Raw genomic sequence first — 57671 nt, forward strand, 5'->3', positions numbered from 1 at the left:
CACAACTCCTTCAGAACAAAAAGCTTCGCTGTAATATGACTACGGGACAATTAAACATGACTGAAAAAAAATATATCGTTGCGCTCGACCAGGGCACCACCAGCTCCCGCGCGGTCGTAATGGATCACGATGCCAATATCATTAGCGTGTCGCAGCGCGAATTTGAGCAAATCTACCCAAAACCAGGCTGGGTAGAACACGACCCAATGGAAATCTGGGCCACCCAAAGCTCCACGCTGGTAGAAGTGCTGGCGAAAGCCGATATCAGTTCCGATCAAATTGCAGCTATCGGTATTACGAACCAGCGTGAAACCACTATTGTCTGGGAAAAAGAAACCGGCAAGCCTATCTATAACGCCATTGTCTGGCAGTGCCGTCGTACCGCAGAAATCTGCGAGCATTTAAAACGTGACGGTTTAGAAGATTATATCCGCAGCAATACCGGTCTGGTGATTGACCCGTACTTTTCTGGCACCAAAGTGAAGTGGATCCTCGACCATGTGGAAGGCTCTCGCGAGCGTGCGCGTCGTGGTGAATTGCTGTTTGGTACGGTTGATACGTGGCTTATCTGGAAAATGACTCAGGGCCGTGTCCATGTGACCGATTACACCAACGCCTCTCGTACCATGTTGTTCAACATCCATACCCTGGACTGGGACGACAAAATGCTCGAGGTGCTGGATATTCCGCGCGAGATGCTGCCAGAAGTGCGTCGTTCTTCCGAAGTATACGGTCAGACTAACATTGGCGGCAAAGGCGGCACGCGTATTCCAATCTCCGGGATCGCCGGTGACCAGCAGGCGGCGCTGTTTGGTCAGTTGTGCGTGAAAGAAGGGATGGCGAAGAACACCTATGGCACTGGCTGCTTTATGCTGATGAACACTGGCGAGAAAGCGGTGAAATCAGAAAACGGCCTGCTGACCACCATCGCCTGTGGCCCAACTGGCGAAGTAAACTATGCGCTGGAAGGTGCGGTGTTTATGGCGGGCGCATCCATTCAGTGGCTGCGTGATGAGATGAAGTTGATTAACGACGCCTACGATTCCGAATACTTTGCCACGAAAGTGCAAAACACCAATGGTGTGTATGTGGTTCCGGCCTTTACCGGGCTGGGTGCGCCATACTGGGATCCGTATGCACGCGGGGCGATTTTCGGTCTGACTCGTGGGGTGAACGCTAACCACATTATACGCGCGACGCTGGAGTCTATTGCTTATCAGACGCGTGACGTGCTGGAAGCGATGCAGGCCGATTCTGGTATTCGTCTGCACGCCCTGCGCGTGGATGGCGGCGCAGTGGCGAACAATTTCCTGATGCAGTTCCAGTCCGATATTCTCGGTACGCGCGTTGAGCGCCCGGAAGTGCGCGAAGTCACCGCATTGGGTGCGGCCTATCTTGCTGGTCTGGCGGTTGGCTTCTGGCAGAACCTCGACGAGCTGCAAGAGAAAGCGGTGATTGAGCGCGAGTTCCGTCCAGGCATCGAAACCACTGAGCGTAATTACCGTTACGCAGGCTGGAAAAAAGCGGTGAAACGCGCGATGGCGTGGGAAGAACACGACGAGTAATGTAAATGCCGGATGAAGCGTTTATGCCGCATCCGGTAGTCCTGAATCGTGCGGGGGCAACCCCGCACACATCAATAATCCCGCCCTTCCCCTGTGCTACACTTCGCGCCATTCCTTACTGCTTAGAGTTTGCTATGAGACGAGAACTTGCCATCGAATTTTCCCGCGTCACCGAATCTGCGGCGCTGGCTGGCTACAAATGGCTAGGACGCGGCGATAAAAACACCGCGGACGGCGCAGCGGTAAACGCCATGCGTATTATGCTCAACCAGGTCAACATTGACGGCACCATCGTTATTGGTGAAGGTGAAATCGACGAAGCACCGATGCTCTACATTGGTGAAAAAGTCGGTACTGGTCGCGGCGACGCGGTAGATATTGCTGTTGATCCGATTGAAGGCACGCGCATGACGGCGATGGGCCAGGCTAACGCGCTGGCGGTGCTGGCTGTTGGCGATAAAGGCTGCTTCCTCAATGCGCCAGATATGTATATGGAGAAGCTGATCGTCGGACCGGGAGCCAAAGGCACCATTGATCTGAACCTGCCGCTGGCGGATAACCTGCGCAATGTTGCGGCGGCGCTCGGTAAACCGTTGAGCGAACTGACGGTAACAATTCTGGCTAAACCACGCCACGATGCCGTTATCGCTGAAATGCAGCAACTCGGCGTACGCGTATTTGCTATTCCGGACGGCGACGTTGCGGCCTCAATTCTCACCTGTATGCCAGACAGCGAAGTTGACGTGCTGTACGGTATTGGTGGCGCGCCGGAAGGCGTGGTTTCTGCAGCGGTGATCCGCGCATTAGATGGTGACATGAACGGTCGTCTGCTGGCGCGTCATGACGTCAAAGGCGACAACGAAGAGAATCGTCGCATTGGCGAGCAGGAGCTGGCACGCTGCAAAGCAATGGGCATCGAAGCCGGTAAAGTATTGCGTCTGGGCGATATGGCGCGCAGCGATAACGTCATCTTCTCTGCCACCGGTATTACCAAAGGCGATCTGCTGGAAGGCATTAGCCGCAAAGGCAATATCGCGACTACCGAAACGCTGCTGATCCGCGGCAAGTCACGCACTATTCGCCGCATTCAGTCCATCCACTATCTGGATCGCAAAGACCCGGAAATGCAGGTGCACATTCTCTGAGTGATTTGATCGATTGAGCCTTCCAGTCCTTCGGGACTGGAATTTTTTTGTTCGGAGAACGAAGATAAGGCAAGTCAATCAAAACAGGAGAAAAACATGGCTGATTGGGTAACAGGCAAAGTCACTAAAGTGCAGAACTGGACCGACGCCCTGTTTAGTCTCACCGTTCACGCCCCCGTGCTTCCGTTTACCGCCGGGCAATTTACCAAGCTTGGCCTTGAAATCGACGGTGAACGCGTCCAGCGCGCCTACTCCTATGTTAACTCGCCCGATAATCCCGATCTGGAGTTTTACCTGGTCACCGTCCCCGATGGCAAATTAAGCCCACGATTGGCGGCACTGAAACCGGGCGATGAAGTGCAGGTGGTTAGCGAAGCAGCTGGCTTCTTTGTTCTGGATGAAGTACCAGATTGCGAAACGCTATGGATGCTGGCAACCGGTACAGCGATTGGCCCTTATCTATCGATTCTGCAACTGGGTAAAGATTTAGATCGCTTCAAAAATCTGGTCCTGGTTCACGCCGCACGTTATGCCGCCGACTTAAGCTATTTGCCACTGATGCAAGAACTGGAAAAACGCTACGAAGGCAAACTGCGCATTCAGACGGTGGTCAGTCGGGAAACGGCTGCGGGTTCGCTCACTGGGCGGATACCGGCGTTAATTGAAAGTGGTGAACTGGAAAGCGCGGTTGGCCTGCCGATGAATAAAGAAACCAGCCATGTGATGCTGTGCGGCAATCCACAGATGGTGCGCGATACGCAACAGTTGCTGAAAGAGACCCGGCAGATGACGAAACATTTACGTCGCCGACCGGGCCATATGACAGCGGAGCATTACTGGTAAGCGGTTACTTATCGATAAACGGCACGATGAGCAAATCCGCACTCAACTTATTGATCATCCCGCGATATGCCGGCATCAAACGGTTGATAAATGAGTGGTGATGACCACAGACAAGGAGGTCGCACTGCTCTTTTTGCATAATTTCCAGCAGTGTTTCCGGCATTTCTCCGCGTTCAATACGCAGTTTTGTCTTCGGCCATTGAATATTTTTCGTCAGTTTATACAGCTTGTTATCCGACTTATTCTTCAACAATTGAAGAATATCTTCTGTTGCAGGGAAGTAGATACCCGGATACAACTCGCTTAAGCCATCATCAATATGAATTAACGTCAGGTGAGCGTCATTATGTCTGGCGAGCTCCAGGGCTTTATTCACCAGTAAGGCATCTTCTTCATTCCCGGAAATTGCCACGCCAATGTGTTTATAAGCCATGTTTAACTCCTTCTAAAGCAACTCCATCAAGCTAACGAACGCAGTGATAACTCAAAAATAATCATCTCGGCCTGGCATGAGAAGGTGAAGGCCGCATCAAGCTCAACTTGCCCTTCCAGATCCTTAATCTTATAGGCTACGCTGGCCCCTTCATCTGCAGAGGATGCAGCGGCGGCAAGCTCTTTCAGTTTGGTCATAAAGGACTCTGCTTCTTCGCGGGTGGCAAAAAAGCGCGAAAACTTACTGGTACAGTTGTCGTTATCAATCACCGTACCGATATCAATCGCACATCCTTTAGTACTGCATTTATCTACGACATCTTTCATAGGGCACCTCTGTATATTCGCCTCTCTGTCGATTACGACTTAAGAATAATGCGCCGTTAAAGGAAGAACAAACAAGTAATGATCTTATGGATTACCATTTTTTTTGATATTGCTTAAGGTGAAGAGTTCAGAAGGATTTTCCGGGCATTGTCACTTGCATCGTGGAAATAACAATCCCGGAAAAAAATAGCAGTAAGAGATATATTAAAGGTTAATTACTTGATTTATTGTCGGCTTTATACTTCACATCCTGGGTATCTTTACCATATTTATTTTCGCCTTGTGTGCCAACAAACGCACCAAGATCGATAAGCATCATCACCAGAATCAATGTCGGGACAAAACGCCCCACCGCCCATTGCCAGACACCCGGTAAAATCGCCCAGTTACCCGCCAGCAGCATCCACGCCACAATCATCAGAAATGCCCATGCGCCGGAACGCCCGCGATCATGCAAGCGCTTAACGGTTACTGCCGCTGTTGGCCAAAGCAAGCACACAAGGCAAAACGCCGCGGTCTGAATATCGAGTAAATTTTTACCCGCCAGTGAGAAAAGCACCAGCATGCCTGCGAACCACAGGCCTATCCAAATCCAGAAATCACGGCGTCCAATACGCCCTTTAAATGAGAATAACCATTGCTGTATGGTCATGTAAGTTCCTTGATGGTTGTCTTTTCCAGGATTCTACCCTTTTGACAAGGGCGACAGATATCGTTTTAATCGGAGCCAGTCATAACAAAAGGTACTGTCAATGAAGCCAGGGTGTACGCTGTTTTTTCTCTTATATTCTGCATTAACCGTTACAACAACGGCGCATGCACAAACACCAGATACGGCAACGACCGCGCCTTATCTGCTGGCTGGAGCCCCTACTTTCGATCTCTCCATCAGCCAGTTTCGAGAAGACTTTAACAGCCAGAATCCCAGCCTGCCACTGAACGAATTTCGTGCCATCGACAGCAGTCCCGACAAAGCCAATCTCACTCGTGCTGCCAGTAAAATTAACGAGAACTTGTATGCTTCTACAGCGCTGGAGCGCGGTACCTTAAAAATCAAAAGCATTCAAATGACCTGGCTACCCATCCAGGGGCCAGAGCAAAAAGCCGCGAAAGCGAAAGCTCAGGAATACATGGCAGCGGTGATCCGCACACTCACCCCATTAATGACCAAAACACAAAGCCAGAAAAAACTGCAGTCGCTACTAACGGCGGGGAAAAACAAACGTTATTACACCGAGACAGAAGGTGCACTGCGTTATGTTGTCGCGGACAACGGCGAAAAGGGGCTGACCTTCGCTGTTGAACCGATTAAGCTGGCACTATCTGAATCGCTTGAAGGTTTGAATAAATGACAAAAAGCAAAGCCTTTGTGCCGATGAATCTCTATACTGTTTCACAGACCTGCTGCCCTGCGGGGCGGCCATCTTCCTTTATTCGCTTATAAGCGTGGAGAATTAAAATGCGACATCCTTTAGTGATGGGTAACTGGAAACTGAACGGCAGCCGCCACATGGTTCACGAGCTGGTTTCTAACCTGCGTAAAGAGCTGGCAGGTGTTGCTGGCTGTGCGGTTGCAATCGCACCACCGGAAATGTACATCGATATGGCGAAGCGCGAAGCTGAAGGCAGCCACATCATGCTGGGTGCGCAAAACGTGGACCTGAACCTGTCCGGCGCATTCACCGGTGAAACCTCTGCTGCTATGCTGAAAGACATCGGCGCACAGTACATCATCATCGGCCACTCTGAACGTCGTACTTACCACAAAGAGTCTGACGAACTGATCGCGAAAAAATTCGCGGTGCTGAAAGAGCAGGGACTGACTCCGGTTCTGTGCATCGGTGAAACCGAAGCGGAAAACGAAGCGGGCAAAACTGAAGAAGTTTGTGCACGTCAGATCGACGCGGTACTGAAAACTCAGGGGGCTGCGGCATTCGAAGGTGCGGTTATCGCTTACGAACCTGTATGGGCAATCGGTACTGGCAAATCTGCAACTCCGGCTCAGGCACAGGCTGTTCACAAATTCATCCGTGACCACATCGCTAAAGTTGACGCTAACATCGCTGAACAAGTGATCATCCAGTACGGCGGCTCTGTAAACGCGTCTAACGCTGCAGAACTGTTTGCTCAGCCAGACATCGACGGCGCGCTGGTTGGCGGTGCTTCTCTGAAAGCTGACGCTTTCGCAGTGATCGTTAAAGCTGCAGAAGCGGCTAAACAGGCTTAAGTCTGACAGGTGCCGGATTTCATATCCGGCACTTACTTTCCTTAACTCCTCGCCTTAACGCAAAATCTCACACTGATGATCCTGGATTTCCTCGGCTGAAGCACGGTTCAGCGTCAGTAGATTTCGTTGTGTCGCCAGCAATACAAATGAGTTATCACTCTGCCGTACCATTGCCAGCCCGTAGCTTCCCATATGTTCCCGCGCCTCAGGCACTTCTTCTGCAAGCATCATAAATGGGCTGCGTTGTACCAGTTCGCTTTCCGTTACCCGACGCGCCAGGTACTCATGCCCACGCAAACCACCTGGCAGTGGCAACCAGCGGCTACTGATGTTCGCCAGATTGTTATCCAGCTGTTCGCGCACATCAGGACGAATACAAGAAATATGAATATGAAAATGGTTTTGCGTACGCCCGGTGCGAGAGTTGATCGCCAAAGAAACCGCGCGATCGGGAACCGGCTGGCCGTATTTTTTGCTCATAAAATCACGCGCCTGCCAGGCCAACCAAAAGAAGTTCGGCGTTGAAGGATCGGTCAACAAAGGACTTTCAGTACCGTTAATACGATACGTTGGCATCAACAGATATTGCAGTGGGCCATTAAGATCTTTTAAAACCACGTATCCGGCGTTGGGTTTGACTTCCGCACATGGCGAAGGATTTTGATTTTGCTGCTGATTGGGCAAACATTCCTCAAGGACAATCTTACGTAATGTATCCGACTCTTCACCGGTTAATTTCCAGTAACCAATACCGGCAGCCACAACGGCGATAACTATCATCACCAAAAAAAGAAGACCCGCTTTTTTCATCTTTTTTTCCCTGTACCTCAAAGAGATGCAAGGGTAACGCAAAATCGTGACAAATAAAAAACCCGGTCGCGAGAAACCACCGGGTTTGATAATTATCCTGGAGAAATCAGCGTTTGCTGATCTGATCGAACGTACCGCCGTTAGCAAAATGCTCTTTTTGCGCTTTCGTCCAGCCGCCGAACTCTTCATCAATGGTGAATAACTTCAGCTTTGGAAACGCATTTTCGTACTTTTTCGCCACCTCAGCATCGCGCGGACGGTAGTAGTTTTTCGCGGCAATTTCCTGACCTTCTGGCGAGTAGAGATATTTCAGGTAGGCTTCCGCCACCTCTTTGGTGCCTTTTTTCTCGACCACTTTATCGACCACCGACACGGTTGGCTCTGCGAGGATAGACTCACTCGGCGTGACGATTTCGAATTTATCTTTCCCCAGTTCATTCGCTGCCAGCAGAGCTTCGTTTTCCCAGGCGATCAGTACATCGCCAATTCCGCGCTCGACAAAAGTGTTAGTGGAGCCGCGCGCGCCAGAATCCAGAACTTCGACGTTTTTATACAGTGCCCGAACAAAATCCTGTGCTTTTGCCTGATCGTTGTTGTTGTGATGCAGCGCGTAGCCCCAGGCAGCCAGGTAGTTCCAGCGCGCGCCACCAGAGCTTTTCGGATTAGGCGTGATCACCGAAACACCCGGTTTAATCAGATCGTTCCAGTCATGGATCTGCTTCGGATTGCCCTTACGTACCAGGAAAACAATGGTGGAAGTGTACGGTGCGGAGTTATCCGGCAGACGTTTGATCCACTCTTTATCAATCCGCCCGCGTTCCGCAATTGCGTCCACGTCATAGGCCAGAGCCAGAGTGACAACATCAGCTTCAATACCATTGATTACCGACGTCGCTTGTTTGCCTGAACCACCGTGGGACTGACGGATCACCACGTTATCGCCAGTTTGCTGTTTCCAGTGGGCGCTGAATGCCTTGTTGTACTGTTCGTACAATTCGCGCGTTGGATCATATGAAACGTTAAGAAGCTGAATATCCTTTGCCATAACGCTGGTTGCCGCCAGCAAAAATGTTAACCCTACGCCCCACTTGTTCATCGCCCGACTCTCTTATGTTGTGTTGTGATGAGCAAAGCGTGCCAGAAGGTTAACCAAACATTAAAGAATAAAAAAAGATTGGCTATAACTTGCGGGTATATGTTGAGGGATTAAAAAGGCGGAAGAAATCCGCCTCATATTGCTGACAAAGTGCGCTTTGTCCATGCCGGATGCGGCGCGAACGCCTTATCCGGCCTACAAAAGTTTGCAAATTCAATAAATTGCAGAATTCATGTAGGCCTGATAAGCGAAGCGCATCAGGCATTTTTGCTTCTGTCATCGGTTTCAGGCTAAAGGAATCTGCCTTTTTCCGAAATCATTAATACAGTTTTTTCGCGCAGTCCAGCCAGTCGCCTTTGAACGGACGCTTCATGTTTTCGATAGCGTCGATGATGTCGTGGTGAACCAGCTGTTCGTTCTGGATACCTACGCAACGACCGCCGTAGCCTGCCAGCAGCAGATCGATAGCGTAAGCGCCCATACGGGAAGCCAGAATACGGTCGTAAGGCACCGGAGAACCACCGCGCTGGATGTGGCCCAGCACAGTTGCGCGGGTTTCACGACCGGTTTCTTTCTCGATGAAATGCGCCAGTTCGTCAACATCACACATATGTTCGGTAATCGCCACGATCGCGTGTTTTTTACCTTTCGCGATACCCGCTTTGATTTCGTTTACCAGGTCTTCACGGCTGAATTCAACTTCCGGAACTACAACGAATTCACAGCCACCAGCAATAGCCGCAGCCAACGTCAGATCGCCACAATAACGACCCATCACTTCCACCACGGAAATACGCTGGTGAGAAGAAGAGGTGTCACGCAGACGGTCGATCGCTTCTACAACGGTGCTCAGCGCAGTGAAGAAACCGATAGTGTAGTCAGTGCCTTTGATGTCGTTGTCGATAGTGCCCGGCAGGCCGATGCACGGGAAGCCCATTTCGGTCAGACGCATTGCACCCATGTAGGAACCGTCACCGCCGATAACCACCAGCGCATCGATCCCACGTTTTTTCAGGTTTTCGATAGCCACGGCGCGGATGTTCTCGTCGCGGAATTCCGGGAAACGCGCAGAACCGAGGAACGTACCGCCACGGTTGATCATGTCAGAAACGCTGTAACGGTCTAGCTGTACCATACGGTCTTCATACAGACCCAGATAGCCGTCATAAATGCCCATTACTTCCAGACCTTCTGTCAGCGCAGAACGAACAACCCCGCGAATTGCGGCGTTCATGCCTGGCGCATCACCGCCGCTTGTCAACACACCGATTTTCTTAATCATGACTACCTCTGAACTTTGGAATGCAAAATGAAATCTGTTGCCGGAAGTCTTCTTGCACATCGAAGTGATCCAACGAATGTGCAAATAGTATAACAATCACTTCCTGCTGAATTGATTCAGGTCAGGCCAAATGGCGGTATTTTATACACAAAATGCGGGTCTGGCTCTCTTTTATACTGATTATGAAAGCATAGACCGTTTACCCTCCCTGGGTACGACGGAACAGGGGTCCTGATGGATAATCACATCCGATCCCGGAAAACGCCGTAAAATAGCCTGCTCTACCTGATCCGCCACCATATGTGCCTGAACCAAAGGCAGAGAGTCTTCCATTTCCAAATGAATCTGAATAAAGCGGGTCGGCCCTGACTGCCGCGTGCGAAGATCGTGAGCGCCGCTAACACCCGGCCAGGAAGTCACGATATCAATAATTTCTTGCCGTTCTTCATCAGGCAATGCGCGATCCAGTAATGACTGTACCGCCTCATATCCCATGCGTAACGCGCTATATAAAATATAGATGCCGATTCCCAATGCAAACAGAGCATCGGCGCGATGCCAGCCGTACCAGGACAACCCCAGCGCCAGCAGAATTGCGCCGTTCATCATAACATCAGACTGGTAATGTAGCATATCAGCCCGCACCGCCTGGCTTTGCGTCCGGCGCACCACCCACCGCTGAAACGAGACAAGGATAATCGTACAAATTAGCGCCACAATTGTCACGATAACCCCGACGCCTGGATCTGTCATCGGTGTTGGAGATACCAGATGTTGAATACCCGTCAAAAACAGGAATAGTGCCGAACCGGAGATAAACATACTTTGCGCCAGCGCCGCGAGGGACTCAGCTTTACCGTGACCAAACGAGTGATTATCGTCGGCAGGTTGCAGGGAATATCGCACCACCAGTAAATTCGTCAACGACGCGCCGATATCCACCAGCGAATCCACCAGCGCGGCGAGAATACTCACCGACCCGGTATACCACCATGCAAAAATTTTAATCAGCAATAGCAGCGAAGCCATCGCCGTCGCAGCAATCGCCGCCCGACTGACCAGCCGTCCATAAGATTGATTCATAAATACTCCCGCTATCAACTGACGGTAGTATAACGGAAGCAAATCATCTGCAATGCATTAAGCAGCAAGCAAATTGAGGATAAAAAAAACCCCCACATCATGTGGGGGAAGACAGGGATGGTGTCTATGGCAAGGAAAACAGGGTTTACTACTGGGAACGTGAGTTGCTACTACTCAATAGCTTCAACGATGAACTTTTTTGCCATTGCGTCACGTCGCGCAACTGCTCCATTCGTTGTTGATGTTTCTCGTTTAAAACCGCTTGCTGCTCCGGCGTTAACAGGCGATACATTTGGTTGCGGACTTTTGCCATCTCAACCTGACGAGCAATTTGCTCATTCGCCATTTTTTCTGCCTGTGCGCGCACAGCGTTTTCATCAAAATTTTCTGCGGTGACAAGGCGATGCATTGTCTCCAGTTCGCTAACATTAACAGGAGGCTGTTCGTGCCGGGCCTGTTGCATAAGATCTCGCATCTGCTGACGCTGATGTTCGGTTAAACTTATGCCGTCGAACATATGGCTCTGCGTACTGCGCTGCGTAAGTTCTTCACCCGGATGCCAGTTATCGCCTGAACCGACTTCAGCAGCGTGGCTTAATGAACTGACTGCCAGCGTTGAGGCCATGACGGCAGCGGTAACTATGCGCATCATTTGCTCCCAAAATCTTTCTGTCGCGATTCAACGATAGAGAGTTTACGATTCAGGCTGCAAACATGCGTCAGGGGGTGTAAAACAACGTAAAGTCATGGATTAGCGACGTCTGATGACGTAATTTCTGCCTCGGAGGTATTTAAACAATGAATAAAATCCTGTTAGTTGATGATGACCGAGAGCTGACTTCCCTATTAAAGGAGCTGCTCGAGATGGAAGGCTTCAACGTGATTGTTGCCCACGATGGGGAACAGGCGCTTGATCTTCTGGACGACAGCATTGATTTACTTTTGCTTGATGTAATGATGCCGAAGAAAAATGGTATCGACACATTAAAAGCACTTCGCCAGACACACCAGACGCCTGTCATTATGTTGACGGCGCGCGGCAGTGAACTTGATCGCGTTCTCGGCCTTGAGCTGGGCGCAGATGACTATCTCCCGAAACCGTTTAATGATCGTGAGCTGGTGGCACGTATTCGCGCGATCCTGCGCCGTTCGCACTGGAGCGAGCAACAGCAAAACAACGACAACGGTTCACCGACACTGGAAGTTGATGCCTTAGTGCTGAATCCAGGCCGTCAGGAAGCCAGCTTCGACGGGCAAACGCTGGAGTTAACCGGCACTGAGTTTACCCTGCTCTATTTGCTGGCACAGCATCTGGGTCAGGTGGTTTCCCGTGAGCATTTAAGCCAGGAAGTGCTGGGCAAACGCCTGACGCCTTTCGACCGCGCTATTGATATGCACATTTCCAACCTGCGTCGTAAACTGCCGGATCGTAAAGATGGTCATCCGTGGTTTAAAACCTTGCGTGGTCGCGGCTATCTGATGGTTTCTGCTTCATGATAGGCAGCTTAACCGCGCGCATCTTCGCCATCTTCTGGCTGACGCTGGCGCTGGTGTTGATGTTGGTTTTGATGTTACCCAAGCTCGATTCACGCCAGATGACCGAGCTTCTGGATAGCGAACAGCGTCAGGGTCTGATGATTGAGCAGCATGTCGAAGCGGAGCTGGCGAACGATCCGCCCAACGATTTAATGTGGTGGCGGCGTCTGTTCCGGGCGATTGATAAGTGGGCACCGCCAGGACAGCGTTTGTTATTGGTGACCACCGAAGGCCGCGTGATCGGCGCTGAACGCAGCGAAATGCAGATCATTCGTAACTTTATTGGTCAGGCCGATAACGCCGATCATCCGCAGAAGAAAAAGTATGGCCGCGTGGAACTGGTCGGTCCGTTCTCCGTGCGTGATGGCGAAGATAATTACCAACTTTATCTGATTCGTCCGGCCAGCAGTTCTCAATCCGATTTCATTAACTTACTGTTTGACCGCCCGCTATTACTGCTGATTGTCACCATGTTGGTCAGTACGCCGCTGCTGTTGTGGTTGGCCTGGAGTCTGGCAAAACCGGCGCGTAAGCTGAAAAACGCTGCCGATGAAGTTGCCCAGGGAAACTTACGCCAGCACCCGGAACTTGAAGCGGGGCCACAGGAATTCCTTGCCGCTGGTGCCAGTTTTAACCAGATGGTCACCGCGCTGGAGCGCATGATGACCTCTCAGCAGCGTCTGCTTTCTGATATCTCTCACGAGCTGCGCACCCCGCTGACGCGTCTGCAACTGGGTACGGCGTTACTGCGCCGTCGTAGCGGTGAAAGCAAAGAACTGGAGCGTATTGAAACCGAAGCGCAACGTCTGGACAGCATGATTAACGACCTGTTGGTGATGTCACGTAATCAGCAGAAAAACGCACTGGTTAGCGAGACCATCAAAGCCAATCAGTTGTGGAGTGAAGTGCTGGATAACGCGGCGTTCGAAGCCGAGCAAATGGGCAAGTCGTTGACAGTTAACTTCCCGCCTGGGCCGTGGCCGCTGTACGGCAATCCGAACGCCCTGGAAAGTGCGCTGGAAAACATTGTTCGTAATGCCCTGCGTTATTCCCATACGAAGATTGAAGTGGGCTTTGCGGTAGATAAAGACGGTATCACCATTACGGTGGACGACGATGGTCCTGGTGTTAGCCCGGAAGATCGCGAACAGATTTTCCGTCCGTTCTATCGTACCGATGAAGCACGCGATCGTGAATCTGGCGGTACAGGTTTGGGGCTGGCGATTGTTGAAACCGCCATCCAGCAGCACCGTGGCTGGGTTAAAGCGGAAGACAGTCCGCTTGGCGGTTTACGGCTGGTGATTTGGTTGCCGCTGTATAAGCGGAGTTAAACTCCGCATTGTAGGCAGGATAAGGCGTTTACGCCGCATCCGGCATTTGAGCAGGATGCCTGATGCGACGCTGATAGCGTCTTATCAGGCCTACACTCCGGGGGTTATTTTCCCCACAACCGGCGGGAAAAATCTTCGATCTTGCCGCTCAGTCGGCGCTTTTGCATCGTCCGCGTCCAGCTTTTCGATAACCCGGCGGCGGAGAGTAAACGGTGATACTGATCGTCATCAAACGGCATATGCCATGCGATGGCGGCAGCCTCCTGCACGGTCACATCACTGACACGGGAAACCAACTCCAGTGGCGCATCAGCAGATACCAACCCTGGTGCAATTACGCTATACAACCACCCCACTTTACCCGTGTTTTGCATCAACTGCGCTATGTCGCTGATATCAAAATGGTAATTGAGTTTATAGCAAGGCGAGCGCGGCTGGCTGACCTGAATTAATGCCTCTCCCCAGCGGAAAATATCGCCCATATAAACATTACTTTCCGTCAGACCGTCGGTTGAGAGATTTTCACCAAACGCAGGCGCAACAAACAACTCCGCCTGTTCCGGAAATTCCCGCGCCCAGTAGAGATAGTGCTCACGAGGATAATGACAAAGCGCTCTGTCTGGCCCGCCGTGAACCATTTTCTCCGCCTGCTCGTCACCTTCCAGCCCCAGCTCCGTCAGCATCAACTCACCATCAACCTGGATTTTGGCAATTGCGCTGGGTTTGCCTTCGGGATAAGCCTGAATCTTGCCTGTGTATACATCAACCGGATATCGCATCTGTTCCCTCTCCACGAGAAATTTCCCCATTAGACCATATTTATTTTATGTCAGGCGTGCTGTTTTCGCGGTATGTATCCAGGCAGGAGCTCAATAGCAAACCGGACGAACGTTAGTTCATCCGGCTGTGGGGATTAAGGAAGCAGGTTTATTTCACCGTACCTAAAATTTCGATTTTCGCCGCTCTGGCTTTGACTTTACGTGACCAGATAGAGGTAAGAATTGGCACCAGAATCGAAGTCACAATGACCGCCGTCGCTACCAGCGAAGTTGCTGCCGGAGCCATCGGTTTAAACGCAGGCACCATTTCTGCAATCAGCACAGGTGTCGCTACCGCGGCCCCTGCGGAACTGGAAGCGGCAATTCCGGCAGTGCCATCGCCACCGCCAATCAATTTATCAGCGATAATCAACGGAATACCGGTCACGATAATTACTGCCACACCCAACAGGATCCCCAGCAAACCTGTCTGGGCAATTACAGTCAAATCAATGGTATTGCCCAGCGCGAAGGCAAAGAATGGAATCAGCGTCTGCACCGCTTTGCTGAAAAATTCTCGTAATTCAGGGTCAAGGTTCCCAAGGGCAAAGCCCACCAGGAACGGTAATACTGCGCCGACGAAAACATGCGGTTCAAACGAGGCAATCCCGGCAGTGCCCAGAATAATCATCGTCATGAGCGGCCCGGACTCCAATGACATCAACACAAATGCCCCAGCTTCTTCTTTTGTGCCGTACTGCTGCATGATGGAAGCGTAAAGTCCGCCGTTGGTCATATCCATCGCCGCCACCAGCGCCAGCGTTGAAAGTCCGGCAAAGAATCCAACTTCAACACCATGTTCCGGAATAATGCGCGAGGCAATCGCCGCAACCACCCACGCGACGGCAATTTTTGTTACCACCAGCGTGCCGGATTTACGCAATACCGTTCCCGTCGCGCTTAATTTTATTGACGCCCCCATGCAAAAAAACCACACCGCCAGAATGGGCACCGTACCGGTAATCATCCCGTTGGTGAATGATCCAAAATATTTCCCCGCCCCCGGCGAGAAGGTGTGGCACAGTGCGCCAAGGAATAGCGGGACGAGCATCATCCCCCCCGGGATTTTCTCAATCGAGCGTTTTATCTGCATTTCCATCACCTGTCGGCATATTTTTAAGGGCTGATGCGTCATTCCTCAACGGAGCATCAGTGTTGATGGAAACGAAGATAGACATTCATTTGATCAATAAAAGTGATCAAAACCACACCATTTGAAACACTGTTTTATTTTTATCGGATCATTGTTTTTATTTTGAAATTGATCACAAAAAAACCACCGCCGTTGGCGATGGTTCATTTTTTAAGCTGCAATGCGGCGTAAACGCCTCATTGCAGCAGGCAGCAAATGATTATTTTTTCGCCGCGAAACGTGCCGCTGCTTCGTCCCAGTTCACCACGTTCCAGAACTCTTTGATGTAGTCCGGACGGCGGTTCTGGAATTTCAGGTAGTAAGCATGTTCCCACACATCCAGGCCCACAATCGGGAAGCCGGAAGCGCCAGAAATAGCTTCACCCATCAGCGGGGAGTCCTGGTTAGCAGTAGAAACCACCGCCAGTTTATCGCCTTTCAGCACCAGCCATGCCCAGCCGGAACCAAAGCGGGAAGCTGCCGCTTTCTCAAATTCTGCTTTGAAGTTATCAACGGAGCCGAAGTCACGTTCGATAGCCGCTTTCAGGTCACCCTGTAAGGTGGTGCCTTTTTTCAGACCTTTCCAGAACAGGCTGTGGTTAGCGTGACCGCCAGCGTTGTTGCGCAGTACGGTTTTCTTGTCTGCTGGCAGCTGGTCCAGTTTGGTGATCAGCTCTTCAACCGGCAGGTTAGCGAATTCTGGCAGGCTTTCCAGCGCCGCGTTGGCGTTGTTGACGTAGGTCTGATGGTGTTTGGTGTGGTGGATTTCCATGGTCTGCTTATCGAAGTGCGGTTCCAGGGCATCGTAAGCATACGGCAGGGATGGCAGGGTATAGCTCATATTCATCTCCAGTATTGTCGGGCGGCCGATTGTTAATGCCGCGTAAGCAGTTGGTTCATTATAGTTAATTAAATGATATTGAAAATGATTATCAATGCCGTACTTTTCGTAAGGGTATGGTTTTGCAGGAAAATGCCCAAGATGTGAAGCAAATCACCCACTTAATGCCGTGATTGCCAGTAAATCGGCAGCGGCGGCAACAGGCGAAAGGTTAATCGACAGCACGATTTTTACACTCATCTCGTCGGAGATGTGACGCGACGAAAAATGATGAGGATAAGAAGATGAGTAACGCGATTACGATGGGGATATTTTGGCATTTGATCGGCGCGGCCAGTGCAGCCTGTTTTTACGCTCCGTTCAAAAAAGTAAAAAAATGGTCATGGGAAACCATGTGGTCAGTTGGTGGGATTGTTTCGTGGATTATTCTGCCGTGGGCCATCAGCGCCCTGTTACTGCCGAATTTCTGGGCGTATTACAGCTCGTTTAGTCTCTCTACGCTGCTGCCTGTTTTTCTGTTCGGCGCTATGTGGGGGATCGGTAATATCAACTACGGCCTGACCATGCGTTATCTCGGCATGTCGATGGGAATTGGCATCGCCATTGGCATTACGTTGATTGTCGGTACGCTGATGACGCCAATTATCAACGGCAATTTCGATGTTCTGATTAATACCGAAGGCGGACGCATGACGTTGCTCGGCGTTCTGGTGGCGCTGATTGGCGTAGGGATTGTGACTCGCGCCGGGCAGTTGAAAGAGCGCAAGATGGGCATTAAAGCCGAAGAGTTCAACCTGAAAAAAGGGCTGGTGCTGGCGGTGATGTGCGGCATTTTCTCTGCCGGGATGTCCTTTGCGATGAACGCCGCAAAACCGATGCATGAAGCCGCTGCTGCACTGGGCGTCGATCCACTGTATGTCGCTCTGCCAAGCTATGTTGTCATCATGGGAGGCGGCGCGATCATCAACCTCGGTTTCTGCTTCATTCGTCTGGCAAAAGTGAAGGATTTGTCGCTAAAAGCCGACTTTTCGCTGGCAAAACCGCTAATCATTCACAACGTGTTACTCTCGGCACTGGGCGGTTTGATGTGGTATCTGCAATTCTTTTTCTATGCCTGGGGCCACGCCCGCATTCCGGCGCAGTATGACTACATCAGCTGGATGCTGCATATGAGCTTCTATGTATTGTGCGGCGGTATCGTCGGGCTGGTGCTGAAAGAGTGGAACAATGCAGGCCGCCGTCCGGTAACGGTGTTGAGCCTCGGTTGTGTGGTGATTATTGTCGCCGCCAACATCGTCGGCATGGGCATGGCGAATTAATCTTTCTGCGAATTGAGATGACGCCACTGGCTGGGCGTCATCCCGGTTTCCCGGGTAAACACCACCGAAAAATAGTTACTATCTTCAAAGCCACATTCGGTTGAAATATCACTGATTAACAGGCGGCTATGCTGGAGAAGATATTGCGCATGACACACTCTGACCTGCCGCAGATATTGATTGATGGTCATTCCAGTCTGCTGGCGAAATTGCTGACGCAAAACGCGCTCACTGCACGATGCCTCATCACAAAACTCATCCAGCGCAAAGGGACTTTTCAGGCTGGCCGCCAGCCGGGTAATCAGCTTATCCAGCAACGTTTCGCTGGATGTTGGCGGCAACGAATCGCTGGTGTAACGATGGCGATTCAGCGACATCACCAACTGCCCGAACAGCAACTCTGCCATTTCGTTAGCAAACGGCACATGCTGACTACTTTCATGCTCAAGCTGACCGATAATCTGCCGCGCCTGTGCCATCCCCATGCTACCTAAGCGCCAGTGTGGTTGCCCTGCGCTGGCGCTAAATCCCGGAATCGCCCCCTGCCAGTCAAGATTCAGCTTCAGCCGCTCCGGGCAATAAATAATATTCTGCAAAACCAGATCGTTAACGGAAGCGTAGGAGTGTTTATCGTCAGCATGAATGTAAAAGAGATCGCCACGGGTAATGCGATAAGGGCGATCGTTGAGTACATGCAGACCATTACCGCGCCAGACAATTACCAGCTCACAAAAATCATGTGTATGTTCAGCAAAGACATCTTGCGGATAACGGTCAGCCACAGCGACTGCCTGCTGGTCGCTGGCAAAAAAATCATCTTTGAGAAGTTTTAACTGATGCGCCACCGTGGCTACCTCGGTCAGAGAACGAAGTTGATTATTCGCAATATGGCGTACAAATACGTTGAGAAGATTCGCGTTATTGCAGAAAGCCATCCCGTCCCTGACGAATATCACGCGGTGACCAGTTAAACTCTCGGCGAAAAAGCGTCGAAAAGTGGTTACTGTCGCTAAATCCGCAGCGATAGGCGATGTCAGTAACGCTGGCCTCACTGTGGCGTAGCAGATGTCGGGCCTTCATCAGTCGCAGGCGGTTCAGGTAACGCTGAGGCGTCAGTCCCGTTTGCTGCTTAAGCTGCCGATGTAGCGTACGCAGCGAAAGAGAAAATTGATCCGCCACGGCATCCCAATTCACCTCATCGGCAAAATGGTCCTCCAGCCAGGCCAGAAGCAAGTTGAGACGTGACGCGCTGTTTTCCAGGTTCTCCTGCAAACTGCTTTTACGCAGCAAGAGCAGTAATTGCATAAATAAGATCTCGCGACTGGCGGTCGAGGGTAAATCATTTTCCTCTTCCTGCTGTTCCATCTGTGCAACCAGCTGTCGCACCTGCTGCAACACGCTGTGGTTAACGCGCCAGTGAGACGGATACTGCCCATCCTGCTCTTGTGGCAGCAACTGATTCAGCCCGGCGAGAAACTGAAATCGATCCGGCGAGCGATACAGCACATTGGTCAGACACAGATTATCGGTATGTTCATACAGATGCCGATCATGATCGCGTACGAAACAGACCGTCCCCCCGGTGATGGTATAGGGCTGCCCATTAAACACATGAATACCCGTGCCATGTTCGACAATCACAATTTCATGAAAATCATGATGATGTTCAGGAAAATCCGCCTGCGGGAGCCGGGGTTCTATCGCCACGGACGCGTTACCAGACGGAAAAAAATCCACACTATGTAATACGGTCATACTGGCCTCCTGATGTCGTCAACACGGCGAAATAGTAATCACGAGGTCAGGTTCTTACCTTAAATTTTCGACGGAAAACCACGTAAAAAACGTCGATTTTTCAAGATACAGCGTGAATTTTCAGGAAATGCGGTAAGCATCACATCACCACAATTCAGCAAATTGTGAACATCATCACGTTCATCTTTCCCTGGTTGCCAATGGCCCATTTTCCTGTCAGTAACGAGAAGGTCGCGAATTCAGGCGCTTTTTAGACTGGTCGTAATGAAATTCAGCAGGATCACATTATGACCTTTCGCAATTGTGTCGCCGTCGATCTCGGCGCATCCAGTGGGCGCGTGATGCTGGCGCGTTACGAGCGTGAATGCCGCAGCCTGACGCTGCGCGAAATCTATCGTTTTAACAATGGCCTGCATAGCCAGAACGGTTATGTCACCTGGGATGTGGATAGCCTGGAAAGTGCCATTCGCCTTGGATTAAACAAGGTGTGCGAGGAAGGGATTCGTATCGATAGCATTGGGATTGATACCTGGGGCGTGGACTTTGTGCTGCTCGACCTACAGGGTAAGCGTGTGGGTCTGCCCGTTGCTTATCGCGATAGCCGCACCAATGGCCTGATGACGCAGGCACAACAGCAACTCGGCAAACGCGATATTTATCAGCGTAGCGGCATCCAGTTTCTGCCCTTCAATACGCTTTATCAGTTGCGTGCGCTGACGGAGCAACAACCTGAGCTTATTCCACACATTGCTCACGCTCTGCTGATGCCGGATTACTTCAGTTATCGCCTGACCGGCAAGATGAACTGGGAGTACACCAACGCCACGACCACGCAACTGGTCAATATTAATAGCGACGACTGGGACGAGTCGCTACTGGCGTGGAGCGGGGCCAACAAAGCCTGGTTTGGTCGCCCGACGCATCCGGGTAATGTCATTGGGCACTGGATTTGCCCGCAGGGTAATGAGATTCCGGTGGTCGCCGTTGCCAGCCATGATACCGCCAGCGCGGTTATCGCCTCGCCGTTAAACGGTTCACGCGCCGCTTATCTCTCTTCTGGCACCTGGTCATTGATGGGCTTCGAAAGCCAGACACCATTTACCAATGACACGGCGCTGGCAGCCAACATCACCAATGAAGGCGGGGCGGAAGGTCGCTATCGGGTGCTGAAAAATATTATGGGCTTATGGCTGCTTCAGCGGGTGCTTCAGGAGCGGCAAATCAACGATCTTCCGGCGCTTATCGCCGCGACACAGGCACTGCCGGCTTGCCGCTTCACCATCAATCCCAATGACGATCGCTTTATTAATCCTGACGAGATGTGCAGCGAAATTCAGGCTGCGTGTCGGGAAACGGCGCAACCAATCCCGGAAAGTGATGCTGAACTGGCGCGCTGTATTGTCGACAGTCTGGCGCTGCTGTATGCCGATGTGTTGCATGAGCTGGCGCAACTGCGCGGTGAAGATTTCTCACAACTGCATATTGTCGGCGGTGGCTGCCAGAACGCGCTGCTCAACCAGTTATGTGCTGATGCCTGCGGTATTCGGGTGATCGCCGGGCCTGTTGAAGCCTCGACGCTCGGCAATATCGGCATCCAGTTAATGACGCTGGATGAACTCAACAATGTGGATGATTTCCGTCAGGTCGTCAGCACCACCGCGAATCTGACCACCTTTACCCCTAATCCTGACAGTGAAATTGCCCACTATGTGGCGCAGATTCACTCTACACGACAGACAAAGGAGCTTTGTGCATGACCACTCAACTGGAACAGGCCTGGGAACTGGCGAAACAGCGTTTCGCGGCGGTGGGGATTGATGTCGAGGAGGCGCTGCGCCAACTTGATCGTTTACCCGTTTCAATGCACTGCTGGCAGGGCGATGATGTTTCCGGTTTTGAAAACCCGGAAGGTTCGCTGACCGGTGGGATTCAGGCTACTGGTAATTATCCGGGCAAAGCGCGTAATGCCAGCGAGCTACGTGCCGATCTGGAACAAGCTATGCGGCTGATTCCGGGTCCGAAACGGCTTAATTTACATGCCATCTATCTGGAATCAGACACGCCAGTCTCGCGCGACCAAATCAAACCAGAGCACTTCAAAAACTGGGTTGAATGGGCGAAAGCCAATCAGCTCGGTCTGGATTTTAACCCCTCCTGTTTTTCGCATCCGCTAAGCGCCGATGGCTTTACGCTTTCCCATGCCGACGACAGTATTCGCCAGTTCTGGATTGATCACTGCAAAGCCAGCCGCCGTGTTTCAGCCTATTTTGGCGAGCAACTTGGCACACCGTCGGTGATGAACATCTGGATCCCGGATGGCATGAAAGATATCACCGTTGACCGTCTCGCCCCACGTCAGCGTCTGCTGGCAGCACTGGATGAGGTGATCAGCGAGAAGCTGGATCCGGCGCACCATATCGACGCCGTTGAGAGCAAATTGTTTGGCATTGGCGCGGAGAGCTACACGGTTGGCTCCAATGAGTTTTACATGGGGTATGCCACCAGCCGCCAGACGGCGCTGTGCCTGGACGCCGGGCATTTCCACCCGACTGAAGTGATTTCCGACAAGATTTCCGCCGCCATGCTGTATGTGCCGCAGTTGCTGCTGCACGTCAGCCGTCCGGTTCGCTGGGACAGCGATCACGTAGTGCTGCTGGATGATGAAACCCAGGCGATTGCCAGTGAGATTGTTCGTCACGATCTGTTTGACCGGGTACATATCGGCCTGGATTTCTTTGATGCCTCTATCAACCGCATTGCCGCATGGGTCATTGGTACGCGCAATATGAAAAAAGCCCTGCTACGTGCGTTGCTGGAACCTACCACTGAACTGCGCAAGCTGGAAGCAGCGGGCGATTACACCGCACGACTGGCACTGCTGGAAGAACAAAAATCATTGCCGTGGCAGGCGGTCTGGGAAATGTATTGCCAACGTCACGATACCCCAGTGGGTAGCGAATGGCTGGAAAGCGTGCGGGCTTATGAGAAAGCGATTTTGAGCCAGCGTGGGTAAACACTGCCGGATGCGGCGCGAGCGCCTTATCCGGCCTACGGGTCGTGCATCCGACAACACCGAATTTACAGGAACACAGAACATGCAAAACATTACCCAGTCCTGGTTTGTCCAGGGAATGATCAAAGCCACCACCGACGCCTGGCTGAAAGGCTGGGACGAGCGCAATGGTGGTAACCTGACGCTGCGCCTGGATGACGCCGATATCGCACCGTATCACGACAACTTTCATGCACAACCGCGCTATATCCCGCTCAGCCAGCCCATGCCTTTACTGGCAAATACACCGTTTATTGTCACCGGCTCCGGCAAATTCTTCCGTAACGTCCAGCTTGATCCTGCGGCTAACTTAGGCGTCGTAAAAGTCGACAGCGACGGCGCGGGCTACCATATTCTCTGGGGGTTAACCAACGAAGCCGTCCCGACATCCGAACTTCCGGCGCACTTCCTCTCTCATTGCGAACGCATTAAAGCCACCAACGGTAAAGATCGGGTGATCATGCACTGCCATGCCACCAACCTGATCGCCCTTACCTACGTATTGGAAAACGACACCGCGGTCTTCACTCGCCAGCTTTGGGAAGGCAGCACCGAGTGTCTGGTAGTGTTCCCGGATGGCGTCGGCATTTTGCCGTGGATGGTGCCCGGCACCGACGAAATCGGCCAGGCGACCGCACAGGAAATGCAAAAACATTCGCTGGTGTTGTGGCCCTTCCACGGCGTCTTCGGCAGCGGTCCGACACTGGATGAAACATTCGGTTTAATCGACACCGCAGAAAAATCAGCACAAGTATTAGTGAAGGTTTATTCGATGGGCGGCATGAAACAGACCATCAGTCGTGAAGAGCTGATAGCACTCGGCCAGCGTTTCGGCGTTACACCACTTGCCAGTGCGCTGGCGCTGTAAGGAGCAAATATGATCCGCAAAGCCTTTGTCATGCAGGTTAACCCCGACGCCCACGAAGAGTATCAGCGTCGGCATAATCCAATCTGGCCGGAACTGGAAGCAGTGTTGAAATCTCACGGTGCGCATAACTACGCCATTTACCTCGACAAAGCGCGTAATCTGCTGTTTGCCACGGTAGAGATTGAATCTGAAGAACGGTGGAATGCGGTAGCCAGTACTGATGTTTGCCAACGTTGGTGGAAGTATATGACCGACGTTATGCCAGCTAACCCGGATAACAGCCCAGTCAGTAGCGAGCTGCAAGAAGTGTTTTACCTGCCTTAATGAGTTGCGGTGCCGGAAAATATCCAGCACCGCGCCTTCATCAGAAGAAGTATTTAAAGCGAACGCGTGCGCCGTAACGGTCATCAGTATCATCACCGTGTTTTTTATCACCGTCGCTATCCAGAATGGAGTAATACGTCCCGAGGTAAATATTAAAGTTCTCCATATCCATCACATTAGCGAACTGATAAGACGCATGAATGGTGTGAATGGTGTACGTCCCTTCATCATCAATCCAGCAGTCGTTATCACAAACTACACCGCTGAATTCATCAATCTTATTGTGCGCGTAGATATAACCCAGCTCGAAACGTTTCCACAGCGCGTTAATCCCGGCAGTGAAATCTTTCTCATTATTAGCATCTAAATAGGCGGTATTAAGATTAACCACGACGCCATTTTCCGGATCCGTTTTCAGGCCATTCCAGGTCATGCTCATACCATAGCCGGTACGATCGGACTGATCGACAAAATTACCCTTGCTATCGGTATAACCATAAGCATTATTTACTACGTTCGCTTCCATCGCTGCGGAAACGGTGAATTCTTCCGTCGGCGACCAGGCAATTACCGGACGCAGATAAGCAACATTTTTCTGCTGCTCCATATCGCGTCCATGATAATTACCGTCATTATATAAAGATGTTCCGTCTTCAAGTAACGTGTTTAACTCAAAATACCAGTTATCAAGTTGTTTGCTGACGAGGAAATTACCGCCAGCGTTAGAGCGCCCGCGGCCCTCTTTCATCATATAGATATAACCGCTGCCATCGTCATAAAGATCGTTCGCAGTATTACCGGAATGTTCAACAAAGGTATCCTGATTCAGCGGGAACATATCGTAGGCTTCAAAACGGCCGACTTTGACCTTCCAGTCATTCTCTTTCCCAAAGAAGAATACCGCATCATCGATATTTACTGAACCGTGCATGTCCCCCAGCGGTTGTGCGGAGAACCCGGCGAAATAGCCATTATCCAGTTTTCGCATACCATCAAAACCTAACAAAATACGACCATTGAGATTCCACTGTTCATTAGTGGGATCGCTATTCACATCAGCGTTGGTCATTGCCAGCAGGCCATGATTACTTTCTGCATCCATATTAAATTCTACGTCGCCGTAGATTTTTAAATCGCCATAACCTGAGAGCAAAAGATTAGGTGAGGTGGAGTTTTTCTTTGCAGATTCCGCCGTTGCCTGTCCATTTACCGGCGTATTGCCCTGGGCAGCCTTAATTTCGCGGATCTCAGCGGCTTGTTGTGTCTGCAGCTGTTTAACCTGGCTCTCTGCTTTTGCTGCCCGCATTTCTGCCGCTTCCAGGCGTTCTTCCAGCAATGCCATGCGTTGTTCCAGCGTTAAATGCTGTGTTTTTGCCATTCCGGTACTACATGCCAATAATAAACCGATGGCTAAAGATAATGTCGATTTTTTCATTATTTACGTTCCCTGAAATAAAAGAGACCCTACGCTTTCCAAAAGGAATACGTATATAGAGAAATATAAGGTGTGCACTTTCGAATTTTTAATCCAACTTCAGCAGGCCGATGGATAGTATCCCGCTGCATAATATGAGTAAATCCGCTGATTTCCTGGAACGTGAGGAATATAACAATAGTGCCTTTTTTAACCAAATATCGTAAAAAATATTAGATATAATTCACGCTGACTCATAAGCCACAAATATAAATAACCTTGCTGCAAAACATGTGCGACAGTTAAACATTCACAACATCATTAAATAATGATTTTTTATTCACTGAATTTATTTTTCCCATCAATATGTGCCTTACACCACAAAATTTATCCTTCACTCTGCCTTATATTGTCACGACTTCACGACATATCCGCGCTCATCACAAAACCGCCCCGCCGTTACAATTAACTATAATATTTTTTCATGGAGTCCAATAATGGCAGCACTTACTGCAAGCTGTATTGACCTGAATATTCAGGGCAATGGCGCTTATTCCGTTCTGAAGCAGTTGGCGACAATGGCGTTACAAAACGGTTTTATCACCGACTCACACCAGTTCCTGCAAACCCTGCTGCTGCGCGAAAAAATGCACTCCACGGGATTTGGTTCCGGCATCGCCGTGCCGCACGGTAAAAGCGCCTGCGTTAAACAACCGTTCGTGTTATTCGCCCGCAAAACGCAGGCCATTGACTGGCAGGCCAGCGATGGCGAAGACGTCAATTGCTGGATCTGCCTCGGCGTGCCACAAAGTGGCGAAGAGGAACAGGTCAAAATCATCGGCACGCTGTGCCGCAAAATTATCCACCAGGATTTTATCAACCAACTGCGACAGGGCGACGCCGACCAGGTACTTGCTTTGTTAAATCAAACCCTCAGCTCATAAGGAAGTGGCGATGGAGTCATCCTTACGTATTGTCGCGATCACCAACTGCCCCGCCGGGATCGCTCACACCTACATGGTGGCGGAAGCCCTGGAACAGAAAGCCCGTTCTCTCGGTCATACCATTAAAGTTGAAACTCAAGGATCAAGCGGCATCGAAAACCGCTTATCCAGCGAAGAGATTGCCGCTGCCGATTACGTGATTCTCGCTACCGGGCGTGGCCTGAGCGGTGATGATCGCGCGCGATTTGCCGGGAAAAAGGTTTATGAGATTGCCATCTCCCAGGCGCTGAAAAATATCGACCAGATTTTCAGTGAATTACCGACAAACTCGCAGCTTTTTGCCGCAGATAGCGGCGTGAAGCTCGGCAAACAGGAAGTGCAAAGTGGCAGCGTAATGAGCCATCTGATGGCGGGTGTTTCTGCGGCGCTGCCGTTTGTCATCGGTGGCGGTATCCTGGTGGCGCTTGCCAACATGCTGGTGCAGTTCGGTTTGCCGTATACCGATATGTCGAAAGGCGCGCCGTCGTTTACCTGGGTGGTGGAATCCATCGGTTATCTCGGCTTCACCTTTATGATCCCCATCATGGGCGCTTATATTGCCTCGTCGATTGCCGATAAACCGGCTTTCGCTCCGGCGTTTCTGGTTTGCTATCTGGCGAATGACAAAGCCCTGCTCGGCACCCAGTCTGGCGCGGGCTTCCTCGGTGCGGTGGTGCTGGGGCTGGCGATTGGCTATTTCGTCTTCTGGTTCCGTAAAGTGCGCCTTGGCAAAGCATTACAACCGCTGCTCGGTTCCATGCTGATCCCGTTCGTTACTCTGCTGGTTTTTGGCGTACTGACTTACTACGTTATCGGACCGGTGATGTCCGACCTCATGGGCGGGTTGCTGCACTTCCTGAACACCATTCCTCCGTCAATGAAGTTTGCGGCGGCGTTTCTGGTTGGTGCGATGCTGGCATTCGATATGGGCGGCCCCATCAACAAAACCGCCTGGTTCTTCTGCTTCTCTCTGCTGGAAAAACACATTTACGACTGGTACGCCATCGTCGGCGTTGTCGCGCTGATGCCGCCTGTCGCGGCGGGTCTTGCGACGTTCATTGCGCCCAAACTGTTTACTCAACAGGAAAAAGAAGCCGCCAGTAGCGCCATTGTGGTCGGTGCCACGGTCGCGACCGAACCGGCTATTCCTTACGCTCTGGCGGCACCACTGCCAATGATCACCGCCAATACGCTGGCGGGCGGCATTACCGGCGTGCTGGTGATCGCTTTCGGAATCAAACGACTGGCACCTGGTTTGGGTATCTTTGACCCGCTGATCGGCCTGATGTCGCCGGTAGGTTCGTTTTACCTGGTGCTGGCGATTGGCCTCGCGCTGAACATTTCATTCATTATCGTCCTGAAAGGATTATGGTTACGCCGCAAAGCCAAAGCTGCGCAACAGGAGCTTGTCCATGAACATTGAGTTGCTGCAACAGTTGTGCGAAGCCAGCGCCGTCAGCGGCGATGAACAGGAAGTTCGCGACATTCTGATAAACACGCTGGAACCTTGCGTTAATGAGATCACCTTTGATGGTCTGGGCAGCTTTGTTGCCCGTAAGGGGAATAAAGGGCCAAAAGTTGCTGTTGTCGGGCATATGGATGAAGTCGGCTTTATGGTCACCCACATCGACAAGAGCGGTTTTCTGCGTTTTACCACCATTGGCGGCTGGTGGAATCAGTCGATGCTCAACCACCGGGTAACCATACGGACACACAAGGGAGTGAAAATCCCTGGTGTAATTGGCTCCGTCGCCCCACATGCGTTAACCGAAAAGCAAAAGCAACAACCGCTGTCATTTGATGAGATGTTCATTGATATTGGCGCGAACAGTCGCGAAGAGGTGGAAAAACGCGGCGTGGAAATTGGCAATTTTATTAGCCCGGAAGCCAATTTTGCCTGCTGGGGCGAAGATAAAGTGGTCGGCAAGGCGTTGGATAACCGCATCGGCTGCGCAATGATGGCCGAGCTACTACAGACAGTAAATAACCCCGAAATTACGCTTTATGGCGTTGGCAGTGTGGAAGAAGAAGTTGGGCTACGCGGGGCACAAACCTCGGCTGAACACATTAAACCGGATGTGGTGATCGTGCTGGATACCGCCGTCGCGGGCGATGTTCCGGGCATTGATAACATTAAATACCCGCTGAAACTGGGCCAGGGGCCGGGGCTGATGCTGTTTGACAAGCGCTACTTCCCCAACCAGAAACTGGTGGCGGCGTTAAAAAACTGTGCCGCACATAACGATTTACCGCTGCAATGTTCCACCATGAAAACCGGAGCGACGGATGGCGGGCGCTACAACGTGATGGGCGGCGGGCGTCCAGTTGTCGCGCTGTGTCTGCCAACGCGTTATCTGCACGCCAATAGCGGTATGATTTCAAAAGCCGATTACGATGCTCTGCTCACGTTGATAAGGGATTTTCTGACCACCTTAACCGCGGAGAAAGTCAACGCGTTTAGCCAGTTCCGTCAGGTGGATTAATGCTAAACGAACGCCAGTTAAAGATTGTCGATCTGCTGGAGCAACAGCCACGCACGCCTGGCGAGCTGGCGCAACAGACTGGCGTTTCCGGCAGGACCATCCTGCGTGATATTGACTATCTCAACTTTACCCTTAACGGCAAAGCCCGCATTTCCGCCAGTGGCAACGCGGGCTATCAGCTGGAAATCTTCGAGCGCCGCAGCTTTTTTCAGTTGCTGCAAAAGCACGATAACGACGATCGGCTGCTGGCGCTGTTATTACTGAATACCTTCACTCCCCGTGCGCAACTCGCCTCGGCGCTTAATTTGCCAGAAACGTGGGTAGCAGAGCGCCTGCCCCGCCTGAAACAGCGCTATGAACGCGGTTTTTGTCTCGCTAGTCGCCCTGGTTTGGGCCATTTCATTGATGAGACAGAAGAGAAACGCATTATTTTGCTGGCGAATCTTTTACGCAAAGATCCGTTTTTAATTCCGCTGTCGGGCGTAACACAAGACAATTTTCAACAATTAACCACCGCCTGCGAAAAGCAACGTCGCTGGCCGCTGATGCAAGGCGACTATCTCTCAAGCCTGATTCTGGCGATTTACGCCCTGCGTAATCAACTGACCGATGAGTGGCCGCAATATCCCGGTGACGAGATAAAACAAATCGTTGAACAGAGCGGCCTGTTTCTTGGTGATAACGCTGTAAGAACCCTGACAGGTTTGATAGAGAAACAGCATCAGCAAGCGCAGGTAATTTCTGCCGATCATGTGCTGGGGTTGCTGCAAAGGGTGCCAGGCATCGCGTCATTGAATATTATTGATACGCAGTTGGTTGAGAATATTACCGGGCATTTATTACGTTGCCTTGCCGCACCGGTGTGGATTGCCGAGCACCGCCAAAGCAGCATGAATAACCTGAAAGCCGCCTGGCCTGCGGCCTTTGATATGAGTCTGCACTTTATTACGCTACTGCGTGAACAGCTCGATATTCCCCTTTTCGACAGCGATCTGATCGGTTTGTATTTTGCCTGTGCGCTGGAACGGCATCAAAACGAACGCCAGCCGATCATTTTGCTCTCGGACCAGAACGCGATTGCCACCATTAATCAGCTCGCCATTGAGCGCGATGTTTTACATTGTCGGGTGATTATTGCCCGTAGCTTAAGCGAACTTGTTGCCATTCGCGAAGAGATTGAGCCGTTATTGATCATTAACAACAGCCATTATTTACTGGATGACGCGGTAAATAATTACATCACCGTAAAAAATATCATTACGGCTGCCGGTATCGAACAAATAAAACATTTTCTGGCGACGGCATTTATTCGCCAGCAACCGGAGCGTTTTTTCTCTGCCCCCGGAAGTTTTCATTATTCGAATGTACGCGGTGAAAGCTGGCAACATATTACCCGGCAAATTTGTGCTCAATTAGTCGCACAACACCATATTACCGCCGATGAAGCGCAACGGATCATCGCCCGCGAAGGCGAAGGTGAAAACCTGATTGTTAATCGCCTCGCCATCCCACATTGCTGGAGCGAACAGGAGCGACGTTTTCGTGGATTTTTTATTACCCTCGCCCAACCGGTTGAGGTGAATAACGAAGTAGTTAACCATGTACTGATCGCCTGTGCCGCCGCCGATGCGCGTCATGAGCTAAAAATATTTAGCTATCTGGCAAGCGTATTGTGCCAGCATCCGGCAGAGGTTATTGCCGGGTTAACAGGATATGAGGCATTTATGGAGTTACTTCACAAGGGGTGAACTGTGTCGGATGCGCCGCATCCGACACTGCATTTATCACCAAAATCAAAAACGTTTAACGCAAGCTATTATAGTCATCGACCATTTCGTTGTACTCGCGTAACGCTCGTGGAAATGAGTCGTCGACCATCCAGCTTGTGTTTGCATCCTGAAGTTGCTCTTTATCCCAGTCAGAATACGGAACTTTATCTCTGACGCGGCGAACATATTTTTTAGCCTCGAGTTGATACTGGTCTGCCGAATTAATGAACGAGAAATTCATACCGCCTTTATCCGCTTCTTTGGCCTGCGCCACCAGCGTTTCCAGTTCAGACACTTTCTTCATTGCCGCATCAACATCAAACTTCTCTTGCGATATCAGGTTATTAATTTGTTTCGCTGAAATCATGACTGCCAGAGAATAGTAGTGGAATGTTTTCCCTTCTCTTTCTTCAATATTTTTCAGTTCCGCAAGCTGACGCTTATCATTAATTTCCTGGATCGCCGCATGATAAGATTCGGCTACAGGTTCAAAGGCTTCCAGATTTTTTAAGAATGTCTGGTGCAGCGTTTTCCCTTTCGCAAACGCATCGTCTTTATAATTTTCCTGGGTGTAATATTTATCCATTTCGTTAATGGTATTACCCAACGCCACGGCAGCATCGATATAACTCACCGCTACGCCATCAATAGGTTGCAGCGCAGGCGTTAACGCCACAGCACTTTTTACGCCTTTTTCACACTCAGCGAGGCTGGATTCACTAAAGCCGTAGATGCCATAAACAGTACTCTCTTTACCGGTAGGCCCCTGTTTAAAATCTTTCAGCCAGTCAGCATAACGCGCCAGACTGCGCTGTACCGGGATCTGTAACTTGTTGTAGCACTTGATATAGACATCCATTTTTTCGTCGAAAACCGCTTGTTCATCGACCACCGGTTGGGCAGGAGTTTCAGGTTTAACTTCTGCTTTTGCAACGGGAGCTTCAGCAGGTTTCGCTTCAGGAGCTGGTGCGGCAGGTTGACTATTGGCAGGCGGGGGCGTTTCTGTTTCGGCTTTTTTATCATCACAACCCGTGAGACCGAGGGCCATGATGGCGACTATAATAGCGGAAGATAATAAATTCCTTTTCATTTAATTGCCTTATAAATATTTAGATAAGAGAGATAATATTTTAAATGAAAAAATGATCCGTCACTATACACATTTTGCTTATAAACAAACCGAAATCATTCACACTCCGAATAATTCCTGCGACTTAAAATATAAATCGCAGGAAGCGATTTTAATTACCCGCTCTACCACTGGCGCAGGATATAAACTCTCACCTACATTCCATAACGTTCAGAAATAGCAGCATGCTTCTCTTCATTCGCCCCGGCTTCTTTGGCAAGACGCCACCAGCACAACGGATGTTCCCAGTCAGCGGTCAATTCGTGCAAGGTCTTATCGATATCACCTTTAGAAACTGAACGCGGCGCGCTGATAACAAAGTAGAACGCGGGCAGCGGCTGTGCATCTTCTCCCTGCTGGCTGTCCGTTAACGTATAGTCCTCGTTACTGTTGCTCCAGTAGTACCAGTTTCGTTCACGGAGCGCCTCACGGAAGGCATTAAACTGTTCTTCACCAGGCATGACACCTTCGCAGAACCAGGACTCGCCGTACTCAGTCGGGATAATGGTTTGCAGGCAGGCATAAAGTGGCGTGAAATTCTTCCGTTCTTCCTCATCCTCTGGTTGGGTGTTCAATATTTCCGCATCGAATACCACAACTTCATCAACATGTTGCGGATAATCGGTCCGGTAAGTTGGCTCAATGATCCTTGCTGTTACCGGCCCAATACGTTGAGCATAGTAATAGCGGTATTCATAATTTTCCCGGAAGCGAATGTTTAGCAGTCCCCATTTTTCGTCGATAAAACCTTCACCTTCCGTAAGTTCGATTTCCAGTTCAGCTGCAATAGCACGAACCAAATCCCATTGTTGCAGGATGCTGGCGGTCGCCATGATATCCCACTGGATATTACGAATATCTTCTTCACGGCTAATCATCAGTTGCTGCAATTGTTGTAAATAATCCAGCTGTCGATCCCAGGCTTCCTGTTTTTGTGCTGCCCAGGAGCACATGCGATAAACGCCGATCCACTCACGCCCTTTTTCGTTTTGCAGCAACTGGTGCCCAATCGACTCGAGTTCACTCCAGTCTTCCTGTTGGTTGATCACTCGCGCACGGAACCACAAGGCCATATGTAGCAGCCCCGCCTGTTCATACTGCTTCGCCAGGTGCTCAATGGTTTGCAGATCGTCACGGTGGAGCAATAAATCCAACAGATCGAAGCAAAGACCATTATCTTCCTGGATGTGGCTTTCGACGTAGCGTTGCAGAAGTTCAATCGACTCATCAATCGCATTACAGGCGTTTAACGCATTGACCAGTTTGCCCAGCAATTCCGCATCATCTGGCGCGTTCAGGTAAGCGCGGCGGAATGTTTCGACGTCTTTTTCTGGATCTGGCTGCGTTTCTTCATCGCTATTTTCAGGTACTTCTACAACCGGACGAGCAAGCAACTCTGCTTCTTTGGCGGCGATTTTTTCACTCAGTTCGAGAAACTCACGATCAACCCCCAGTAACACGCGTAATTTTGGCATGTGTCGCTGGGCCAGTTTCATCGCTATTTTGGCAACCCAGACGGATTCACGCTCCAGCGCCAGGGTAATTTGCAGTTTCGCCAGATCAACCACTTTGCGGTGCGCTCCGGCCTGCGAGCGGTGCTCCAGCATTTTTTGGATGATGCGCGCCAGTTGCCAGTTGTTTCTTTGTGGATGACGGGGAAGTAACACAGTAATGATTTTCAGCCATGACCCCCATGAATGGGGAGTCAGATCTGACCAACGCGGTAATTCCTCCCAGACTTCTTCGTCCTGCCCGCATAACGCCATGATGTACAGTTTTTTGAGGTGATTACTAATGCGGTCGCGGCCCCAGTAATCATTGGCTTCTGTCAGCTCATCAATCAGTATGCGTGCTTCATCATAACGCTGAAGTTCAATCAGAATATCGGCACGAGTATAAAGTAATGCATCAATATCATCTTCCCCGGCTGCTTTAACTGCGTCGATTTGTCGATCCAGATAAGCCAGTGCCTCCTCTATTCTTTTGGAATCTATCAGTGCACTGGCATATTCAGTGGACAAACACTGAAAACAGCTCCAGGTCGGATCAATCCGCGCGATGGTTTCTTCACATACCGCCATACGTTCATTCGCCCAGCCAGGTGCATCAATATTTTCGTAGCAGGCGGATAAATCCTGGGTAACGCAGATAGATTGTGGGCAATCTTTTGTCTCTTCCCGGTGCGCTTTTTCAAACAGCGCTACCACGTCTGGCAGCACCTTTTCACCTTCTTCATAGTTAGTCAGGCGATGACGCATTTCCCAGTGACCAATAAATATTTCCAGCCACGGATTTTTTGCCACCTGGGTAAGTGCTTTTACTTCAGGTAACAGCGAATCGCACTTTTCCATTTGCAGGTGCATAACGCCTTCCGAATAATCATCGATAAGTTGCGGAATATACTCCTGCCCGGCATCGCGTAACTCCTTAGTATATTTGTGATACCACTCCCATATATCCATTTTATTTTCCTTGATTAATTAAGACAGGAATAACCTGAGTAAAATCTTCCAGTGCCTGGTGTAAATCCCACTGCTGTTCTTTATTACCGCTGGAGCACAAAATCACTTTCAGCGATTTTAATAAGCGTAATGCCGCTGCGGGCTGTTGCTGGTGTTGTAATGCCGTCACCAGTTGCATGATGCAAGGGTTATTAAGGTTGATGTATAAACTTGAGGTTTTCGTTTTTTGGATTTGTGAAGTAAATTGCCGCGCCAGCATTAACGCTGCGGTGCTGATGCGTTTATCTGCGTCATCCTGTTCGAGAATTTGTTTTAATTCTGCTTCGCGGTCTGGCGTAACCACTAACGGTAAAACGGCGGGTTCGAAGCGGGAGATAATTAATTGCTCGCCATCGCAGAGATGCTCTTCCAGATAAGCTACCTGCTCTTCGGGTAATTCCGCCAGGCTGAACAACTGCTCATTACCTGTTTGCGTACCGACTTCGACAATCCGGCAGTGATATAACAGCGCCCAGCGACGTAAAAATGGCACGACGGCATAGCGATCGCCACGGGCAACGGGCCGTTGCAGAATGTGGAACAACATCTCTTCAAAACCGCCGTCGCGGCTTAACAGAATATGAATGCTGTTATTAACGCGTAAATCCTTCGCCAGCAACGCCCCTTTTGACGTTGGCACCTGCAAGCGATCTTTGAGCAAATCAAACAGACGGTCATCACATAATGCCGCACCGAGCAACGCTTCGTTGTGGCGCATTAATACACGCCGCCAGATTTCTGGCTGATTTTGTGCGAGATCGGACAAACCAGAAATCAGCGCCTCTTTTAACGCCTCCTGCACCGCAACCCAGGTTTCGTCCCGCTGGAGATCTTCCCGGCTCGCCGTAGGCGTTAGTTTCGATGACTCAATCACGCCGCCAATAAATCCGGCCCAGGGAGGTAACAACTCACGCGCTTCATCATCCAGTAACATACCGCGCAAAAACAGCGACAGGTTGCGGTTATCGCTGGTGCCGTAGGTTGCGCCATCCTGAATCCATAAAATCCCAACCGCGTCGCTCATCCCCACGGGCACCACCGGAATGGTGCAAATCGGTTCGAAGGAGGATTCAAACTGGGCGGCAAAGGCGAGATTTTTACGCTGTACCAGCGCGCGGTGCATGGTTACGCCTTCGGGGGCAACTTCACGCCACGGTGGTTGAAGTTTATTTACCGGCTCGCTGGCATCGCCGACATAGACCGGTTCGTGCAGCAATATACAGTAGCGGGAAAGAACGCGGTTCAGCAAATTGTTACTCGCCAGATGGCTGTACTCTTCTTTGAGCGTCAGAATCACCTGCGTACCCGTTTCCGAGGACTGATGCGGCGTAACGGTATATTTTTGCCCGTCGGTAGAGTGGTATTTCCAGCTCTGATCCGGCGTTTGCCAGGATGTGGTCAACACCGTGACCTCTTTCGCCAACACAAAGGCCGACAAAAAACCGAGGCCGAACATACCAATTAAACCGGTGTTGTCATCCTGCTGGCGCAACATTCGGGTATAACCCACGCCTACTGTCGCCAGGAAGCCGTGAATTTCACTTTCTGTCAGTCCAGCGCCAGTATCGCTAATAGTGATAGTGGACTTCGCCACGTCTGCCACCACACGAATCGCGTTATCCTTTGGTGCATCGGGCTGCTCAATCCTGCGGCGAACGATCGCATCATGGCCGTTCTGCACCAGCTCGCGCACGGCAACCACGGGAGTGGAGTAAAGATGCTTACTGAGCACCTCAATTAAGCCGTTTAAATTAACTTCTGTAGAATATGAACTACCAGGTAACTGTAATGTACTCATTTTTCAATACTCATAATCCATCACCTACTATTGAAAATACATCGCTGTTTTTACAACCGGTGCAAGGTTTGTTATTTCATTCACTCATCGGAAACATTTATTTATTGACGCGATGATTAAAACAAAATGTCTTATATAAATAATGATTAATTCTTAAAGGATTAATGCGACTGGAGTATATCGATATAACCCGGAGTTAACGAGATAATTTCTTGTGGTGAAATTATTATTTGAATGCTGAATAATATATTGAGGATTATTTAATAGAAAAATAAAACCGCAATCCAGAATCAGAATTGCGGTATTTCTTTAATTATGAATCAAACGCTGCGGATGGGTATAAACCGTTGCCCGACCCGGTTTACAAAAACCTACCAGTGTCAGATTACAGCGCTCAGCCACTTCTACAGCAAGCGTGGTCGCGGCAGACACCGCAAACAAAATCTCTACGCCGCACATCGCTGACTTTTGCACCATTTCATAACTGGCACGGCTGGAAACCAGCACCGCACCTTGCTGCCAGCTTTCCCCTTCTTGTGACCGGCGGCCTAACAGTTTGTCCAGCGCCACATGGCGACCCACGTCTTCATGCCCGCCGACCAGTTCGCCAGATGGCAACATCCAGGCGGCGGCGTGAGTACAACCGGTCAGTTGCCCCACTGGCTGAAAATCATTGAGATGACGTAATGCATCATCCAGTTTGTTGAGATCAAACGTCTGGGTGAACGGTAGCGGCTGCACCGGTTTTCCGATGTCATTAAGTTGCTCCACGCCGCACACGCCACATCCCGTACGTCCCGCCAGTGCCCGGCGACGCTCCTTCAACCCCATAAAGCGGCGGCTGGAAAGCTCAATTTGCACTTCCAGACCATTACAGGAAGGAACGACATCCATACCGAAGATATCGCGCGGACTTTCGATAATCCCCTCGGAAAGCGAAAAACCGAGCGCAAAGTACTCAAGGTCTTTGGGTGACGCCATCATCACTACATGCGAAATGCCGTTGTAGACCAGCGCAACGGGAACCTCTTCCGCCACCTCATCTAACCGTGGGTGTTGTAAATCATCACGCCGCCATAACTCAATTTGACGAACACCTGTGACACTTGTCACATTTTCGATTTCTTTTTGCTGTGTTTTTTTCACTTTCTCTTAACCAGATAAGAACACACACACCAACATTATGGTATTCTGTTACAAACCCTTCCTGGATGGAGGGAAATTGAGCCAATTCTGGACCTTTGCGGCCCCTTCCGCAAAGAAAAATAACTCCCACTCCCTGCACACGCAGCAAGCGAATGTAAATGGGACGTGACAATGTCGAAACAAGGAGCAATCCATGCAGGTCAGCAGAAGGCAGTTCTTTAAGATCTGCGCTGGCGGTATGGCAGGCACCACGGCAGCGGCACTGGGTTTTGCACCCAGCGTAGCACTCGCGGAAACCCGGCAGTATAAACTGCTGCGCACCCGCGAAACCCGTAATACCTGCACCTATTGTTCCGTAGGCTGTGGGCTGTTGATGTACAGCCTCGGTGACGGAGCAAAAAACGCCAAAGCATCTATCTTCCATATCGAAGGTGACCCGGATCACCCGGTCAACCGCGGAGCACTTTGTCCGAAAGGCGCTGGCCTGGTGGATTTCATCCACTCCGAAAGCCGCCTGAAGTTTCCGGAATACCGTGCGCCAGGTTCTGATAAATGGCAACAAATCAGTTGGGAAGAGGCGTTTGATCGCATCGCCAAACTGATGAAAGAAGACCGCGATGCGAACTACATTGCGCAAAACGCCGAAGGCGTGACTGTTAACCGCTGGCTCTCCACCGGGATGCTGTGTGCTTCCGCGTCGAGCAACGAAACCGGCTATTTAACACAAAAATTCTCCCGCGCGCTGGGTATGCTCGCGGTCGACAACCAGGCGCGTGTCTGACACGGACCAACGGTAGCAAGTCTTGCTCCAACATTTGGTCGCGGTGCGATGACCAACCACTGGGTCGACATCAAGAATGCCAACCTCGTCGTGGTGATGGGCGGTAACGCCGCTGAAGCTCACCCGGTCGGGTTCCGCTGGGCGATGGAAGCCAAAATTCACAACGGCGCGAAGCTGATTGTGATCGATCCTCGCTTTACACGTACGGCGGCGGTGGCTGACTACTATGCCCCTATTCGTTCCGGGACTGACATTGCTTTCCTGTCAGGCGTATTGCTGTACCTGCTGAACAATGAAAAATTCAACCGCGAATACACCGAAGCCTATACCAACGCCAGCCTGATCGTGCGTGAGGATTACGGCTTTGAAGATGGCCTGTTCACCGGCTACGACGCGGAAAAACGCAAGTACGATAAATCCAGCTGGACCTACGAGCTGGACGAAAACGGCTTCGCCAAACGCGATACCACGCTGCAACATCCGCGCTGCGTGTGGAACTTGCTGAAACAGCACGTTTCCCGTTATACGCCAGATGTGGTTGAAAACATCTGTGGTACGCCGAAAGACGCGTTCCTGAAAGTCTGCGAATACATCGCAGAGACCAGTGCTCACGATAAAACTGCCTCGTTCCTTTACGCGCTCGGCTGGACGCAACACTCCATTGGTGCGCAAAACATTCGTACGATGGCGATGATCCAGCTGCTGCTCGGCAACATGGGGATGGCAGGCGGCGGCGTTAACGCCCTGCGCGGTCACTCCAATATTCAGGGGCTGACCGACCTGGGGCTGCTGTCGCAGAGTCTGCCAGGTTACATGACGTTGCCAAGCGAGAAGCAGACCGATCTGCAAACTTACCTTACCGCCAACACGCCGAAACCACTGCTGGAAGGCCAGGTTAACTACTGGGGCAATTACCCGAAATTCTTCGTCTCCATGATGAAGGCCTTCTTTGGTGATAAAGCGACGGCGGAAAATAACTGGGGCTTTGACTGGTTGCCGAAGTGGGATAAAGGCTACGACGTCCTGCAATACTTCGAGATGATGAAAGAGGGCAAGGTCAATGGCTATATCTGCCAGGGCTTTAACCCTGTTGCCTCATTCCCGAACAAAAACAAAGTGATCGGCTGTCTGTCGAAACTGAAGTTCCTCGTGACCATCGACCCGCTGAACACTGAAACCTCTAACTTCTGGCAGAACCACGGTGAACTGAACGAAGTTGACTCGTCGAAGATCCAGACCGAAGTGTTCCGTCTGCCATCGACCTGCTTCGCGGAAGAGAACGGTTCAATCGTCAACTCTGGCCGCTGGTTGCAGTGGCACTGGAAAGGTGCGGACGCCCCGGGGATTGCGCTGACTGACGGCGAGATCCTCTCCGGTATCTTCCTGCGCTTGCGCAAGATGTATGCCGAACAGGGTGGCGCGAACCCGGACCAGGTGCTGAACATGACCTGGAACTACGCCATTCCGCATGAGCCATCTTCAGAAGAAGTGGCGATGGAGAGTAACGGTAAGGCGCTGGCCGATATTACCGATCCGGCAACCGGTGCGGTTATCGTCAAGAAAGGCCAACAACTTAGCTCGTTCGCCCAACTGCGCGATGACGGTACAACCTCCTGTGGCTGCTGGATTTTCGCCGGTAGCTGGACGCCGGAAGGCAACCAGATGGCGCGTCGTGATAACGCCGATCCGTCTGGCCTCGGTAACACGCTGGGCTGGGCATGGGCATGGCCGCTTAACCGCCGCATTCTGTATAACCGCGCCTCCGCAGATCCGCAGGGTAACCCATGGGATCCGAAGCGTCAGTTGCTGAAATGGGACGGCACTAAGTGGACCGGCTGGGATATTCCGGATTACAGCGCAGCGCCTCCGGGCAGTGGCGTCGGGCCGTTTATCATGCAGCAGGAAGGCATGGGGCGTCTGTTTGCCCTCGATAAGATGGCGGAAGGTCCGTTCCCGGAACACTACGAGCCGTTTGAAACGCCGCTGGGAACTAACCCGCTGCATCCAAACGTTATCTCGAACCCGGCTGCGCGAATCTTTAAAGACGACGCCGAAGCATTGGGTAAAGCCGATAAGTTCCCGTATGTCGGAACCACCTATCGTCTGACCGAGCACTTCCACTACTGGACCAAACACGCGCTGTTGAACGCGATTTTGCAACCAGAGCAGTTTGTGGAAATCGGGGAGTCGCTGGCGAATAAACTTGGCATTGCCCAGGGCGATACTGTGAAAGTCTCCTCCAACCGTGGCTATATCAAAGCCAAAGCGGTAGTGACCAAACGTATTCGCACGCTGAAAGCAAACGGCAAAGATATCGATACCATCGGTATTCCGATTCACTGGGGCTATGAAGGTGTTGCGAAAAAAGGCTTTATTGCCAATACGTTGACGCCATTCGTCGGTGATGCGAACACGCAGACGCCGGAGTTTAAGTCCTTCCTTGTGAATGTGGAAAAGGTGTAACGGAGACGACATATGGCTTATCAATCGCAAGATATCATTCGTCGTTCCGCGACTAACGGTCTGACCCCCGCGCCTCAGGCGCGGGACTTCCAGGAAGAAGTGGCGAAACTCATCGACGTCACCACCTGTATCGGCTGTAAAGCCTGTCAGGTGGCGTGTTCAGAGTGGAACGACATTCGCGATACCGTCGGCAATAACATTGGGGTGTACGACAACCCCAATGATTTAAGTGCCAAATCGTGGACGGTGATGCGATTCTCGGAAGTGGAGCAGAACGACAAACTGGAATGGCTGATCCGCAAAGACGGCTGTATGCACTGTTCCGATCCAGGCTGCCTGAAAGCGTGCCCGGCGGAAGGGGCAATTATTCAGTATGCCAACGGTATCGTCGACTTCCAGTCCGAGCAGTGCATCGGCTGCGGTTATTGCATTGCGGGCTGTCCGTTCGACATTCCGCGCCTCAACCCGGAAGATAACCGCGTCTACAAATGTACGTTGTGCGTTGACCGCGTGGTGGTTGGGCAAGAACCGGCCTGCGTGAAGACCTGCCCAACGGGCGCGATTCACTTCGGTACGAAAGAGTCGATGAAAACGCTGGCGAGCGAGCGCGTGGCGGAGCTGAAAACCCGTGGTTACGACAATGCGGGTCTGTACGATCCGGCAGGCGTCGGTGGTACACACGTTATGTACGTGCTGCACCATGCTGACAAGCCAAATCTGTATCATGGCTTGCCGGAGAACCCGGAAATCAGCGAAACCGTGAAATTCTGGAAAGGCATCTGGAAACCGCTCGCAGCTGTTGGCTTTGCGGCTACCTTCGCAGCCAGTATCTTCCACTACGTGGGTGTCGGTCCGAACCGTGCGGATGAGGAAGAGAATAATCTGCACGAAGAGAAAGACGAGGAGCGCAAATGAAACGACGTGACACCATCGTGCGCTACACCGCGCCGGAACGTATCAACCACTGGATCACCGCCTTCTGCTTCATCCTGGCGGCGGTGAGCGGGCTGGGCTTTTTGTTCCCGTCCTTCAACTGGTTGATGCAAATCATGGGCACATCGCAGCTGGCGCGCATTCTGCACCCGTTTGTCGGCGTGGTTATGTTTGCCTCGTTCATCATCATGTTTTTCCGTTACTGGCATCACAACCTAATCAATCGGGATGATATCTTTTGGGCGAAGAATATTCGTAAGATCGTCGTCAACGAGGAAGTAGGCGACACCGGGCGTTATAACTTCGGTCAGAAATGCGTTTTCTGGGCGGCGATTATTTTCCTGGTTCTGCTGCTGGTGAGCGGCGTGATTATCTGGCGTCCTTATTTTGCGCCTGCTTTCTCAATCCCGGTGATCCGATTCGCGTTAATGCTGCATTCATTTGCCGCAGTGGCGTTAATTGTGGTTATCATGGTGCATATCTACGCCGCCCTTTGGGTGAAAGGCACGATTACCGCCATGGTGGAAGGATGGGTTACCAGCGCCTGGGCGAAGAAACATCACCCGCGCTGGTACCGTGAGGTCCGCAAGACAACGGAAAAGAAAGCTGAATGAGTATTCGCATAATCCCGCAAGATGAGCTGGGTTCGAGCGAGAAACGTACGGCGGATATGATTCCGCCGTTATTGTTCCCTCGGCTCAAGAATTTATACAACCGCCGCGCCGAGCGTCTGCGCGAGCTGGCAGAAAATAATCCGCTGGGTGATTACCTGCGCTTTGCTGCGCTTATCGCCCACGCCCAGGAAGTGGTGCTGTACGACCATCCGCTGGAGATGGATCTGACCACGCGCATTAAAGAAGCCAGCGCACAAGGCAAGCCCCCGCTGGATATTCACGTTCTGCCGCGTGATAAGCACTGGCAAAAGCTGCTGATGGCGCTGATTGCTGAGCTGAAACCTGAAATGAGCGGCCCGGCGCTGGCAGTGATTGAGAATCTGGAGAAGGCATCGACTCAGGAGCTGGAAGATATGGCCAGCGCACTGTTTGCCTCTGATTTCTCGTCCGTCAGCAGCGATAAAGCGCCGTTTATCTGGGCTGCGCTGTCGCTCTACTGGGCGCAGATGGCTAATCTGATCCCCGGCAAAGCCCGCGCTGAATACGGCGAACAACGTCAATATTGCCCGGTATGTGGCTCTATGCCGGTGTCCAGCATGGTGCAAATTGGCACCACTCAGGGGCTGCGTTACCTGCACTGCAACCTGTGTGAAACCGAATGGCACGTAGTGCGCGTAAAATGCAGCAACTGCGAGCAGAGCGGCAAACTGCATTACTGGTCGCTGGATGACGAACAGGCCGCGATTAAAGCCGAAAGCTGCGATGACTGCGGCACTTACCTGAAAATTCTCTATCAGGAAAAAGATCCAAAAATCGAAGCCGTAGCAGATGACCTCGCCTCTCTGGTACTGGACGCGCGAATGGAGCAAGAAGGCTACGCCCGTAGTTCTATTAACCCGTTCTTGTTTCCGGGTGAAGGGGAGTAATCTCTGACGTTTTCCGGGTGGCGCAGGTCGCCCGGATTACAGCTCATAGGGTGTGACGACACTATCTCTCGTATTCCGCGTTACCCATTCAAGATCATGCCGCAATTGTCTGTTTGCCTCGTTCTTCCCTCCAACACATCGATAAGGTTATGGGTATGTCACTGATGACAAGCGTATGATTGCCTGATGCGCTGCGCTTATCAGGCCTACCAATAAACTTCAATATATTGAATTTGCATGACTTTGTAGGCCGGATAAGGCGTTCACGCCGCATCCAGCATGAACAACGCGCTCGTTGTCAGCAATCTGATTGGTATCATTTTTGCCATTACCATTCCTCGCGCAGCTTACGCTGGTATTCGACACCATCTTCCTCACTCCCTTGCCAGATGCCAAAAGCACTGGCTCTTGCTGTTTGCGATTGATTTACCAGGTATTGATCTACCGCTTCCCGTAATAGCTCCGCACGAGGAAGATTACGCTGCACCTCGAGATCATCAAGTTGCTTAAACAACTCATTCGATAAATTGAGTAAAATTCTGCCCATATCTATACCTGCCAGAGAGTTCATAAATATCTCGCCAATATCATTTTTGAATCTATGGAGAGAAAAGTACCCTTGCCGAATCTTTAAAGAAAGCGCATTTACGCATCATTTTTTATTTTTGCGAGGCGTTTTCCAGATACGATGTAACAGTTGCAGTTATTATAAGTTCAAGTAAAACAACCTTGTATTAATATCAGAATAAGGGCATCTGGTTTTTATATTCAAGAATAATATATTTTTTTTCATTCCTTATGCTCCTTACACTGATCATCAACAACTACTGTCTCACCCCTTTGCCTGCCTCCCTTTGCTTTACGCACCGGGAATTGCTGACGTTCCAGATATTGCTCTACCGCTTCGCGTAAAATTGCAGATCGTGAAACCTTACGCCAGCCCCTAAGCTTGTTCAGCCGTTTAATTGCCTCTTCTGATAAATGAAGAAAAACCGTATTCATCGCCATTACCAATACCTTACATATATTACTCATTAATGTATGTGCGAAAATTACGCCGAAAAATCATTTAAAAAAAGCGGATTTTTGCATGCTGTTTTGTTTTTGCGAGACGTTTTCCAGAAATAATAAGAACGTTGCAGTTGTTTCATTTGTTAATCAAAAATGGTTTAGTTATCGCCCAGGATGAGATATGGGTGCTATAAATATATTATATTCAGGGATATTTATTTTTTGATTGGGTCTTCATTTGCATAATCTGAATGGTGTACCCGAAAAACGTCAGCATCCTAACAGCACCAGGATTTAAGGTGAAATTTAACATCCATCACAGACCGTTCAATGCTGCCACCAACCGGTCTTTACTTGCTCGTCGTTATAATTTTGTTGGTAACAGTTTGGGAAACAAGGAATTCCTTCCGGAACACCCCCGGTATCATCCGATAGCATTGACGTCAATCATCGGCGCGACGATGAGTTTTTTTAATCGCATCATAGGGTGGCAACGGTCAGCACGATACGGGTCATAGCAAAACTCCTGCACAGGCGGCCACTATGCCGCTTTCACAGGAGTTCTGAATGCTGGTGCTTTCTGTATGGCATCGCCATGCCCCTCGCGGCTAAGCGCCTGCACACATCTCTCTTTGAATGTCATTTTTGCAATGCATTGTCCGAATTCTGATAATCCTAATGAGTTTTACCCGTCAGACTCCCATCCCTACGGTATACGAGCTAGATTCATGAATGAAATCGACATTTTTAAAAAACGAATCTTGTAAAACATCAGTGTTGATATTACCTTGCAACCCAACATTGAATTTGTTAGAGACATGAAGAACTCGAATATCAAAAAGGTCTTTTAATATCATTAATTCTTCGGCTGTTAATGAATCGCAGTTAAAATATCCCTGTTGATCAACAAGATTTTCTATTTCTCCATCATCAGCGAGGCGTTTTTCAAAGAGTGTTTGCAACATCGAGTTGCCAAGGACAATGGATATCGTGCGATCTTTCGCAGATTTACACCCCATCACAACGGCAACATTCGTATCCCCCTCAGGAGTTTCATTTATCGCCGTCGCTAAAATGGTGGTCAAACACGCAAACGGAACTGTATTTCTTTCGTGATTTAATTTATCTACCAGCTCATTCCATTTATCAAAAGCCGGGCGATATTTGTTGCGCACAGAAGCATCCAACTGGGTAAACAATTGAGCCATGCGATTTTTTATCATCTCGATATCCGGCGAACCAGAAAGACTTTGTGCATAATACGGTCCTGATGATGTTGCATACATTAAAGCCGAGCCCACACCTGTCGCCATGATGGGCGCAGCCACGGTTTTGGCAAGGGCGACGCTGCGATGGCTATGCGCTTCACAGGCTAAAGGAACATATTCCACTGACTGCGGTAATTCCTCACATGCCTCCCTCATCATTGCGGTATGCTTTACAAACAACGGTTTTTCACTGCCCAAAAAAACTTTCTGCTTAATTGCACTAAGAAAACGTAAATCAAAAATGATTGTTTTTGGTTTATTATTTTTTGGCACATTTCCTATTATCCCGCTAAGAACCTTTCTTGCTGCATGGAGATTTTTTTGCACAGCACATAACACAATTGACGAAGCCTTCTCTACTGCATTATTGATTTTAATTTTAAAATCTGCATGATATACGTTGACGGGCAATGCAAGTATATCTTCCCCTACATCTTTGGCTGAGTATTTATTTGTGATCGACGGTCGTGAATCCACGAGAAAACTTAGCTGCAAATTATGCTCTATATTACCAGCTGTTTTTGTAGTGTGATTAAACATAGAGATGCCACCTCTCATTCTTTCACACATATCCTCAACTTTTTCACTTCGTTCTTGAGGCAATTTGGCTTTAACGTTAATTTGATGATTTTTACCCGTGCATTCCTTAACTACAAGAGGAATGTTATCTAAAGTGCCATACAGGCTAATAACGTCACCAGGATTTTTATCATGTAAGTAAGTTTGATTAATACTCGAAGCATTCACAAAGAGGTCAATATTATAACTGTTTATAACTTCACCTACATCAAATGTGTAGTGCTTACTCTGGAGGCTGCCATCCTTGTTTAATTGTATATCAATCAATATATCCCCGGACTTTGTCACCATATCTTTGCCATAAACCATTTGCATAGCCATTTCGAGGAGATTTTTATCTAACTGATTGCGGACGTTGAGTAAGCGACTACCAAATAATTTATATACTGTTCCCGTCATTGCCAGCGCTGCACTTTCTGGTACTTTGCGTTTCCACAGTGAGGTTTCTTTATTTTTAAACAGGTCATATTTATTATTACTCGACAACCCGAGTTTAAGTTCGTTAACACAATCGCACAGTTGCTCCTCACCTTCCATTTTAAGGCGATGTGAAAAATCATTTAATAGCGTTTGCTTCGGTGATTCATTACTCATTAGTTGTTTTTCTAAATTAACAACAGAATAACTTTCTTGTTTAATGAGATTAATATTGGCAACCATTACAGCCTCCTTCCCACGGTTTAAGAGCAAACATGCCACATAATTATTTACAACATCCAGAAGCAGTAAATGAATGATACTGACAATGACGCCAGTCCATTATCTTTGCATAATGTTTGTTAGCTATAGATTTTAAAAATATTTATGAGAAAAGTATTGCACCAGAGGGGGTTTTGACTATCAAAAATCGCTCAAACCTGAACTAAGATGATGAATTAAGCATTATCAGCGATAATTGCCACTCAGCTCTACAAATAATATTTAAATGCTCCTGAACAGTGATGTAGCAAGACACGTATGGTGCCAACGAAGAATAAAAATTTATAGAGTTCTTATTCAATATAACCGGAATAGTCAGAGACTGATGTAAATGACCTGAAAGAATGAGAGAGGCAGCACCGCCCCTCTCCATCAGCTACTCTTCTTCGTTCCCGCCCTCTTCATAGGGGCCAAATGGCTTCGCGGGCAGAACGATATACGTGCCTTCAAACACTGCACCCGGCGTCTCGTCGCCAAAGATTTCGACCTGCATTTGTACCCGCGCTTTGCGCCCGCGCGCCAGACGGTCGAGATCGCCGCTTAAGGCACCGAGGTCGGCTACCGCATGAGGTTTACCGCTAATCGGCTTGCTGTAGCGAATATGCGCATCCGCCAGAATAATCGTTCCGCCCAGATGGCGTTCACGCAGCATCAGCCAGATAAGTCCCCAACCGGTGAGCGTTGCCAGTGAGAATAAACTCCCGGCAAACAGCGTATGGTGCGGATTCTGATTACCGGTTTCCGGCATGGTGGTGATAAATTTTTGCCCGGTATATTGCTGAATGCGCACGCCCATTTTTTCGCTTAGCGGGATATGTTCGTACCACGCCTGTTGCAGCTGCGCGCACCAGTCGCCGCGATGCAAAATATCATCCAGAGTGGCAACGGGTTTAATCATCAAAAAATGGCGAATCGGCGTGGTGGTTGGGGTAGTGATCTCCCCTTGATTGACAAACCCCAGTTTGGCAAAAAACTCCACCGCGTCTTCACGGGCACTACAGGTCACGCGCTTAACGCCTTCCTGACGCGCCACCGACTCAAGGGTCATCGCCATCAGCGTTCCTAACCCTTTGTCCTGCACGTCGGGATGAACGGCCATAAAGCGAATGGACGCTTCATTGTCGGCATTAATATACAGTCGGCCTACCGCCACCAGATTACCCTGCTCGTCGACGACCATCTGGTGATGCGCCATCGCATCCCACGCGTCGCGTTCCGAACCTTTCGGTTGATGCAGGGGCTTACGCAACATTTCCCAGCGAAACTGATAGTAACGCTCTAATTCTTCTTCTGTTTGTGGAACCCGAAGGTGATACATAGCGATACTCTCTCTTGTTTCCCGTGACAACCCTGGAAGCTGGCTCATACCTGCAACCAGAATGTCACGGGGCCATCATTGACCAGCGATACCTGCATATCCGCAGCGAAGCGTCCTGTTTGCGTGTTCATCTCTTGCTGACGGCAGCGTTCGACGAAATAGTCATATAACGCCTCTGCGCGATCCGGTGATGCACCTTTGGAGAAACTTGGACGCATCCCCCGTTCGGTATCTGCGGCGAGGGTAAACTGGGAAACCACCAGCACACTGCCGCCCGCCTGTTGCACGTTGAGGTTCATCTTGCCTTCGGCATCGCTAAAGATGCGATAGCCGAGCACACGCTCGCACAGACGGTTTGCTTTCTGTTCGTCGTCATCCTTTTCGACACCCAATAACACCAAAAGTCCCGCGCCAATTTCGCCCGTCACTTCTCCCTCCACGGTGACGCTGGCACGGGTTACGCGTTGAATTAATGCAATCATGGTTCGTCGTCTTCTTCTTGTTCAGCTGCTTGTTTTAGTTTGCGGTATTCCCCGAGAGTGACAGTAATTTCCGCACCAAGCAAGACGATACACCATGTCCAGTAGACCCAGACAAAGAGAATGGGGATCACCGCCAGCACACCGTAAATGAGCTGATATGAGGGGAACATGGTGATATAAAGCGCGAAACCTTTCTTTCCTGCTTCGAACAGGAGTGCGGCGACAAACGCGCCGACAATCGCGTCGCGATTAGGTACGCGGATGGTAGGAACAATGCTGTACAGCAACCAGAAGGAGATCCACGACAACAGCAGCGGAAAAATACGCAGCACGTTGTCGATGACAGTATTGAGATCGCTCGCCCAGCGCAGGGAGAGCAAATAGGAACTGATCGCCAGACTGGCCCCTGCCAGCAGCGGCCCCAGCGTTAAAATCATCCAGTACACGGCAAACGAGTAAATTTTTGGTCGCGCTCGTTTACTGCGCCAGATGGTATTCAACGCGCTATCGATGGAGTACATCAACAATAACGCCGTGACGATCAGCCCGCACGCCCCAACGGCGGTCATCTTGTTGGAATTGGCAACAAATTGTTCGATATACCGCTGAATAACATCGCCAGTAGCAGGCAGAAAGTTGGCAAAAATAAAGTGACGCAACTGAATGCTGACGTCGGAAAACATGGGAAAAGCGGCGAAAAGCGCAAAAACAACGGCAACCAGCGGCACTAATGAGAGCAACGACACATAGGCAAGGTTACCTGCCAGGGTTGTCATGTTGTCCTCATCAATGCGTTGCCAGAGTAGTTTTAGCCAGGCCCATAGTGGACGGGTACGGTGCCTGGCTTTGTCCTGAATGGTTTTTAGCATAACACCTTCGCGAAATAGTCCGGGATGGTGGTTTTATCTTTCACCAGAATACTGGTAATGCCTAGCTGATTCGCTCCTTCTATATTATCGGCGTTATCGTCGAAAAAGACCGTATCGCTGGGTGAAAAACCTTCTGCCTGCAAAACATGCTGATAAATTCGTGCTTCAGGTTTGCGCATCCCCAGATCTTGCGACAGATAGATATGGTCAGCAGCATCACGGATTTCCGGGTATTCCTCCGGCCAGAAGGTAGTATGCAGGCGGTTAGTATTGGAAAGCACCACCACGCGATGCCCCTGCTCACGCAGTTTATGCATGATGGCGATCACTTCCGGGCGCAGCGCGACAAACACCGCCTGCCAGCCGTGAGAGAACTGCTCGTAGCTTAGCGGTAGAGCCATCTCATGACACAGCGCCTCTGCGAACGCTTCGTCGCTAATTTCCCCACGCTCATGCTGATGAAACGCCTCGCCCATGTGGAAACTCTTCTTAAGCGTAGCCAGTGGAACACGCGTTAAATCGCTCCAGGCTCCCAGCACACGGTTAAAGTCGATATCGACAATCACATTACCTAAATCAAAGATATAGAGCATTTTTGCCTCCTTTCGCGCCACAAGAAATTAACTGTAGCGGGAAAGGATGGGTTTGGCTATGTGGTCAGGTATGAAGCCAGGTCAACGGTCACAAAATTCTACGCGTCTTCCTGGGGAAGGATGATTTCAATTTGGCTGTCTTGTAAGCGTGATTTTAGCGCAGCGGGCGGCAGCTCGTCGGTAAAGAGCGCAGTGACCTGTGCCACATTACCAATTTCAACCGCCGCCGAAGCATGATACTTAGTGTGATCGGCGACCAGCAGAATATTTCTCGCGTGCGCCATCATCGTTTTCACCACGTTAGCTTCGTTAACATCAAACTCCATCAACGCGCCATCGCTCTCAATTGCGCCTACACTTGTTACCAGATAATCGGCGCGAAAATCGGCCACAAAGGACGCCGCTGAAGGGCCAATGATCCCACTGTTATGGGAACGCAGCGTTCCGCCAGGCACCATCACTTCAAAGCGCGGGTTGTGGTAAAGAATATGCGCCACACGCAGGCTGTTGGTGATTATCCGCAAATGGTTATGGTTAAGTAACGCCCGGGCAACATGCTCAACGGTCGTACCAATGGTGATAAATATTGTCGATCCATCAGGAATATAGTCTGCCACCGCTTCGGCAATCGCTTTTTTCTCTTCAGTTTGCGAAACCTCACGCTGCTCGAACGCCGTATTAACGACGCTGGAAGCCCGACCCGCGCCACCGTGATGGCGCGTAATCAGTCCTTGCTCGCTTAATTTACGAATATCCCGGCGGACCGTCTGCGTGGAGACATCCAGCAGATTTGCCAGCTCATCAATATTCATATACCCACGCTCGGCGATCAGCATGAGGAGTTGGTCGTGCCGCGGGTTACCGGTTAGTTCGGTAAGGCTCATGAAAATTCCTCGAAAAACCATCACCCTGGCATTTTATACAAAAAGTGACAAAAAAGATCGGGTTTGATCACAGTCAGGGATCCCAGCTCGTCCACCGGGACGTGTGCATTTTAACGCCGCTACACCGCTGGCGAAGCGGACTGACTCCGCTAAATCCCCACCTGTGGCCAGCGCCACCGCCAAAGCGCCGTGAAAAACATCACCCGCTCCTGTGGTATCTACCACATCAACTTTGAAGGCCGGTTGATGTTGACGCCCGCCATTTTCCAGCCAGTCGCAGCCTGCGCTGCCCTGGGTCACATAGACATGACCATTTGTGAGCGTTTGTGCCTGTTTTAGGGCACTCGCCATCTCTTTCACGCCCGTTAAGCGCGCCAGACCCGGTTCTGAAAAAGCTGCATGATCGCTTAACGCCACCAGTTCGCTGATATCCTGCGGCGTAATATCACCGTCCAGCACGGTCATTACGCCCGCCTGCCGCGCCAGAGTGAAGGCTTTTTTCGCGCCGTCGTGCCAGCGTACATCTGCCAGCACCACGTCCCACTGAGAGAAATCAATTTCCTCCAACCACTCTGCATCTGGCAGTAGGTCTGGGCTGGGATAGTTAATGATGATTCGCTCACCTTTGGCATCCACCATGATGGCGGATTGCGAAGATTTCGCCTGGTTATACCGTTTGGTGTAACGGGTGTTAACGCCCCAGGATTCCAGCTCTGCCAGCAGGCTGTTACCCGTGTCGTCATCACCGACGCGACCAATAAAATCGACCTGCGCCCCCAGCCTTGCCGCCGCAACCGCTGCCGTCGCCGCTGGCCCGCCACCAACTTCCGTATAATTTCTCGCCACGTATTTACCGCTCTCCGTCGGTAATCCTTCCACGTAATAAATACGATCCATCACGGTAATACCTACACAAGCAACACGAATCATGGTCATTCCTTAAGCATTTTGGGATGCGTTCATTTTAATTTCACCAATTGTTTAAAAAGTGACGGCTGTCAATTTTTTGACGATAAATTACAAATACGATCAAAAACAGACAAGCAAAGCATGTCATAAATGACAAAAAGTGACATCACTGTATTCAGGAGAGGGTTATGGCAGCAATCGCGTTTATCGGTTTAGGACAAATGGGTTCGCCAATGGCGAGCAATTTATTGCAGCAAGGGCATCAACTTCGCGTCTTTGATGTGAACGCCGAAGCTGTGCGGCATCTGGTAGACAAAGGTGCGACTCCCGCCGCCAACCCGGCGCAGGCCGCTAAAGATGCCGAATTTATCATTACCATGTTGCCGAATGGCGATCTGGTGCGCAGCGTGTTGTTCGGTGAAAACGGCGTTTGCGAAAGCTTATCTACCGATGCGCTGGTCATCGATATGTCGACCATCCATCCGCTGCAAACCGATAAATTGATTGCCGATATGCAGGCCAGAGGCTTCAGCATGATGGATGTTCCGGTAGGCCGTACTTCTGCAAATGCCATTACCGGTACTCTGTTACTGCTGGCTGGCGGCACCGCTGAACAAGTTGAACGCGCCACACCGATCCTGATGGCGATGGGCAGCGAGTTGATCAACGCGGGCGGTCCGGGCATGGGGATCCGCGTTAAGCTTATCAACAACTACATGAGCATCGCGCTCAATGCGTTGTCGGCAGAAGCCGCCGTTTTGTGCGAAGCCCTCAATCTTCCCTTCGATGTTGCCGTCAAGGTAATGAGCGGTACTGCCGCCGGTAAAGGCCACTTCACCACTTCCTGGCCGAACAAAGTCCTCAGCGGGGATCTTTCTCCCGCCTTCATGATCGATCTTGCCCATAAGGATCTTGGCATCGCCCTTGATGTCGCCAACCAGTTGCATGTGCCGATGCCACTGGGGGCCGCCTCACGGGAGGTTTATAGCCAGGCGCGCGCAGCGGGTCGCGGTCGCCAGGACTGGTCCGCCATTCTGGAGCAGGTCCGTGTCAGTGCCGGGATGACTGCCAAAGTAAAAATGTAACGACTGGATAAAGGAATAAATGAATGAATAAGTACACCATCAACGACATTACGCGTGCATCGGGCGGTTTTGCCATGCTGGCGGTCGATCAGCGCGAAGCCATGCGCATGATGTTTGCCGCGGCTGGCGCACCCGCTCCAGTAGCCGATAGCGTTTTAACTGATTTCAAAGTTAACGCCGCGAAGACTCTTTCACCTTATGCATCGGCGATTCTGGTAGATCAACAATTCTGCTACCGCCAGGTGGTTGAGCAAAACGCAATTGCCAAAAGCTGCGCCATGATCGTCGCTGCCGATGAATTTATTCCAGGCAACGGTATTCCGGTGGATAGCGTAGTCATTGACCGCAAAATCAACCCGCAACAAATCAAACAAGACGGTGGCAAAGCCTTAAAACTGCTGGTGCTGTGGCGTAGTGATGAAGATGCGCAGCAACGCCTGGATATGGTGAAAGAGTTCAATGAACTGTGCCACTCACACGGTCTGGTGAGCATCATTGAGCCAGTCGTTCGTCCGCCGCGTCGTGGCGATAAATTCGATCGCGAACAAGCAATCATCGATGCAGCCAAAGAGCTGGGTGATAGCGGTGCAGACCTCTACAAAGTTGAAATGCCGCTTTACGGCAAAGGTCCGCAACAAGAGCTTCTCAGTGCTTCACAACGTTTGAATGACCATATCAATATGCCGTGGGTGATCCTCTCTTCCGGTGTCGACGAAAAACTGTTCCCGCGTGCCGTACGCGTGGCAATGACGGCGGGCGCATCGGGATTCCTTGCAGGCCGTGCAGTCTGGGCATCGGTCGTCGGTTTACCAGACAACGAGTTGATGCTGCGTGACGTTTGCGCACCGAAATTACAACAACTTGGCGATATCGTCGACGAAATGATGGCTAAACGCCGTTAAGATGGGGATACAAAAATGAAATGGTTTAACACCTTAAGTCACAACCGTTGGCTGGAACAGGAAACCGATCGCATCTTTGATTTTGGTAAAAATTCCGTGGTGCCGACTGGTTTTGGCTGGTTAGGCAATAAAGGGCAAATCAAAGAAGAGATGGGCACCCATCTGTGGATCACCGCCCGTATGTTACACGTTTATTCCGTTGCTGCGGCGATGGGTCGACCAGGCGCTTACTCGTTGGTTGATCACGGTATCAAAGCCATGAACGGCGCACTGCGCGATAAAAAATATGGCGGCTGGTATGCCTGTGTGAATGACGAGGGCGTGGTGGATGCCTCCAAACAGGGCTATCAACATTTCTTTGCCCTGCTGGGTGCCGCCAGTGCCGTCACAACGGGTCACCCGGAAGCGCGCAAGCTGCTCGATTACACCATTGAAATTATCGAGAAATACTTCTGGAGCGAAGAAGAGCAGATGTGCCTGGAATCCTGGGACGAAGCCTTCAGTAAAACCGAAGAGTACCGCGGCGGCAACGCCAACATGCATGCGGTAGAAGCCTTCTTGATTGTTTATGACGTAACGCATGACAAAAAATGGCTGGATCGTGCGATTCGCGTAGCTTCCGTCATTATCCACGACGTCGCCAGAAATAATCATTATCGCGTTAACGAGCACTTCGATACCCAGTGGAATCCGCTGCCGGATTACAACAAAGATAACCCGGCGCACCGCTTCCGCGCATTCGGAGGCACGCCGGGCCACTGGATCGAGTGGGGTCGTTTAATGCTGCACATCCATGCCGCCCTGGAAGCCCGCGGCGAACAGCCGCCAGCCTGGCTGTTAGAAGATGCCAAAGGTCTGTTCAACGCCACCGTGCGCGATGCCTGGGCGCCCGATGGTGCGGACGGGATTGTTTATACCGTTGACTGGGAAGGAAAACCGGTCGTTCGCGAACGTGTGCGTTGGCCTATCGTCGAGGCGATGGGTACGGCTTACGCGCTCTACACCGTCACCGGCGATCGCCAGTACGAAACCTGGTATCAGACATGGTGGGAGTACTGCATTAAGTACCTGATGGGCTATGAAAATGGTTCCTGGTGGCAGGAGCTGGATGCGGACAATAAGGTCACCACCAAAGTCTGGGACGGCAAACAGGATATTTATCACCTGCTGCATTGCCTGGTGATCCCGCGTATCCCGTTAGCCCCTGGTCTGGCTCCGGCAGTTGCGGCGGGGCTGCTGGACGTGAATGCCAAATAACTGACTGAAAACCCTAACCCTCTCCCCAAAGGGGAGAGGGGACCGCCCGGCGCAGTTTTTTGGTTTGACATCAGCCTCATGGGAGGCTGTATACCGTTTTTTAATTAAGGTACCTCGTATGCAAACCACCAATATGCATTGCAGTGGACAGACCGTTTCACTCACCGCTGGGGATTATCACGCAACTATCGTGACGGTTGGCGCAGGTCTGGCTGAATTAACTTTTCAGGGCTGCCATTTAGTTATTCCGCATAAACCCGAAGAGATGCCGCTGGCACACCTGGGCAAAGTCCTTATTCCCTGGCCTAACCGGATTGCCAACGGCTGTTATCGCTATCAGGGGCAGGAATATCAGTTACCCATTAATGAACATGGTTCAAAAGCCGCTATTCACGGGCTGCTTGCCTGGCGTGACTGGCAAATAAGCGAACAAACCACCACCAGCGTCACATTAACGGCCTTTTTGCCGCCCAGTTACGGCTATCCGTTTATGCTGGCCTCGCAAGTTGTTTATTCGCTCAACGCACGCACGGGCCTTTCCGTTGAGATCGCAAGCCAGAATATCGGCACTGTCGCAGCACCTTATGGTGTGGGTATTCATCCTTATTTAACCTGCAACTTAACGCCTGTTGATGACTATGTATTCCAGCTTCCAGCAGAACAGGTTTATGCCGTCGAGCACGCGAATCCGACAACGCTTCACCACGTTGATGAGCTGGATTTAAATTTCACGCAGGCGAAAAAAATAGCCGCGACAAAAATCGACCACACCTTTAAAACCGCTAATGATCTGTGGGAAATGACCATTACCCATCCACAACAGGTTCTTTCGGTAAGCCTTTGTTCCGATCAACCCTGGGTGCAGGTTTATAGCGGAGAAAAATTACAGCGCCAGGGCCTGGCAGTTGAACCTATGAGTTGCCCGCCTAACGCCTTTAATTCAGGTATCGACTTATTATTACTGGAACCAGGAAAAACGCACCGCCTGTTTTTTAATATTTACGGACAGAGAAAATAACTTGTATTGATTAGCAGTCAAAATCATTGAAGAACATTTCACTCGTAAAGGCAACGTTATGTATCTTCAATTTATTAAGTTAAAAAAAGCTCAGCTTCTGTAAAGTTTATATATATCAGTTTTATGAGAATCATTTTACATAAGCCTGTAATAACGGGAAGGAAACAATCTCGTCCTCAACTCTATGGAGATTATTTATGGATACGCCACGCCCACAGCTATTAGATTTTCAATTTCATCAGAATAACGACAGTTTTACTCTACGTTTTCAAGACCGCCTTATTTTAATCCATAGCAAAGATAATCCTTGCTTATCGATTGGCTCAGGTATAGCGGATATCGATATGTTCCGCGGTAATTTCAGCATTAAAGATAAATTGCAGGAGAAAATTGCGCTTACCGACGCCATCGTCAGCCAGTCACCGGATGGTTGGTTAATCCATTTCAGCCGTGGTTCTGACATTAGCGCCACGCTGCGTATCTCTGCCGACGATCAGGGCCGTTTATTGCTGGAACTACAAAACGACAACCATCACCACAACCGCATCTGGCTGCGTCTTGCCGCACAACCAGAGGACCATATCTACGGCTGCGGCGAACAATTCTCCTACTTTGATCTGCGCGGCAAACCGTTCCCGCTATGGACCAGTGAACAAGGCGTTGGTCGCAACAAACAAACCTATGTCACCTGGCAGGCCGACTGCAAAGAGAACGCGGGCGGCGACTATTACTGGACTTTCTTCCCGCAGCCTACGTTTGTCAGCACGCAGAAGTATTACTGCCATGTTGATAACAGTTGCTATATGAACTTCGACTTTAGTGCCCCGGAATACCATGAACTGGCGCTGTGGGAAGAGAAAGCAACACTGCGTTTTGAATGTGCTGACACATACATCTCCCTGTTAGAAAAATTAACCGCCCTGCTGGGACGCCAGCCAGAACTGCCCGACTGGATTTATGACGGGGTAACGCTCGGCATTCAGGGCGGGACTGAAGTGTGCCAGAAGAAACTGGACACCATGCGTAACGCGGGCGTGAAGGTCAACGGCATCTGGGCGCAGGACTGGTCCGGGATCCGTATGACCTCGTTTGGTAAACGTGTGATGTGGAACTGGAAGTGGAACAGCGAAAACTATCCGCAACTGGATTCGCGTATTAAACAGTGGAACAAAGAAGGCGTGCAGTTCCTCGCCTACATCAACCCGTATGTTGCCAGCGATAAGGACCTCTGCGCCGAGGCGGCTTCACACGGCTATCTGGCAAAAGATGCCTCTGGCGGCGACTATCTGGTGGAGTTTGGCGAGTTCTATGGCGGCGTTGTCGATCTCACCAATCCAGAAGCCTACGCCTGGTTCAAGGAAGTGATCAAAAAGAACATGATTGAACTTGGCTGCGGCGGCTGGATGGCTGACTTCGGCGAGTATCTGCCCACCGACACGTACCTGCATAACGGCGTCAGCGCGGAAATTATGCATAACGCCTGGCCTGCGCTGTGGGCGAAATGTAACTACGAAGCCCTTGAAGAAACAGGCAAGCTCGGCGAGCTCCTCTTCTTTATGCGCGCCGGTTCTACCGGTAGCCAGAAATACTCCACCATGATGTGGGCGGGCGACCAGAACGTTGACTGGAGTCTGGACGATGGACTGGCGTCAGTCGTCCCGGCGGCGCTGTCTCTGGCAATGACCGGACATGGCCTGCATCACAGTGATATTGGCGGTTACACCACCCTGTTTGAGATGAAGCGCAGCAAAGAGCTGCTGCTGCGCTGGTGCGATTTCAGCGCCTTCACGCCGATGATGCGCACCCACGAAGGTAACCGTCCTGGCGACAACTGGCAGTTTGATAGCGACGCGGAAACTATCGCCCATTTTGCCCGTATGACCACCGTCTTCACCACCCTGAAACCTTACCTGAAAGAGGCCGTCGCGCTGAATGCGAAGTCCGGCCTGCCGGTTATGCGCCCGCTGTTCCTGCATTACGAAGACGACGCGCAGACCTACACCCTGAAATATCAGTACCTGTTAGGCCGCGACATTCTGGTCGCTCCGGTGCATGAAGAAGGCCGTAGCGA

Annotated in this window: 53 protein-coding genes and 1 pseudogene (2 of these 54 cut by a window edge); 26 read left to right on the forward strand and 28 right to left on the reverse strand. The window is 50.6% G+C overall.

The window, feature by feature from the left end; translation table 11 throughout:
• The 4 genes from glpF to fpr all read left to right on the forward strand — a co-directional run.
• On the forward strand, positions 1-34 hold the end of the coding sequence (gene glpF / locus ACJHWR_RS15460) for a glycerol uptake facilitator protein GlpF (protein WP_000084268.1). The gene continues 812 nt to the left of window position 1, outside the view; the window shows 34 of its 846 coding nt (coding positions 813-846); its start codon lies off the left edge, out of view; its stop codon occupies positions 32-34.
• 22 nt (positions 35-56) lie between these two features.
• Positions 57-1565 (forward strand): glycerol kinase GlpK, encoded by a 1509-nt coding sequence (glpK, locus tag ACJHWR_RS15465; RefSeq protein WP_000136788.1) that lies wholly within the window; start codon positions 57-59, stop codon positions 1563-1565.
• A 134-nt stretch (positions 1566-1699) separates the two neighbouring features.
• Positions 1700-2710: a class II fructose-bisphosphatase gene (glpX, locus tag ACJHWR_RS15470; RefSeq protein ID WP_001250644.1), complete on the forward strand. Its 1011-nt coding sequence runs from the start codon at positions 1700-1702 to the stop codon at positions 2708-2710.
• 96 nt (positions 2711-2806) lie between these two features.
• The gene (gene fpr, locus ACJHWR_RS15475) at positions 2807-3553 is read left to right on the forward strand and encodes a ferredoxin--NADP(+) reductase (RefSeq protein ID WP_000796322.1); all 747 of its coding nucleotides are present in this window, start codon (positions 2807-2809) and stop codon (positions 3551-3553) included.
• Positions 3554-3557: 4 nt separating this feature from the next.
• On the opposite strand, the gene uspD is transcribed toward fpr, so the two are convergent.
• The 3 genes from uspD to ACJHWR_RS15490 form a co-directional block, all read right to left on the reverse strand.
• The gene (gene uspD, locus ACJHWR_RS15480) at positions 3558-3986 is read right to left on the reverse strand and encodes a universal stress protein UspD (RefSeq protein WP_000323555.1); all 429 of its coding nucleotides are present in this window, start codon (positions 3984-3986) and stop codon (positions 3558-3560) included.
• A gap of 26 nt (positions 3987-4012) precedes the next feature.
• A complete protein-coding gene (locus tag ACJHWR_RS15485) occupies positions 4013-4312 on the reverse strand; it encodes a DUF406 domain-containing protein (protein WP_000655986.1) in 300 nt (99 codons plus the stop codon).
• Positions 4313-4523: 211 nt separating this feature from the next.
• Entirely contained in the window at positions 4524-4964 is a 441-nt protein-coding gene (locus ACJHWR_RS15490) for a DUF805 domain-containing protein (RefSeq protein ID WP_000155257.1), read from the reverse strand.
• Between the two features lie 100 nt (positions 4965-5064).
• On the opposite strand from ACJHWR_RS15490, the gene ACJHWR_RS15495 reads away from it, so the two are divergent.
• Together ACJHWR_RS15495 and tpiA are read left to right on the forward strand one after the other, a co-directional pair.
• Positions 5065-5664, forward strand: coding sequence for a YiiQ family protein (locus tag ACJHWR_RS15495; RefSeq protein WP_000802233.1), 600 nt, complete (start codon positions 5065-5067; stop codon positions 5662-5664).
• Positions 5665-5771: 107 nt separating this feature from the next.
• Positions 5772-6539 (forward strand): triose-phosphate isomerase, encoded by a 768-nt coding sequence (tpiA, locus tag ACJHWR_RS15500; protein WP_001216325.1) that lies wholly within the window; start codon positions 5772-5774, stop codon positions 6537-6539.
• Positions 6540-6593: 54 nt separating this feature from the next.
• Here tpiA and cdh read toward each other — a convergent pair whose 3' ends face one another.
• The 5 genes from cdh to cpxP all read right to left on the reverse strand — a co-directional run bounded on the left by cdh (position 6594) and on the right by cpxP (position 11459).
• The gene (gene cdh, locus ACJHWR_RS15505; protein WP_000708998.1) at positions 6594-7349 is read right to left on the reverse strand and encodes a CDP-diacylglycerol diphosphatase; all 756 of its coding nucleotides are present in this window, start codon (positions 7347-7349) and stop codon (positions 6594-6596) included.
• Positions 7350-7455: 106 nt separating this feature from the next.
• Positions 7456-8445, reverse strand: a complete 990-nt coding sequence (sbp, locus tag ACJHWR_RS15510; protein WP_001045689.1) for a sulfate/thiosulfate ABC transporter substrate-binding protein Sbp — start codon at positions 8443-8445, stop codon at positions 7456-7458.
• A gap of 319 nt (positions 8446-8764) precedes the next feature.
• Complete coding sequence (gene pfkA / locus ACJHWR_RS15515) at positions 8765-9727, reverse strand: 6-phosphofructokinase (RefSeq protein ID WP_000591795.1); 963 nt, start codon at positions 9725-9727, stop codon at positions 8765-8767.
• A gap of 180 nt (positions 9728-9907) precedes the next feature.
• Entirely contained in the window at positions 9908-10810 is a 903-nt protein-coding gene (gene fieF / locus ACJHWR_RS15520; protein WP_001076748.1) for a CDF family cation-efflux transporter FieF, read from the reverse strand.
• A 148-nt stretch (positions 10811-10958) separates the two neighbouring features.
• The gene (gene cpxP, locus ACJHWR_RS15525; RefSeq protein ID WP_001223800.1) at positions 10959-11459 is read right to left on the reverse strand and encodes a cell-envelope stress modulator CpxP; all 501 of its coding nucleotides are present in this window, start codon (positions 11457-11459) and stop codon (positions 10959-10961) included.
• Between the two features lie 149 nt (positions 11460-11608).
• On the opposite strand from cpxP, the gene cpxR reads away from it, so the two are divergent.
• Complete coding sequence (gene cpxR, locus ACJHWR_RS15530; RefSeq protein WP_001033722.1) at positions 11609-12307, forward strand: envelope stress response regulator transcription factor CpxR; 699 nt, start codon at positions 11609-11611, stop codon at positions 12305-12307.
• Positions 12304-13677 carry an envelope stress sensor histidine kinase CpxA gene (cpxA, locus tag ACJHWR_RS15535; protein WP_000580417.1) on the forward strand — a complete coding sequence of 458 codons (1374 nt, stop codon included), beginning with the start codon at positions 12304-12306 and terminating at the stop codon, positions 13675-13677. The genes cpxR and cpxA overlap by 4 nt, the downstream gene beginning before the upstream one ends.
• Positions 13678-13781: 104 nt before the next feature.
• Here the strand turns inward: cpxA and yiiM are convergent, their stop codons facing one another.
• From yiiM to sodA, 3 genes are all read right to left on the reverse strand, one after another.
• On the reverse strand, positions 13782-14456 hold the full coding sequence (gene yiiM, locus ACJHWR_RS15540) for a 6-hydroxyaminopurine reductase (RefSeq protein WP_001270277.1): 675 nt from the start codon (positions 14454-14456) through the stop codon (positions 13782-13784).
• Positions 14457-14604: 148 nt separating this feature from the next.
• The gene (gene kdgT / locus ACJHWR_RS15545) at positions 14605-15588 is read right to left on the reverse strand and encodes a 2-keto-3-deoxygluconate transporter (RefSeq protein ID WP_001166063.1); all 984 of its coding nucleotides are present in this window, start codon (positions 15586-15588) and stop codon (positions 14605-14607) included.
• Between the two features lie 259 nt (positions 15589-15847).
• Entirely contained in the window at positions 15848-16468 is a 621-nt protein-coding gene (gene sodA / locus ACJHWR_RS15550) for a superoxide dismutase [Mn] (RefSeq protein ID WP_001361705.1), read from the reverse strand.
• A gap of 284 nt (positions 16469-16752) precedes the next feature.
• On the opposite strand from sodA, the gene rhaT reads away from it, so the two are divergent.
• On the forward strand, positions 16753-17787 hold the full coding sequence (gene rhaT / locus ACJHWR_RS15555; RefSeq protein ID WP_000063508.1) for an L-rhamnose/proton symporter RhaT: 1035 nt from the start codon (positions 16753-16755) through the stop codon (positions 17785-17787).
• On the opposite strand, the gene rhaR is transcribed toward rhaT, so the two are convergent.
• Together rhaR and rhaS are read right to left on the reverse strand one after the other, a co-directional pair.
• Entirely contained in the window at positions 17784-18632 is an 849-nt protein-coding gene (gene rhaR / locus ACJHWR_RS15560) for an HTH-type transcriptional activator RhaR (protein WP_024175827.1), read from the reverse strand. The two genes, rhaT and rhaR, sit on opposite strands and share 4 nt — an antisense overlap.
• Before the next feature lie 73 nt (positions 18633-18705).
• The gene (rhaS, locus tag ACJHWR_RS15565; RefSeq protein WP_000217150.1) at positions 18706-19542 is read right to left on the reverse strand and encodes an HTH-type transcriptional activator RhaS; all 837 of its coding nucleotides are present in this window, start codon (positions 19540-19542) and stop codon (positions 18706-18708) included.
• A gap of 287 nt (positions 19543-19829) precedes the next feature.
• Between rhaS and rhaB the strand changes: the two genes are divergently transcribed.
• From rhaB to rhaM, 4 genes are all read left to right on the forward strand, one after another.
• A complete protein-coding gene (rhaB, locus tag ACJHWR_RS15570; RefSeq protein WP_000144113.1) occupies positions 19830-21299 on the forward strand; it encodes a rhamnulokinase in 1470 nt (489 codons plus the stop codon).
• Positions 21296-22555, forward strand: coding sequence for an L-rhamnose isomerase (gene rhaA / locus ACJHWR_RS15575; RefSeq protein ID WP_000211494.1), 1260 nt, complete (start codon positions 21296-21298; stop codon positions 22553-22555). Before rhaB ends, rhaA begins: the two co-directional genes overlap by 4 nt.
• An 82-nt stretch (positions 22556-22637) precedes the next feature.
• Positions 22638-23462, forward strand: coding sequence for a rhamnulose-1-phosphate aldolase (gene rhaD / locus ACJHWR_RS15580; RefSeq protein WP_001179733.1), 825 nt, complete (start codon positions 22638-22640; stop codon positions 23460-23462).
• 9 nt (positions 23463-23471) lie between these two features.
• Positions 23472-23786 carry an L-rhamnose mutarotase gene (gene rhaM / locus ACJHWR_RS15585; protein WP_000619503.1) on the forward strand — a complete coding sequence of 105 codons (315 nt, stop codon included), beginning with the start codon at positions 23472-23474 and terminating at the stop codon, positions 23784-23786.
• A gap of 40 nt (positions 23787-23826) precedes the next feature.
• Here the strand turns inward: rhaM and ACJHWR_RS15590 are convergent, their stop codons facing one another.
• Positions 23827-25221 (reverse strand): carbohydrate porin, encoded by a 1395-nt coding sequence (locus ACJHWR_RS15590; protein WP_000749944.1) that lies wholly within the window; start codon positions 25219-25221, stop codon positions 23827-23829.
• Positions 25222-25697: 476 nt separating this feature from the next.
• On the opposite strand from ACJHWR_RS15590, the gene ACJHWR_RS15595 reads away from it, so the two are divergent.
• The 4 genes from ACJHWR_RS15595 to ACJHWR_RS15610 are packed head-to-tail and all read left to right on the forward strand — an operon-like array spanning position 25698 to position 30414.
• Positions 25698-26144, forward strand: a complete 447-nt coding sequence (locus tag ACJHWR_RS15595) for a PTS fructose transporter subunit IIA (RefSeq protein WP_000729606.1) — start codon at positions 25698-25700, stop codon at positions 26142-26144.
• Between the two features lie 10 nt (positions 26145-26154).
• Complete coding sequence (locus ACJHWR_RS15600) at positions 26155-27606, forward strand: PTS fructose-like transporter subunit IIBC (protein ID WP_000446000.1); 1452 nt, start codon at positions 26155-26157, stop codon at positions 27604-27606.
• Positions 27596-28666 carry an aminopeptidase gene (locus ACJHWR_RS15605; protein WP_001019502.1) on the forward strand — a complete coding sequence of 357 codons (1071 nt, stop codon included), beginning with the start codon at positions 27596-27598 and terminating at the stop codon, positions 28664-28666. The genes ACJHWR_RS15600 and ACJHWR_RS15605 overlap by 11 nt, the downstream gene beginning before the upstream one ends.
• Positions 28666-30414, forward strand: coding sequence for a putative frv operon regulatory protein (locus ACJHWR_RS15610; protein WP_410226704.1), 1749 nt, complete (start codon positions 28666-28668; stop codon positions 30412-30414). The genes ACJHWR_RS15605 and ACJHWR_RS15610 overlap by 1 nt, the downstream gene beginning before the upstream one ends.
• Before the next feature lie 55 nt (positions 30415-30469).
• On the opposite strand, the gene ACJHWR_RS15615 is transcribed toward ACJHWR_RS15610, so the two are convergent.
• From ACJHWR_RS15615 to fdhD, 4 genes are all read right to left on the reverse strand, one after another.
• Positions 30470-31525 carry a YiiG family protein gene (locus ACJHWR_RS15615; protein WP_012311904.1) on the reverse strand — a complete coding sequence of 352 codons (1056 nt, stop codon included), beginning with the start codon at positions 31523-31525 and terminating at the stop codon, positions 30470-30472.
• A gap of 194 nt (positions 31526-31719) precedes the next feature.
• On the reverse strand, positions 31720-34026 hold the full coding sequence (locus tag ACJHWR_RS15620) for a hypothetical protein (RefSeq protein ID WP_000355938.1): 2307 nt from the start codon (positions 34024-34026) through the stop codon (positions 31720-31722).
• Between the two features lies 1 nt (position 34027).
• Positions 34028-35863, reverse strand: coding sequence for an ATP-binding protein (locus tag ACJHWR_RS15625; RefSeq protein ID WP_000105771.1), 1836 nt, complete (start codon positions 35861-35863; stop codon positions 34028-34030).
• A gap of 309 nt (positions 35864-36172) precedes the next feature.
• The gene (gene fdhD / locus ACJHWR_RS15630) at positions 36173-37009 is read right to left on the reverse strand and encodes a formate dehydrogenase accessory sulfurtransferase FdhD (RefSeq protein ID WP_000753600.1); all 837 of its coding nucleotides are present in this window, start codon (positions 37007-37009) and stop codon (positions 36173-36175) included.
• A gap of 193 nt (positions 37010-37202) precedes the next feature.
• On the opposite strand from fdhD, the gene fdnG reads away from it, so the two are divergent.
• From fdnG to fdhE, 4 genes are read left to right on the forward strand one after another with little or no spacing between them, the layout of a single operon-like run.
• A complete protein-coding gene (gene fdnG, locus ACJHWR_RS15635) occupies positions 37203-40253 on the forward strand; it encodes a formate dehydrogenase-N subunit alpha (RefSeq protein ID WP_012311905.1) in 3051 nt (1016 codons plus the stop codon).
• A 12-nt stretch (positions 40254-40265) separates the two neighbouring features.
• Positions 40266-41168, forward strand: a complete 903-nt coding sequence (gene fdoH, locus ACJHWR_RS15640) for a formate dehydrogenase O subunit beta (RefSeq protein WP_000331377.1) — start codon at positions 40266-40268, stop codon at positions 41166-41168.
• The gene (fdoI, locus tag ACJHWR_RS15645) at positions 41165-41800 is read left to right on the forward strand and encodes a formate dehydrogenase cytochrome b556 subunit (RefSeq protein WP_000829018.1); all 636 of its coding nucleotides are present in this window, start codon (positions 41165-41167) and stop codon (positions 41798-41800) included. Before fdoH ends, fdoI begins: the two co-directional genes overlap by 4 nt.
• Positions 41797-42726: a formate dehydrogenase accessory protein FdhE gene (gene fdhE / locus ACJHWR_RS15650; protein ID WP_000027718.1), complete on the forward strand. Its 930-nt coding sequence runs from the start codon at positions 41797-41799 to the stop codon at positions 42724-42726. The genes fdoI and fdhE overlap by 4 nt, the downstream gene beginning before the upstream one ends.
• Before the next feature lie 328 nt (positions 42727-43054).
• On the opposite strand, the gene ACJHWR_RS15655 is transcribed toward fdhE, so the two are convergent.
• From ACJHWR_RS15655 to yihV, 10 genes and pseudogenes are all read right to left on the reverse strand, one after another.
• The gene (locus tag ACJHWR_RS15655; protein WP_001309881.1) at positions 43055-43297 is read right to left on the reverse strand and encodes a CopG family transcriptional regulator; all 243 of its coding nucleotides are present in this window, start codon (positions 43295-43297) and stop codon (positions 43055-43057) included.
• A gap of 218 nt (positions 43298-43515) precedes the next feature.
• Positions 43516-43734: a CopG family transcriptional regulator gene (locus ACJHWR_RS15660; RefSeq protein ID WP_001298592.1), complete on the reverse strand. Its 219-nt coding sequence runs from the start codon at positions 43732-43734 to the stop codon at positions 43516-43518.
• Between the two features lie 695 nt (positions 43735-44429).
• Positions 44430-45344, reverse strand: a complete 915-nt coding sequence (locus ACJHWR_RS15665; RefSeq protein ID WP_072649161.1) for a transposase — start codon at positions 45342-45344, stop codon at positions 44430-44432.
• A gap of 12 nt (positions 45345-45356) precedes the next feature.
• Positions 45357-46244 (reverse strand): annotated as a pseudogene (locus ACJHWR_RS15670) (hypothetical protein); the annotation flags it as partial.
• A gap of 415 nt (positions 46245-46659) precedes the next feature.
• On the reverse strand, positions 46660-47601 hold the full coding sequence (gene fabY / locus ACJHWR_RS15675; RefSeq protein ID WP_001297068.1) for a fatty acid biosynthesis protein FabY: 942 nt from the start codon (positions 47599-47601) through the stop codon (positions 46660-46662).
• Between the two features lie 44 nt (positions 47602-47645).
• On the reverse strand, positions 47646-48083 hold the full coding sequence (dtd, locus tag ACJHWR_RS15680) for a D-aminoacyl-tRNA deacylase (protein ID WP_000560983.1): 438 nt from the start codon (positions 48081-48083) through the stop codon (positions 47646-47648).
• Positions 48080-48952 carry a virulence factor BrkB family protein gene (locus ACJHWR_RS15685; protein WP_000920762.1) on the reverse strand — a complete coding sequence of 291 codons (873 nt, stop codon included), beginning with the start codon at positions 48950-48952 and terminating at the stop codon, positions 48080-48082. Before ACJHWR_RS15685 ends, dtd begins: the two co-directional genes overlap by 4 nt.
• Positions 48946-49545: a glucose-1-phosphatase gene (gene yihX / locus ACJHWR_RS15690; protein WP_001315111.1), complete on the reverse strand. Its 600-nt coding sequence runs from the start codon at positions 49543-49545 to the stop codon at positions 48946-48948. Before yihX ends, ACJHWR_RS15685 begins: the two co-directional genes overlap by 7 nt.
• Before the next feature lie 98 nt (positions 49546-49643).
• Positions 49644-50429 carry a DeoR/GlpR family DNA-binding transcription regulator gene (locus ACJHWR_RS15695; protein WP_000059678.1) on the reverse strand — a complete coding sequence of 262 codons (786 nt, stop codon included), beginning with the start codon at positions 50427-50429 and terminating at the stop codon, positions 49644-49646.
• Positions 50430-50462: 33 nt separating this feature from the next.
• A complete protein-coding gene (yihV, locus tag ACJHWR_RS15700) occupies positions 50463-51359 on the reverse strand; it encodes a sulfofructose kinase (RefSeq protein ID WP_000621643.1) in 897 nt (298 codons plus the stop codon).
• A gap of 167 nt (positions 51360-51526) precedes the next feature.
• Here yihV and yihU point away from each other — a divergent pair, with 167 nt between their 5' ends.
• The 5 genes from yihU to yihQ all read left to right on the forward strand — a co-directional run.
• A complete protein-coding gene (yihU, locus tag ACJHWR_RS15705) occupies positions 51527-52423 on the forward strand; it encodes a sulfolactaldehyde 3-reductase (protein ID WP_000718902.1) in 897 nt (298 codons plus the stop codon).
• A gap of 23 nt (positions 52424-52446) precedes the next feature.
• Positions 52447-53325: a sulfofructosephosphate aldolase gene (gene yihT / locus ACJHWR_RS15710; RefSeq protein ID WP_001046464.1), complete on the forward strand. Its 879-nt coding sequence runs from the start codon at positions 52447-52449 to the stop codon at positions 53323-53325.
• A gap of 15 nt (positions 53326-53340) precedes the next feature.
• Positions 53341-54582, forward strand: a complete 1242-nt coding sequence (gene yihS, locus ACJHWR_RS15715) for a sulfoquinovose isomerase (protein WP_410226705.1) — start codon at positions 53341-53343, stop codon at positions 54580-54582.
• A 118-nt stretch (positions 54583-54700) separates the two neighbouring features.
• Positions 54701-55600 carry an aldose-1-epimerase gene (locus ACJHWR_RS15720; protein WP_001195128.1) on the forward strand — a complete coding sequence of 300 codons (900 nt, stop codon included), beginning with the start codon at positions 54701-54703 and terminating at the stop codon, positions 55598-55600.
• A gap of 197 nt (positions 55601-55797) precedes the next feature.
• On the forward strand, positions 55798-57671 hold the 5' portion of the coding sequence (gene yihQ / locus ACJHWR_RS15725) for a sulfoquinovosidase (protein WP_000380852.1). The gene runs 163 nt beyond the window's last position; the window shows 1874 of its 2037 coding nt (coding positions 1-1874); its start codon is at positions 55798-55800; its stop codon lies beyond the right edge, outside the window.

The sequence above is a fragment of the Escherichia sp. WS568 genome (assembly GCF_046486085.1).
Lineage (GTDB): Bacteria > Pseudomonadota > Gammaproteobacteria > Enterobacterales > Enterobacteriaceae > Escherichia > Escherichia coli.

Bases quoted from the DNA above. Each gene is read 5' to 3' on its own strand.
- glpK (WP_000136788.1), top strand. From the start codon at position 57: ATGACTGAAAAAAAATATATCGTTGCGCTCGACCAGGGCACCACCAGC.
- glpX (WP_001250644.1), top strand. From the start codon at position 1,700: ATGAGACGAGAACTTGCCATCGAATTTTCCCGCGTCACCGAATCTGCG.
- fpr (WP_000796322.1), top strand. From the start codon at position 2,807: ATGGCTGATTGGGTAACAGGCAAAGTCACTAAAGTGCAGAACTGGACC.
- uspD (WP_000323555.1), bottom strand. From the start codon at position 3,986: ATGGCTTATAAACACATTGGCGTGGCAATTTCCGGGAATGAAGAAGAT.
- ACJHWR_RS15485 (WP_000655986.1), bottom strand. From the start codon at position 4,312: ATGAAAGATGTCGTAGATAAATGCAGTACTAAAGGATGTGCGATTGAT.
- ACJHWR_RS15490 (WP_000155257.1), bottom strand. From the start codon at position 4,964: ATGACCATACAGCAATGGTTATTCTCATTTAAAGGGCGTATTGGACGC.
- ACJHWR_RS15495 (WP_000802233.1), top strand. From the start codon at position 5,065: ATGAAGCCAGGGTGTACGCTGTTTTTTCTCTTATATTCTGCATTAACC.
- tpiA (WP_001216325.1), top strand. From the start codon at position 5,772: ATGCGACATCCTTTAGTGATGGGTAACTGGAAACTGAACGGCAGCCGC.
- cdh (WP_000708998.1), bottom strand. From the start codon at position 7,349: ATGAAAAAAGCGGGTCTTCTTTTTTTGGTGATGATAGTTATCGCCGTT.
- sbp (WP_001045689.1), bottom strand. From the start codon at position 8,445: ATGAACAAGTGGGGCGTAGGGTTAACATTTTTGCTGGCGGCAACCAGC.
- pfkA (WP_000591795.1), bottom strand. From the start codon at position 9,727: ATGATTAAGAAAATCGGTGTGTTGACAAGCGGCGGTGATGCGCCAGGC.
- fieF (WP_001076748.1), bottom strand. From the start codon at position 10,810: ATGAATCAATCTTATGGACGGCTGGTCAGTCGGGCGGCGATTGCTGCG.
- cpxP (WP_001223800.1), bottom strand. From the start codon at position 11,459: ATGCGCATAGTTACCGCTGCCGTCATGGCCTCAACGCTGGCAGTCAGT.
- cpxR (WP_001033722.1), top strand. From the start codon at position 11,609: ATGAATAAAATCCTGTTAGTTGATGATGACCGAGAGCTGACTTCCCTA.
- cpxA (WP_000580417.1), top strand. From the start codon at position 12,304: ATGATAGGCAGCTTAACCGCGCGCATCTTCGCCATCTTCTGGCTGACG.
- yiiM (WP_001270277.1), bottom strand. From the start codon at position 14,456: ATGCGATATCCGGTTGATGTATACACAGGCAAGATTCAGGCTTATCCC.
- kdgT (WP_001166063.1), bottom strand. From the start codon at position 15,588: ATGCAGATAAAACGCTCGATTGAGAAAATCCCGGGGGGGATGATGCTC.
- sodA (WP_001361705.1), bottom strand. From the start codon at position 16,468: ATGAGCTATACCCTGCCATCCCTGCCGTATGCTTACGATGCCCTGGAA.
- rhaT (WP_000063508.1), top strand. From the start codon at position 16,753: ATGAGTAACGCGATTACGATGGGGATATTTTGGCATTTGATCGGCGCG.
- rhaS (WP_000217150.1), bottom strand. From the start codon at position 19,542: ATGACCGTATTACATAGTGTGGATTTTTTTCCGTCTGGTAACGCGTCC.
- rhaB (WP_000144113.1), top strand. From the start codon at position 19,830: ATGACCTTTCGCAATTGTGTCGCCGTCGATCTCGGCGCATCCAGTGGG.
- rhaA (WP_000211494.1), top strand. From the start codon at position 21,296: ATGACCACTCAACTGGAACAGGCCTGGGAACTGGCGAAACAGCGTTTC.
- rhaD (WP_001179733.1), top strand. From the start codon at position 22,638: ATGCAAAACATTACCCAGTCCTGGTTTGTCCAGGGAATGATCAAAGCC.
- rhaM (WP_000619503.1), top strand. From the start codon at position 23,472: ATGATCCGCAAAGCCTTTGTCATGCAGGTTAACCCCGACGCCCACGAA.
- ACJHWR_RS15590 (WP_000749944.1), bottom strand. From the start codon at position 25,221: ATGAAAAAATCGACATTATCTTTAGCCATCGGTTTATTATTGGCATGT.
- ACJHWR_RS15595 (WP_000729606.1), top strand. From the start codon at position 25,698: ATGGCAGCACTTACTGCAAGCTGTATTGACCTGAATATTCAGGGCAAT.
- ACJHWR_RS15600 (WP_000446000.1), top strand. From the start codon at position 26,155: ATGGAGTCATCCTTACGTATTGTCGCGATCACCAACTGCCCCGCCGGG.
- ACJHWR_RS15605 (WP_001019502.1), top strand. From the start codon at position 27,596: ATGAACATTGAGTTGCTGCAACAGTTGTGCGAAGCCAGCGCCGTCAGC.
- ACJHWR_RS15610 (WP_410226704.1), top strand. From the start codon at position 28,666: ATGCTAAACGAACGCCAGTTAAAGATTGTCGATCTGCTGGAGCAACAG.
- ACJHWR_RS15615 (WP_012311904.1), bottom strand. From the start codon at position 31,525: ATGAAAAGGAATTTATTATCTTCCGCTATTATAGTCGCCATCATGGCC.
- ACJHWR_RS15620 (WP_000355938.1), bottom strand. From the start codon at position 34,026: ATGGATATATGGGAGTGGTATCACAAATATACTAAGGAGTTACGCGAT.
- ACJHWR_RS15625 (WP_000105771.1), bottom strand. From the start codon at position 35,863: ATGAGTACATTACAGTTACCTGGTAGTTCATATTCTACAGAAGTTAAT.
- fdoH (WP_000331377.1), top strand. From the start codon at position 40,266: ATGGCTTATCAATCGCAAGATATCATTCGTCGTTCCGCGACTAACGGT.
- fdoI (WP_000829018.1), top strand. From the start codon at position 41,165: ATGAAACGACGTGACACCATCGTGCGCTACACCGCGCCGGAACGTATC.
- fdhE (WP_000027718.1), top strand. From the start codon at position 41,797: ATGAGTATTCGCATAATCCCGCAAGATGAGCTGGGTTCGAGCGAGAAA.
- ACJHWR_RS15655 (WP_001309881.1), bottom strand. From the start codon at position 43,297: ATGAACTCTCTGGCAGGTATAGATATGGGCAGAATTTTACTCAATTTA.
- ACJHWR_RS15660 (WP_001298592.1), bottom strand. From the start codon at position 43,734: ATGGCGATGAATACGGTTTTTCTTCATTTATCAGAAGAGGCAATTAAA.
- fabY (WP_001297068.1), bottom strand. From the start codon at position 47,601: ATGTATCACCTTCGGGTTCCACAAACAGAAGAAGAATTAGAGCGTTAC.
- dtd (WP_000560983.1), bottom strand. From the start codon at position 48,083: ATGATTGCATTAATTCAACGCGTAACCCGTGCCAGCGTCACCGTGGAG.
- ACJHWR_RS15685 (WP_000920762.1), bottom strand. From the start codon at position 48,952: ATGCTAAAAACCATTCAGGACAAAGCCAGGCACCGTACCCGTCCACTA.
- yihX (WP_001315111.1), bottom strand. From the start codon at position 49,545: ATGCTCTATATCTTTGATTTAGGTAATGTGATTGTCGATATCGACTTT.
- ACJHWR_RS15695 (WP_000059678.1), bottom strand. From the start codon at position 50,429: ATGAGCCTTACCGAACTAACCGGTAACCCGCGGCACGACCAACTCCTC.
- yihV (WP_000621643.1), bottom strand. From the start codon at position 51,359: ATGATTCGTGTTGCTTGTGTAGGTATTACCGTGATGGATCGTATTTAT.
- yihU (WP_000718902.1), top strand. From the start codon at position 51,527: ATGGCAGCAATCGCGTTTATCGGTTTAGGACAAATGGGTTCGCCAATG.
- yihT (WP_001046464.1), top strand. From the start codon at position 52,447: ATGAATAAGTACACCATCAACGACATTACGCGTGCATCGGGCGGTTTT.
- yihS (WP_410226705.1), top strand. From the start codon at position 53,341: ATGAAATGGTTTAACACCTTAAGTCACAACCGTTGGCTGGAACAGGAA.
- ACJHWR_RS15720 (WP_001195128.1), top strand. From the start codon at position 54,701: ATGCAAACCACCAATATGCATTGCAGTGGACAGACCGTTTCACTCACC.